A 56,857-nucleotide genomic window follows, 5' to 3' on the forward strand; every position below is an offset into this window, starting at 1 on the left:
GCGCTCCGCGATTAGCTCCACGCACCAGGAGGCCGGCCAGCGATCCAGAGGGAGATTTCAACGCAAAGGCGCAAAGGCGCGAAGGCGCAAAGAAGATAAGAAATTCGGGCGTCTTTGCGTCTTTGCGTCTTTGCGTCTTTGCGTCTTTGCGTCTTTGCGCCTTTGCGCCTTTGCGTTGAAATCTCGCTCCGCTCGCGAGGCAGGACCCTGGCAGGATGGCTGACCCGAGGTACTGGCCGAGGCCGTTGATCTGCACAGGGCGCTCTGAGAGGCTCCGGCCCGCCATGGCCGTCGCCCGTCACCCCTTTCTCCGCCGCCTCCGCCGCTCGCTCCCGCGCCTCCTCGCGGCGCTCGCGCCGCTCGCCGCCTGCAGCGGGAGCGCCTCGGCGCCGCCTCCGCCTCTCGGCGCGGCGCCCCCTCAGGCTGTGGCGAGCGCCGAGCCCGCGCGGCCGGAGGAAGCGCCGCGCGAGCCGTTCACCGCGCTGCGCGATCGGATCCTGCGCGAGTGGGTCGCGGACGAGCCGGCCTTCGCGCGCTCGCGCGGGCTGCACGAGCAAGACGGCAAGGTCGCCGACTACGGCGCCGCGGCGATGGAGCGGCGGCTCGCGCGCCTCGAGCGCGACCGCGCGGCGCTCGCCGCCGTCGACGCCGCGGCGCTCTCCCCGGACGAGGCGCTCGACCGCGCGCTGCTCCTCCAGCAGATCGACCTCAAGATCTTCACCGGGAGGGACCTCGAGGAGTGGCGCCGGCGGCCGCAGTTCTACGGCGATCTGTTCGGCGTGAACCACTATCTCGATCGCGCGTATGCGCCGCTGCCCGAGCGCGCGCGGCGCCTCCTCGAGCACGAGAAGGCGGCGCTGGCCCAGGCGCCGCGCGTCCTCGAGAACCTCGTGAGCCCGATGCCGAAGCCGGTGATCGAGGTGGCCGTGAAGATCTTCCGCGGCTACGCCGAGTACCTGCGCGGCGATGTCGTCAAGCTGCTCAAGGGCGTGGGCGACCCCGCGTTCCAGGCCGATTTCGAGAAGACGAACGCCGCGCTCGCCGACGCGGCGGAGAAGCTCGCCGAGCACCTCGCGAAGGTCGAGCTGCCGAAGGGCGACGCGAGCCACGTGCTCGGGGAGGCGCGGTACCGGAAGCTCCTCCTCGCGCAGGAGGGGCTCTCGATGCCGCTCGCCGAGTTCAAGAAGATGGGGGAGGACGACCTCGCGGCGAACAAGGCGGCGTACCAGGAGCTCGCCAGGAAGGTGAAGACCTCCCGGCCGAAGGCGGAGCAGCTCCTCGCCGAGGCGACGCGGATGATGGAGTCGGCGCGCAAGTTCCTCGTCGACAAGGAGATCGTGAGCCTCCCGTCCGACGAGCGGGCGATCGTGAAGGAGACGCCGCCCTACATGCGCTGGAACGCCGCCTTCCTCGACGCGCCGGGGCCGTTCGAGCGGAAGGGGCTCGAGGCGTTCTACTACATCACGAAGCCGGACCCCTCGTGGCCCCGGAAGGAGCAGGAGGAGTACGTGATGCCGCGGGGCACGCTGCTCTCGACGACCGTGCACGAGGTCTACCCGGGGCACTTCGTCCAGTTCCTGTGGGAGAGCCGGGCGCCGACCGACGCGCAGAAGATGTTCGGGAGCTACTCGTTCGTGGAGGGCTGGGCCCACTACGTCGAGCAGATGATGATCGATCAGGGGTTCGGCAAGGAGGACCCGCAGAGCCGCCTCGGCCAGCTCGCGGACGCGCTGCTGCGCAACTGCCGGGTGGTCGTGTCGCTCGGGGTGCACGCCGAGGGCATGAGCCTCGACGAGGCCGAGCGCCGCTTCATCGACGACTGCTTCCAGGACCGCGCGACGGCGCGGGAGCAGGCGGTGCGCGCGACGTTCGACCCCGGCTACTTCGCCTACACGCTCGGCAAGCTCCAGATCCTCAAGCTCCGCGAGGAGGCGAAGGCGGCCCTGGGCCCGGCGTTCTCGCTGCGCCGCTTCCACGACGCGCTCCTCTCGCATGGCTCGCCGCCGCTGCCGCTCGTCCGCGAGCGCGTGCTCGCCGAGCTCAGGGCGCCGATGAGGAAACAGCCCTTATAAAGGCCTTGTTCCAGGGAGCCCAGCCCGTCGGCCGCGTCTTGAGCGTGCGCACGTCCATCGCCTCGCACCACGCCTCGAAGCGGTCGCGCGGCACGCCCCGCGGGCGCGCTAGGCCGTCACGTCGGCCATGAAGATCGGCGGGGTGTGCAGGGCCAGGATCTCCGGCGCGGGCGGGGCCGACTGCTTCGCCATCCGGAGCGCCTCGTCCATCGTGCGCGCCGTCTCCCAGCCGAGCAGCTGCGGGATGTACTCGTTGTCGGCGCCGACCACGATCATCCGGCCGATGTGCTGCCGCCCCGCCTCGCCCCAGTACCACATGAAGAACGGGTGGGTCGGGTGGTACGCGTGCCCGAAGCGGTACATCTCGATGTACGCGGGGTTCTCGGAGAACTTCTTCTCGTACCGCTTGTGCAGCTCCATCGCGTCCCGCGTCTCGGGCAGGAGCCGGTGCACGAACTCGATGTACGGGGCGTGGTGCTCGTTGTCGAACAGGTCGGTGCAGGGGTGGAGGATGATCATCGTCCCCCCCTTCTTGAGCATCGGCGCGCCGCGGTAGAGGTTGAACAGGTAGCCGTTCGCCATCACCTGCACGAGCAGCGGGTTCAGGAACGAGTTCACGTTGTACGGGCTGATGTACGGGATGCCCGTGATCAGGATGTCGGCCTGGCCCGAGACCGGGACGAGGTACTGATCGAAGCTGCGCTTCAGCGTGTGCTCGTGGACGGCCTCGGTCTCGCCGGCGAACACCCCGGTCACCCCGAACGGCGAGGGGACGCGCTGGAAGATCGCCTGGCGCGCGGGCTGCGGCACCTTGGAGAGCGTGAAGCGGAGGGCGCGCAGCGCGCTCTTCTCACCCGCGCTCAGGTCGTCCTCGTTCTTCGCGAGGAACTCGAGCGGGCGATCGAACATGCGGTTGTTGATCGTCGTCTCGATCGTGAAGACGTTGAGCTTCTTGTTGGCCAGCCGGCCCATGCGCTCGACGCTCGTGTGCAGCGCGGAGCTCTTCGGATCCATGTACGAGTAGCAGTCGCGCATCACCCGCGGGTTGTGGTGCGCGCGCAGGCTCCGGTACCCGCACAGGCCGACGGCGACCGACTTGTGCCCGCCGTCCATCGGCACGAGGTTGAGGTTCACGTAGATCACGAGGTCGCTGTCGACCGCGCGCTTGTTGAGCTCGACCTCCTCGCCGACGTCGGTCGTGCCGACGTACTTCATGTTGGCGGCGTTCTCGGCGTCGTGGTTGTAGAGCCGCTTCGGCCAGTAGGCGTTGAAGATCCGGTCGCCGACGATGTGGCGGACCTCCCAGTCCTTCATCCGCCGGTGGACGCTCGTGGCGATGATGATCTCCACGTCGTCGACGCCGTAGTCGGCGAGCAGGTCGAGCACGATCGTGAGCACCCGCTCGCGGATGTCGGGGCGCTTCATCTGCGGCAGCGGCAGCGAGATGTCGTCCACCGCGATCGTGACCTTCATCCCCGGGCGGAGCTTCGCGTAGAGCGGCTCCGAGTTGTACGGGTGGTTGATCGCGTAGCGGATCGCGGCGTCGACGTCCTTCAGCGGCTCGATGGGCGGCTTCGCGTAGAGCACCCGGGTGCCGGTGGGCAGGTCGACCTCGACCAGCTGGTCGCCTGAGAAGAGCACCCGGGGGGCGCTGCGGCTGTCTAGCGTGACGACGCAAGGATGGCTCATGGGACCTTCAGAGCAGGGGGTGCGACGTGTTGGGCTGGGGAATGGCCTCCCGCCGCCGGCGGGGGGAGGCAGGGGTCATGCGGCGAGGTGGAGGATCGGCCAGTGGTACGCCTGCGCCAGCATCTTGAGCTTGCGGTCCGGGTTCACCGCCGCCGGGTAGCCGACGACCGAGAGCATCGGGACGTCCGAGTAGCTGTCCGAGTAGGCGAAGCACTCGTCGAGGTCGTGCCCGTGCGCGTGGGCGTGCTCGCGGATGAGCCGCGCCTTCTCGGGCCCGGCCACCACCGGGCGCAGGAGCTTGCCCGTCGCGAACCGGTCCTTCACCTCGAGGCGGTTCGCGATGATGCCCGTCGCGCCGAGGTGCTCGGCGAGCAGCTGCATCAGGAAATCGAGCGCGCCGGAGATGAGGATGACGTCGTGCCCCTTATCGAGGCTGCACTTCACGAGGTCCCGCGCCTTGGCGTAGATCGCCGGCTTGAGCACCTTCGCGAACGCCTCCTCCGCGAGCGCCACGAGGCGATCCTCGGAGACGCCTTCGAACGAGCTGAAGAGCAGCTCGTTGAAGAGGCGGCGATCCTGGAGCTCCGCCATCGCCATCCACGGCGCCTTGACGATGGCGCGGCCGAGCTTCGCGAGGCTGTGCATCGGCGTTGGCTGGTTCAGCATGTAGAACACCGTCGGGTGCACGAGGTTCGTCGTGACCAGGGTGCCGTCTACGTCGAAGTAGCTCGCCGGCATGCGGGGCAAATCTCCCTGCATGCCGTTTGAGTCAAGATCGAGCTGCCGCGAACCGGTGTTCGCAGGCGATCGTCACGCCGCGTCGAGGTGCCACGCCGCGTCGATGCGCTCGTGCAGGTCGTCGGGCCGTCACGCAGCGAACAGGCGCTCGTACCGGTCGTCGAGGTCGACGCCGCCGTCGGTGTCTCCCCGGTCCACGGGGTTGATCCCGCAGTACTCGACGCTCGCCAGGTGGCGCCAGCGCCCGGCGCGCTCGGGCTCGTCGGGCAGCACCGGCGTCGTGCAGGGGAAGCAGCCGATGGTGCGGAAGCCCATCCCGTGCAGCGGGTTCTCGAGCGCGTCCTTGTGCGCGGCGAAGTACGCGTCGAGCTCCTCGCCGGTCAGCGACGCGAAGGGGTGGACGCGGAGCGTGTTGTTCGCGGGGTCGAGGCCGAACGGCGCGACCTTGGCGCGGGCGCCGCCCTCGCCCCGCCGCAGCGCCGCGACGAGCGCGTCGTAGCGGCCCCGGATGGCGCTCAGCGGGGCCGATTTGCGGAGGTCGCAGCAGCGCTCCTGGCCCTCCTTCGAGAGGTAGAGCAGCCCTTCCTCGCGCGTCTGCTGCGCGAAGCTGCGCTCGGGCGACAGCGTGACGACGCGCAGGTTCGGGTGGGTCCGCGCGAGCTCGTCGCGCGTGGCGAGCGTCTCGGCGTGGAGCACGCCGGTGTCGACGAAGATCACATCGAAGGAGAGCCCGGCGCGGTCGGCCACGTGGCAGAGCGCGGTCCCGGCGCGCTGCATGCTGCTCATGATGGCCGCGCGCGGGCCGAAGGACTCGCGGACGAAGCGGAGGAGCTCGACGGGTGACGCGCCCTGGAAGCGTCGGTTCAGAGGTTCGAGGTGTCGCTCGGTGATGCGCATGAGCGATGCATAGCAGAGCCCGTTTCCTTGATCCGGGTTGCCTTCGCCGGAGCTTGCGCCTAACTCCGCTATCGCGGAATGAACAGCGCCTATCAAGCCTCAAAAGCGGGCGGGCTCGGCCACGACCTGCCGGAGCTCGAGCGCCGTCGCTTCCTGTTCGTGACGGGCAAGGGAGGGGTCGGGAAGACGACGATCTCGGGCGCCCTCGCCCTCGCCTTCGCCTCCCGCGGCAAGCGCGTCCTCGTCGCCATGTGCCACACGAAGGAGCGGCTCTCCGCCATCCTCGGCTCGAAGCCGATCGGCCCGGAGGTCATCCAGGTCGCCGAGCGCGTGTCGGCGGTGAACATCTCGCCGGACAGGGCCCTCCGGGAGTACGGCGAGATGGTCCTGAAGATGCGGGCCGCGGCCGATCTCGTCTTCGACAACAAGTACACGCGCACCTTCTTCCGCGCGGTGCCCGGGCTGTTCGAGTGGGCGATGCTCGGCAAGGCGTGGTTCCACACGACGGAGCTGCTCCCGGACGGCTCGAACCGCTTCGACGTGGTCCTGCTCGACGCGCCCGCGACGGGGCACGGGGTGGACATGCTGCGGGTGCCGAAGGTGATCCTCGACGTGGCGCCGCCGGGCATCCTGCGCCGGGACGCCGAGGCGGCGTGGGCGATGTTCAGGGATCCCGCGCGGAGCGGGGTCGTCGTCGTGACGCTCCCCGAGGAGATGCCGGCGACCGAGACCGTCGAGCTCGTGGCGGAGGTCCGGGGCGACCTTGGCCTGCCCGTCCACCGGGTGATCATCAACGGCGTGCTGCCGGCGCTGTTCTCGCCCGAGGAGCAGCGGGCGCTCCTCGTCGACCCGGCGCGCCTCGACATCCAGGCGCCGGCGCGCGCCGCGGACACCGTCGAGAGCGCCTTCGTGGCCGGCGCGCGGCGGGCGATGCGCGAGTCGGTGCAGCGCGAGAGCCTGGCCCGCCTGCGGCGCGATCTCGACCTGCCCACCGTGATGCTGCCGTTCCTCTTCGACGAGGCCTCGACGGTCGCCGGCACGCGGATGCTGGCCGAGCGGCTCTGAGCGGGGGCGGATGCCGGCTGCCCTGCTGCGAGCGAGCCCGCTGCTCCGCGACGGACGCGCGCTGCTCGACGCCGATCGCCTCGTCCACGCGGGGGTCGCCGACCGGCGCGCGAGCTTCGAGCTCGCCTTCGCCGCGATGCCGCCCCACACGGGTTTTCTCGTGGTCGCCGGGGTCGAGGCGGCGCTCGAGGCGCTCGCGGCGGACGGCGCGCGCTTCGACGCGGCGGCGGTCTCCGCGGCGCGCGCGGCGTGCGGCCTGAGCGACGCGCTCGAGGAGCGGCTCGCCGGCGCGCCGCTCTCGGTCGACATCGACGCGATGCCCGACGGGACGATCGCCTTCCCGGGGACGCCCGTCGCCTCGGTGGAGGGGCCGTTCATCGAGGCGCTGCTCGTGGGCGCGCTGCTCGCTCCGGCGCTCCGCCGAGGCACGGCCGCGGCGACGCGGGCCGCGCGGCTCCACATCGCGGCGGGCGGGGGCGACATCGTCGACGGGTCGTCGGCGAGCGTGCCGTTCGCCGACGAGGCGCTCGCGCTCGCCCGCGCGGCGCACGTGGGCGGCGCGGTGGCGACGACGAGCGCGCTCGCGGCCACGGCGCTCGGCATCCCGTTCCGCGGTGAGGCGGGGATCGACCTCGGCGAGCTCGCGCCGCCGCCGTCCCCGCTCGAGGGCAGCTGGCCCTGGTACGCCGATCGGATGGTCGACCTCGGGGGCGACGACGAGGAGGCGCTGCTCCTCGAGGCGAGGCGCGTGGGCGGGAGCGCGGGCGGCTGGGTCGCGTCGGGGCTCGGGGAGGCCGTCGAGGGGCTGCCGGCGGCGCGCTGCGAGCTCGTGGCGCTGGAGGAGGCGGGCGCGTGGGCGCTCCGGCAGGGCACGAGCGATCGCGGGGACGTGATCGCGGGGCGGAAGATGGTGGCGCGCTACTACGACGAGGCGGGGCGCGCGGCCTTCGACGTGATCCACCTCGCGCACGAGCGGATGCTGGCGCCGCGCGCGCTCGGGGTCGCGAGGCTCGCCCCGCTCGCGCGCGCGGCGATGCGCGGCGGGCGCGCGCTGGAGTCGCCGGAGCCGGCGAGCGCCGGGCGCGAGCGCTCCCTGGCGGCGCGCCAGCTGCTGCCGGACGCGGTCGCGCTCCTGCGCGCGCCGGCGAGGTACCCGGTGCAGTTCTCGCCGGCGCTGATCGCGCTGCGGGAGCCGGAGCCGCCGGGGGTGCTGCGGTAGCTTCCGGAGCCGACCACGCCGCCGAGCTTCTGTACTTCAGGGATGAGGTACTGCCCCGCCTCGTCGCCACGGGCGTCGCCGGCCTGGCTGACTAGTCGGAGACCTTGATCAGCAGCTTTCCGATCTTGTTCGGCTGGAAGAGCATCCCGAGCGCATCCGGGGTGTTCTCGAGGCCTTCCACCACGCGCTCGCGCCATTGGATCCTGCCCTCCTTGATCCAGCCGTGGATCTTCTCGAAGGCCTCGGGGAAGCGCGCTTGATGATCGCTGACGACGAAGCCCTGCACCCGGAGACGCTGCATCAGGATGAGCGGGAAGCGCACAGGGCCCGGGCGGGGCTGCTTGTCGTTGTACGTCGCGATGAGGCCGCAGATCGTGACCCTGCCGAAGAGGTTCATCTTGTCGAGCACGGTGTCGAGGATGTCGCCGCCCACGTTCTCGAAATCGATGTCGACGCCCTTCGGACAGGCGCGGTCGAGCGCCGATGCGACATCCTCGGTGCGGTAATTGATGCAGGCGTCGAAGCCGAGCTCCTCGGTCACATAGCGGCACCCGGCGTCGCTGCCGGCGATGCCCACCACGCGACAGCCCGCGATCTTGCCCATCTGGCCGACCAGGGAGCCCACGGAGCCGGCGGCGCCGGACACGACGATGGTCTCGCCGGGCCTCGGCTGCGCGATATCGAAGAGGCCGACGTAGGCGGTGAAGCCGCCGGTCACGTGAAGTGGGCAGAGGAAGGCGCCGAGCGGGAGGTCCAGCGCGGGCAAGCGGGTGAGGGCGAGATCGCCGGGCGCCGCGACGTTGTAGTCCTGCCAGCCGAGGAGGCCGGAGACGAGGTCTCCTGCGCCAAAGTCGGGGTGGCGGGAGCGCTCGACGACGCCGACGCCGAGCGCGCGCATCACCTCGCCCTGGTTCACGGGCGGCATGTACTGCTTCGTGTCGCTCATCCAGATCCGGTTCGTCGGATCGACGGACAGGTAGCGCGTGCGGACGAGGACTTCGCCGTCGCCAGGCTCCCGGACCGGCGCCTCGCGGAGCTCGAAATGGCTGCGGTCCGGCGGGCCCTCGGGGCGCGCCTTCAGGACATAGTGGCGGTTGGAGAGGGACGAGGTGCTCATCCTGCGAAGCTAGACCCCGGGGGGCCGCACCGGAAGGTGCAAGCCGACCCGGCGGAGGAGGTGCCGGCCGAGGACGTGTGGGCGCCGGCGGCGGGTTGAATTCGTATGCCAGCGATTCAGACGATGTAATCCAGGGCGAGAGCGGATACCGGGCGCGTCGTGCCCCCGAGCAGCGGCGAGGACGGGCGGCAGGCCTCGGCGAGGGCGCCTCAAGCGCCGGCGCGCACGCCGACCGTCATGGTCTGCGCGCCGAGCGGGAACCACGCGAGCCAGGGCTCGAGCGGCCGCAAGGGCGCGAGCGGCCGCGGGAAGAACAGCACGTAGTCCTGGCGCACCGAGGCAAGCGTGCCAGCGAGCAGCGCGCGCACCTCGCGTGGCGGAAGCAGGATGGCGTCGTCGTCGAACGGACACAGCCGCACCGCCCGCCGGGTGAGCGGGTTGTACGGGTTGTGCTCGAAGACGAACAGGCGCCCACCCGGCTTGAGCTTGGCCGCAACCGCCTGCACCAGCCTGGAGCGCTCGGGCGGCGGAACATGGTGCAGCACGCCCGACAGCACGGCCGCGTCGAACCGCTCGCTCGGGATGGCGGCCTCCTCGCCGTACACGGTCGCGCTCGGCGCCTGCTCGCGCGCGAGCTTGGCGCTCTCCGCCGACGGATCGAAGGCGCCGACGAAGGCGAAGCGACCGCAGAGCAAGCGCGTGAGGCTGCCGGTGCCGCAGCCGTAGTCGAGCACGCTGTGCGCGCTGGACACGCCGGCCCGCGCCAGGCACCCGAGCTTGTGCTCGGCGAAGTACTCGGGCCCTTCCCCGCTCAGGCGGACGCTCCGCTGGTGCGCCTCGCGGTAGGTGGGGGCGTAGTGATCGAACTTTTCGACTTCGGAGGCGCGATCGAGCGACACGCCGGCTACCGTAACATCCGCGCCGCTGCGCCGCAGCATCGCGGCAAGCGCTCGCGGCCCAGGCAGAGCCGGAGAACGCCGCTGCGGCTCACATGTCGAGCAGGAGCTGCGTCAGGATGTAGTTCGTGACGAGCACGGTGACGCAGCTCTCGACGACCGCGCGCGTGGTCGCGACGCCGACGCCGCGCGCGCCGCCCGAGGCGTAGAAGCCGTGGCGGCACGAGACCGACGAGACGATGAAGCCGAAGACGCACGCCTTGATGAGCCCCATGGAGATGTCCTTGGGGAGGGCGAAGTCGCGGATGCTCTGGAAGAACGCGCCCTCGTCGCCGCCGAGCCAGAGCACGGCGACGAGGTACGAGCCGCACATGCCGACGCTCGTGTACAGGATGCACAGCAGCGGCAGCATCACCGTCGCGGCGAAGAGCCGGGGCGAGAGCAGGTACTGCACGGGGCTCACGCCCATCGTCGCGATCGCGTCGATCTGCTCGGTGACGCGCATGTTGCCGAGCTCCGCGGCCATCGCGCTGCCGGCGCGGGCGGTGACCATGATGGCGGAGAAGACCGGCGCGAGCTCGCGGGCCAGCGAGACCGCGACGAGGCCGCCGACGCGGCCCTCGGCGCTGAACGCGCGCAGCGCGTAGGACGTCTGCAGCGTGACGACCATGCCGCTGAAGACGCCGGTCAGGCCGACGATGAAGACCGACTGCGCGCCCATGAAGTCCATCGCCGCGAGGAACTGGGCGGGGCGGAACGGCGGGCGCACGAGCCAGACGATCGTCTGGAAGGTGAGCGTGACGATGTTGCCGATGTTGTCGAGGAACGCGAGGACCGGCTCCAGCGCCCTGTTGAGCAGCTCGCCGCGGCTGGTCTCGGCGCCTTCCTTCACGGTGCGCTCTTGTACCACGCAACGCCGCCGCGCACGGGGCCGGGCTCGCGACGACCCCGCGCGCCCGCTCGCCCGCGCTGCGGCGCGCGCTTCGCGCCGGCGCGTGGCCGGGGGAGGCCGCCCGGCGGGCGGGCGCACGGCCTGTTGGGCTTTCGCGGTGGCAGGTGGGGGTGCCGCCGGAGAGGTGCCCGCTGCGCCGACTCCGGGAGGCCACACGGGGTAGGGCTGCGCCGCGGTGGTGCCTTCGCACCATGAGGCGGTGCCTGGCTGCGTCATGGTAGAGGCGTGGCACCGGCAAGAGGCGCGGAAGGACACGATCCTCTCAGCGCTCAACTTGCCCAAGGCGGCGGCCAGCGGACCCAGCGAGCCCGGCGAAAACCGCTAGCTCCCCAGGTTTCCAGCGCGTATCACCCATCGAGCCGCGATGCGAATCGACGAGATCCGGTTGCTCAACTTCCGCGCCTTCGAGCGGTTCGCGCTGCATCTGGACCCGCGGCTCACGGTGCTCGTCGGCCGCAACGGGACGGGAAAGACGACCGTGCTCGAAGGGCTCGCAGTGGCGCTGGGCGCGTGGCTGAGCTTCTTCAACGCGAGCCGGGACGACCGCCCGATCCCGAAGTCGGCAGCGCGCTTTGTTACCACGATGCACGGCGGCGTCCCGAGCACGGCGACGTGCTACCCGGTGCGCGTCGAAGCGAGCGGTGAAACCCCGCTGGGCCACGTGGCGTGGGCGAGGGAGCTTCGCGGCGCAGACAGCCGCACGACGACGGGCGTCACCAAGTCCGGTCGGGAAGGTCCGCTGGAGGCGACCCGGTTCATGCCTCGTGGCATTGAGGATGCGATATCGGGCGCCGAGCCCATCGCGCTCCCGGTGCTCGCCTACTACGGAACAGGTCGGCTGTGGCACCACAAGCGGGACAGGAACCCCGAGAGGGCGGGCTTGAAGTCCAGGCTTCAAGGCTACCGGGCCGCGCTCGAGGCCGCGTCCGACCAGAAGGGGTTCGAGGCCTGGATGGCCTGGCGCGAGGAGGATCGCGTCCAGCGCCTCGCGCGGGCCGCGGAGGAAGGGCGCCCGCTCTCCGAGGTGCGAAGCCCCGAGCTGGAGGGGGTGAGCGCGGCGGCCTGCGCCTGCCTCGAGGGCGCTCGCCGGATCTATTACAGCGCCAACCACCAGGAATTGCGCGTCGACTTCCTGGATGGCTCCTCCCTCCCCTTCGGGGCTCTCTCCGATGGCCAGCGGAACCTCATCGCGGTGGCGGCAGACATCGCGTGGCGCGCGACGCAGCTCAACCCGCAGCTCGGCGCCGAAGCACCGGCGAGGGCCACGGGCGTCGTTCTCATCGACGAGGTGGATCTCCACCTCCACCCCGCGTGGCAATGGCACGTGCTCGACGATCTCCTTCGCGCGTTCCCCGGCATCCAGTTCGTCGTGACAACGCACTCGCCTCAGGTGATGTCCGCGGCCCCGCGCGGATCGGTGCGTCTCCTCGACCCGGATCACCAGGCGCACCGGGTCGAGAGGATCGCGGGAAAGGACACCAACACCATCCTGGAGGACATCCTCGGTGCCCCGTCGCGCCTGAAGGAGACGCAGGACAAGCTCGACGAACTCGCGCGGTTGATCGATGACGGCCAGCTCGAGGCAGCGAAGGCGCTGCTGGCGGAGCTATCGAGCCTCCTCGGCGAGGACGACGCTCAGATCGTCACCGCGCGGTGGGAGATCTCCATGGCGGAGACCGGAAATGCGCCGGATTGAGAAGGCCCGCGAGCCCGCGAGCCTGGCCGACCTCCGGGGCACCCCGGGCGCAGCCTGGAGCTCGGTGCATGGAACACAGCGGCAGCAGATGCGGGAGCACGCGTTCAAGGAGCAGCATGGGCTCTGCGCGTACTGCATGTCCCCGCTGCCCGGACCGCCGAGCGCCGAGGGCATGAAGATCGAGCACTTCGAGACCCGCGCGCTGTCGCCGGAGCTGGTCTTCGACTGGGACAATCTGCTCGGGGTCTGTCTGGGCGACGTGGGCATCCGCGAGGGCGGAGGAGAGCACCGCAAGCGCTATCACTGCGACACCTACCGCGGACATCTCCCGAGAGAGGAGCAGCGGATCGAGCTGAACCCCGCGGCATTCCCGCCCGACGTCGGTTCGATGTTCTCGTATACGAACCAGGGGGAGATGCGACCCGCCGAGGGCCTGGAGCCCGCGATGCGCGCCAGCGTCGAAGCGCAGATCGAGCGTCTGAACCTCAACATCGCTCGTCTTCGACGGAACCGGCGGGATGTGATCGGCGCCCTCCGTTCTCAATTCCAGAAGAAGGCGCCGCGGGCCGCACGCGTGAAGGAGCTGCTGACGCTTGCGTCGACTCCGGATGGGGCCGGTCTCTTGCCGCCCTACTGCCAGGCTGCTGCCTACTACCTGGAAAAGAAGCTTCGGCAGCTCGGCTGAAGCGGCGCATGCGGATCGACCTTGTCGAACGCGCGCCGCGCCTTCGGCTCACGCAGTAGTCCCTCCACCGAGCCGCTTGCCCGCAGCTACGTCGCCAAGGTGAGCCGAGCCTACAGAAGTCGATCTCCCTCCAGCGCGGCGAGCACCTCGCCGCTCCGCGTGCCGGTCGCCCTGATCTCGGCGGCGCGGCCGGGCGCGGCCGGGTCCTCGGGGGCGGCGAGGTGGATCAGGAGCGCGTCGCCCCCGAGCGCCTCCACGAACGGCTCGCCCCACTCCACGACGACGAGCGCACCCTCCGCGCGGCGCTCGCGCAGGCCGAGCTGGGCGAGCTCCGCGGCCGCGCCGTCGCGCGCGCCCTCCGCGGAGGACGCGCCCCCGAGGCGGTAGGCGTCGGCGTGCGCGATGGGGACCCGGCCCTCGTGCTCGTGGACCAGCGTGAACGTCGGGCTTGTGATCGGGAGCGCCGGCGGGACGCCGAGCGCCCGGCAGAGGGCCCGGGCGAAGAACGTCTTCCCGGCGCCGAGATCGCCGGCGAGGACGACCAGATCGCCGCCCGCGAGGCGCGCGGCGAGCGCCCGTGCCAGGCGGATGGTGCTGCGGCGGCTCGGCAGCTCGATGCGCATGCGTCAGAACCGGGCCCCGGCGCCGAGCGTCGCGCCGACCAGCAACAGGGAGCCGCCCCCCGTGGGAACCCACCGGAGGTTGCCGAGCTGGGCCTCGAGCTGCACCGAGGGGCTCAGCGCGAGCGCGACGTCGAGCGACGCCCCGAGCACGGGGTGGACCTCGAGATCACCGTGGTAGGTCGTGAGATCGGGGCCCACGGCGCCGGGGTTGGACCTGAAGAACGCGCCCGCGCGGAGCGACGGCCCGAGGTGGAGCGGGAACGCGCGCCAGGCCCCGTCGTGCGGCGTCAGGCTCGGCGTCAGCAGCAGGCGCGCGCCGCCCTCGATCCAGCCGGCGAAGGGGCCGGCCAGGTTGCCGCCGCCGCCGGCGAACAGCTCGAGGCCGCGGTCGCCGGGCGCATAGGCCACGCGCGCCTCCCCGACCAGCGAGGCCGCGCTGCCGCTCGCGCCCGGGAGGCGCGCCGCCGCGACGGCCAGCCCGAGCGACGCGGACAGGGCGACCCGGCGCCCGCCCGAGTACGCCGGCCAGACGCGCTCCTGCCCGAGGGGATACGCCATCAGCACCTCCTTCGCGGGCGGCGCGGGCGGCGGCGCGGGCACCGGGGGCAGCACGATCGCCCCTCCCGCGGACGGAGGCGGGGGCGCGCTCGCCGGAGCGGAGCGCGCGGCGCGCTCCCAGGGGAGCTCGCCGGCGCCGACGCCCTCCGGGCGGAGCAGGACCGCCAGCATCTCCTGCGTCTGCTGGGCCGATCGATCCCGGTCGACCTCCCTGGCGACCGACTCGACCCGGCCCGTCGAGGCGAGGTACGCGGTGAGCTCGATCCGGGTGGTCGTGACCGCGGGATCGACGGTGCCGGTCAGGACCCAGTCCGCGCCCGTCCGCGCGCCCACCACGCGGTACTCGTCCGCGCTGTCGGCGACGCCGTCGGCGACGTCCTTGAGCGCGGCCGCCACCGCGCCGTCCGGCGCCGCGGTGTGGCCGAGGGCGGCGAGCCCGCGCGCGACCTCGGCCTGGGCGGCGCTCCGGGCGGCCTCATCGGTGCCCCCTCGCGCCGGCAGGAGCGCCACCCGATCGGCGAGCGCGGCAGGGGCGATCGCCAGGAGCGCGGCGGCGGCGGTACAGGAGAGGGCTCGGCGGATCATGCGGCGCCATGGTACGCCCGCCGGCAGGCCGGAGCAGCCCCGGGGCGACGCGCCGGCACGGTCTCCACGCGCGGCCTCGCCCGTCGTGCGCTGCGCTGGCCGGGCGCCGGCCACGTGAGCCGCGTCATTCACCGCGCTTTCGCCCCGCTCATCGCGCCTTCCCGCTCTCGCGGTAGCCGATCACCCGCGGCAGCACGCGCCGCCCGCCGAAGCCGCCCGCCGCCGTCGTCCAGAGCTCCGCCGTCGCGGTGCTCATGGCGCTCGCCGCGGCGAGGCGCCGCGCCTTCACCTCCGCCGGGTCCTCGGTGCCCGTCTTCGGCAGCCGCTGCACGCCGGCCCAGGCGAGCACGCCGGCGTCGCGCCCGAGCGCCGCCCAGAAGCTCGGCGGCGACGGATGGGTGGCGAGCCACGCCGCGAGCGCGGCCGCCGCGCCCGAGGCAGACGCCGCCCTGGGATCGCCCGCGCCCGGCGGAGGCTGCGCGCCGGAGGGCGCCGCGAGGAGCGGGAAGAGCCCCGCCGTCGCGACGAGCGATCCCGGCGGCGGCGCGATGGCCGTCTCGAAGGCGAGCGCGATGGTCACCGAGCGGGGAGCGGCGCGGAGCGCCTGGTCCGCGCAGCGCGCGTCGCCGGCGAGGACCATTCCGCGGATGGCCGGCGGCCGGAGAGCGCGTGCGTCGAAGGTCCCGTCGCAGGGGAGCGCGAGCGCGATGCCATGCTCGGACAGCGACGCGGCCCCGGCGGCGCCCGCCGTCGCGGCCCCGGTGGCGCCCGCCGTCGCGGCCCCGGCGGCGCCCGCCGTCGCGGCCCCGGTAGCGCCCGGCGGCGCGGCCTCCGCGTCCTTCCGGACATCGGCGTCGCCGCCCACGAGCGCCACCGGCTTCGCGCCCCGCTCCGCGAGCGCGGCGGCGAGCACCTCGATGCTCCTCGCGGGCTCCTCGCCCACGACGAAGACGAACGCGCCGTCCAGCGCCGCCGGCTCCGGCGGGTGGACGAGCAGCACCGGGATCGCGTGCGTCCGCGCGAACTTTGCCGCCTCGGTCGCCTGCTCCCGATCGGAGCCGGCGATGAGCACCGCGGCACCCTCGGCGGTGAGGCTGTTCAGCGCCTCGTCCACGCTGCCCTCGCCGCCGTCGTCGCGGCTCACGAGCCGCGCGTCGGAGCCCGGACGGAGCAGCCCGAGCCCGTGCGCCACGCCGGCGGCGATCTCGACGCCCCGGCGACGCGACGCGGCCGTGCGTGTCGACAGCAGCAGGCCGACCGTGGGCGGCTCGACGCGCGCGGCCCCCGCGCCGGCCGCGAGCTCGAAGATCGCGTCGCGCTGGGTGCCGAGCGCCGCGTCGGCCCGATCGAGCAGCTCCTTCGCGAGCGCCACGTCGCGGCGCTCGCGGGCGACGATCGCCAGGCGCTCGGCGACAAGCGAGCGCAGGTCGACCTCCGGGCTCACGACCTCTCCGGTCGCCCGCCCGGCGCGGAGCGCCCAGACGAGGTGATCGATCGGCACCTCGCGCAGCTGCGCCCCGATCTGCGCCCGGACGGCGGCGCGCCGGTCGTCGTCCGCCTCGCGCAGCCAGACGCTCATCAGCTCGATCGCCTGCGTCCACGCGCCCGCCTCCATCGCGGCGGCGGTGACCTCCTCGTTGAGGAGCGCGCGCACGTACGGGTCGATCATCTTGCTCACCAGCGGGCGCAGCACCCCGAAGGCCGGCCTCGGCTTGCCGGCTCGCCGGAGCGCCGCGCCGCGGATCACGCGCGCGAGATCGCCGACCGCGCTCCGCCCCGCCGCCTCGACCTCGGCCGCGAGCGCCTCGGCGCGGCGCAGGTCCCCGCGCTCCAGGGCGATCCACGCGAGGTGGACGGTCGCGACGCGCGCGAGGTCGTCGGAGGCGTGGCGCCCCCGGAAGGCGAGGAGCTCCGGCTCGAGCGCGATGCGCTCCGCGTGCGCGCCGTTCGCGAAGCGCGAGAGGAGGGGGCGCAGCTCGGCCTGGGCCGCGGGCGACCCGGCCAGCGCCGGGCTCACCGGCGCTCCGCCGTCCTGCGCGCCGCAGCCGGCGCCGGCGGCCGCGGCGGCGAGCGCGAGCAGGGCCGCGGCCGCGATCGCGGCCACGCGGGCGTGACGTGGCCGACGTCGCCGGGCGGCGCATCGGCGCGGGTGAGCCGCCCCGCCGCCGCTCGACGCGCCAAAGGCAGCGGAAAACCGGCCGGAACTGTTGACTGCGTTCACCTTGACGTCACCCGGGGCATCCCATACACCCGCCGCGCCCGCCTTCCATCGAGGTCAGCGTGTCCGAGGCAACCCCCGCGAGATCGCTCTTTCACGAGAGCCGCCGGTCCTTTCTCCTGCGCAAGCTGCATTCTCTCACCGGCGCCCTCCCCGTGGGCGGTTTCCTGCTCTTCCACTTCTGGACGAACGCGAAGGCGCTCCAGGGGCAGGAGCGGTTCGACGCGGCCGTCGGCGAGATCTCGCACATGCCGTACCTGCCCGTGCTCGAGATCGGGCTCGTCGTGCTGCCGCTCGCGTTCCACGCCCTCTACGGGGTCAAGCTGGTGCTCGAGGGCAAGCCGAACGTCGGCAGCTACACGTTCTCGCGCAACTGGATGTACACGCTGCAGCGGGTCACGGGGGTGCTCGCCTTCGCGTTCATCGGCTTCCACCTCTGGTCGTACTGGGCCCAGAAGTGGCTGGGCCGGATGGCGCCCGAGGAGTTCTACCCGCGGCTGTGCGCCGACATGGCGTCGACCGTCGGCGGCGTCCCGGTGATCGCGCTCGTCTACCTCTTCGGCATCGCGGCGAGCGTGTTCCACTTCGCCAACGGCCTCTGGGGCTTCTGCTTCTCGTGGGGGATCACCGTCTCGCGCCGCGCGCAGCGGATGGCCGCGGTGGTCTTCGGCGCCGTGGGCCTCGTGGTCTTCCTGTTCGGCGCCAACACGGTGATCTATTTCGCCACCGGCGCGCCGTTCCCCGGGACGCCGGGCCCGTCCGCGGAGGGGGGCCGCACCTGCGCGGACATCGCGTCGTCGTCGACCGGTTCCACCGGCGCCCCCGCGCGCGCGGCTGTCGGCGCCGGCGCCGGCGCCGGCGTGGGCGCGCCGGCCTCGCACTGACCATCGTATCGGCCGCGCCCTTCCGGGGAGCGGCGCGGGAGCATCGGGATCGAACATGGCCGCGAAGAGCACGACGAGGAGCGAGGGGGGGAAGGTTCGGCGCGTGATCGTCGTCGGGGGCGGGCTCGCCGGCCTGATGACGGTGATCAAGCTGTGCGAGGCGAAGGTCCCTGTCGACCTGATCTCCCTCGTGCCGGTGAAGCGCTCGCACTCGGTGTGCGCGCAGGGCGGCATCAACGCCTCGGTGAACACGAAGGGCGAGGGCGACAGCCCCCAGGTGCACCTCGAGGAGACGGCGTACGGCGGCGATTTCCTCGCGAACCAGCCGCCGGTCAAGGGGATGGCCGAGGCCGCGCCGGGCATCGTCAACATGCTCGATCGCATGGGCGTGCCGTTCAACCGGACGCCGGAGGGCCTGCTCGACTTCCGCCGCTTCGGCGGCACGCTCTACCACCGCACGGCGTTCGCGGGCGCGACGACGGGGCAGCAGCTGCTCTACGCGCTCGACGAGCAGGTGCGGCGGTTCGAGCTCGCCGACGTGACCGACGAGCACGGCGTGGCGATCCCGGGCGAGAAGATGGTCCGGAAGTTCGAGTTCTGGGACTTCCTCGAGGCGATCCTCGACGACTCCGGCACGTGCGTGGGCTGCGTCGCGCAGGACCTGAAATCGATGCAGATCCGCGCCTTCACGGGCGACGCGGTCGTGCTCGCGACGGGCGGCTGCGGCATCGTCTTCGGCCGCTCCACGCTGAGCGTCATCTGCACGGGGACGGCGGCGTCGGCGGTCTACCAGCAGGGCGCGGTGTACGCGAACGGCGAGTTCATCCAGGTGCACCCGACGGCGATCCCTGGCGCCGACAAGCTGCGGCTCATCTCGGAGAGCGCGCGCGGCGAGGGCGGCCGCGTCTGGGTGCCGAAGGACAAGACCGACGCGCGGAGCCCGCGGGACATCCCCGAGAAGGAGCGCGACTACCTGCTCGAGCGGATGTACCCCGGCTACGGCAACCTCGTCCCCCGCGACATCGCCGCGCGCGCGATCTTCAAGACGTGCTTCCACGAGGGGCGCGGCATCTGGAGCCCCGCGACGGGCCGGAACGAGAACGAGGTCTACCTCGACCTGACCCACAAGGACGAGAAGTTCCTCCGGTCGAAGCTCGCGGGCATCCTCGAGATCTACGAGAAGTTCGCCGGCACCGACCCGTACAAGAACCCGATGAAGGTCTTCCCGGCGGTCCATTATTCGATGGGCGGCCTGTGGGTCGACTACGAGGCGGACGCGCGGGGCTCGCTCAAGGCCGGGTCGCCGCGCAACCACGCGACGAGCATCCCGGGCCTCTACGCGGTGGGCGAGGTGGACTACCAGTACCACGGGGCCAACCGGCTCGGCGCCAACTCGCTGCTCTCGTGCATCTACGCCGGCATGGTGTGCGGGCCGGCGGTGGCGACCTATCAGCGGAGCATCAGGCGGAGCGCGCTCGACCTGCCGCGCTCGATCTTCGACAAGGCCGAGAAGCGCGCGGAGTCGAGCTACCAGCGCATCCTGACGCAGAACCAGGACGCGAAGCAGCCGGAGAACGCGTACCGGCTGCACCAGGAGCTCGGCGAGACGATGCTGCGCGACTGCACGATCGAGCGCGACAACGCCACGCTCGACCGGGTGCTCGAGAAGCTCGGCGAGCTCGAGGAGCGTGCGGAGCGGATCAAGTGCACCGACACGGCCCCGCGGGTGAACCAGGGGGCGCAGTTCGTGCGCCACCTCGAGAACATGCTGGTGCTCGCGCGGGTCATCGCGCAGGGCGCGAGGAACCGCGACGAGTCGCGCGGGGCGCACTACAAGCCGGAGTTCCCGGCGCGGAACGACGCCGCGTGGATGCGCACGACGCTGGCGCGCCACGAGGAGAAGGGCGCGGTGAAGTTCGTCCGCGAGTTCGACTACGCGTGCGCCGGCCAGTCGATCCACGTGACGGACGCGGTGGACACGTCGCTCGTGACGCCGCGGGAGCGCAAGTACGAGCAGGCGGGCGCGGCGAGCGCGGCGAGCGCGGCGAGCGCGCAAGCGACAGGGAAGCTGTCGCAGAAGAGCGTGTAGGATGGCCAAGGCGAGCGGAGACGAGGCGAACGGGGTGGCGGCGCCGGCGCAGCCGAAGGGCGAGGGCCGGCTTGTGCACCTGCGCGTGCGGCGGCAGGACACCGTGGATCGGACGGAGTCGCGGCGCTGGGAGGAGTTCAAGGTCCCCTACCTGCCGCAGATGAACGTGATCAGCGCGCTGCAGCAGATCCAGAAGGATCCGCGGACCGTGGACGGCAAGGAGGTGGCTCCTGTCGTCTGGGAGGCGGTGTGTCTGGAGGAGGTGTGCGGCTCGTGCACGATGGTGATCAACGGTCGGGTCCGACAGGCCTGCTCGGCGCTCATCGACCAGCTCGCGCCGAAGGGCGAGGTGATCACGCTCGAGCCGATGTCCAAGTTCCCGCTCGTGCGCGACCTGCTCGTCGACCGGAGCCGGATGTTCGAGGACATGAAGCGCGTGCGGGCGTGGATTGACATCGACGGCACGCACGAGCTCGGCCCGGGCCCGCGCGAGTCGCCGGAGCGGCAGCAGGAGCGATATCCGCTCTCCCGCTGCATGACGTGCGGCTGCTGCGTCGAGGCGTGCCCGCAGTACAGCGACGGGACGAAGTTCGTCGGCGCCTTCGCCATCAACCTGGTGCGGCTCTACAACATGCACCCTTCGGGGGCGATGCACGAGGGCGAGCGCCTCGAGTCGGTGATGAGCGAGGGTGGGATCACCGATTGCGGCAAGTCGCAGAACTGCGTCGAGGTGTGCCCGAAGGAGATCCCGCTCGTCGACTCGCTCGCGGCCGTCTCCCGCGACACGACGAAGCGCATGCTGTTCGGCTGGCTGCTGAAGTAGCGAGGCCCGCACGTCGACCGGCCGGTGTGCCCTGGGCGCCCGGGACGGCCTCCGGCGGCGCACTTGCGGCACCAGCGGCGGCTCCCGGCGCAGCGCTCGGCTATACTGGGCCCAGGATGGATCCCGCGCATATCCGAGCTTTCGCCGAGCGGAGTCGAGCGGAGGTCGAGCAGCGCAAGCTCGACCACTGGAGTCGCACGTACCGCGAGCATGGCTTCCAGGCGACGCTCCAGGCTGGCCATGCGCTGTACGAGCACGCGCGACGCGTGCGTCCCGATTTCCCTACAGAGCGGGAGCGCGCCGAGGATCTTGCCCATCACGTCGAGTTGAAACGTCTTCTCGAACAGGCGGCAGGTGCATTCGCCGTTCGTTGAGCTCCTCGGGGCGCTCGCTGACGTCTTCTCTCAGCTCAGCGCGGGGTGGTACCTGTTCGGAGCGCAAGCGGCGCTGCTTCACGGCGCGGCGAGGCTCACTGCCGACGTCGATGTCACCGTGGACCTCCAGGGGAGGGACCCCGACGTCCTGGCCAAGGCGCTCTCGGCGGCTGGTTTCCAGATGCGGGTCGAGGACATTGGGTTCACGCATCGGACGCGCGTGCTCCCCGTACTCCACCTCGCGACGGGCATCGCCGCGGATATCGTCCTCGCTGGGCCGGGCCTTGAAGAGCTATTCCTGCAGCGCGCACAGCCGCATGACATCGACGGCATCCGCGTTCCCGTCGCCTGTGCCGAGGATATGATCGTGATGAAGATCCTCGCTGGCCGACCGAAGGACGTCGAGGACGTGGTCGCGATCGTTGCAGCTCGCAAGGAGCTGAAGCTCGATCTCGTCCGGAGCACGCTGCGCATGCTGGAAGAGGCGCTAGATCGCAACGATCTGCTTCGGGAGCTCGCCCGCGCCGTGGCGCGCGTCCAGGGTGCTGGGGAGGGGACCGAGCGACCATCGCCAGGTCGGAGCGGCGCGAAGAAGAGACGGCAGCCAAGGAGACGCTGAGCGCAGTGCGTGTCCTCGCGCGGCCCAGCGGTGCTGGCGAGGGACATGCCCGCTGGAGCGAAACCAGAGCGGCGATGAGATCTAAGGAAACAGCGACCCCGTCCCGAGCCCGAGTCCGTTCCCGAGCCCCATCTGCAGCGCGTCCGGCGCGCGCGGCCGTGCCAGCTTGTCCATGCGCATCCCGAGGACGTGCGTGATCAGCGTGCAGGCCTGGTGCGCCCGCGCCGTCGCCTCGCACCCCATCCAGGCGCCGAGCGACTCCCGCTCGCCGTCCTCGGCGTAGCGGATCACCGCGCCGCCCTCGGCGACCGTGATCCAGGCGTTCGCCTGGCGCGGCAGCGAGGCGTGCAGCACGCCGACCTGGCCCAGCGGATCGTCGTTCGGGCCCATGACCCGGCCGTCCGGCTCGAGCAGCGCCACCGGCTCGGCCTCCAGGCCGAACAGGCGCCCGCCGCGATCGACGCTGAGCTGGTGCTCGCCGTTCACGAGGATCTTGCCGTCCGGCATGACGTCGATCGTGAGGTCGGCGAGCGCCCAGCGCGCGCGGGGGATGTCGAGCAGCGCGCCGCCGCGCACCCAGTTGGCGGGGGGCGTCGCGGCGCACGCCGCGAGCAGCGAGAGCGGTACGACGAGAGCGAGGCGTCGCATGCGCCCAGCATACCGCAACGACGCGCGGCGCGTGGGCCGGCGCGGGCCAGGGCGGCCCTGCTCGTTCTGGAGGATGGATGGAAGCGCGGCGCGTGGGGCGGCGGGCCAGGGCGGCCTTACACCTTCTCGATACCGGTCGTGCCGAGCAGCCCCGTCGGCTTCACAAGGAGCACCCCGATCAGCACGGCGAACACAAGGACGTCCTGCAAGCCGGAGTAGGGCGTGAGCTTCGTCATCTCTCCGATGACCCCGATCAACATGCCCCCGAGCATGGCGCCCGTGATGTTGCCGATGCCGCCGATGACCGCCGCCACGAACGCGCGGTTGCCGATCACGACGCCCATCGTCGGGTACACCTGCGACTGATCGAGGCAGTACAGCACCGCGCCGACCGCCGCGAGCATCGAGCCCGTGAGGAAGGTGAGCGCGATGATGCGGCTCGTGCGGACGCCCATCAGCCGGGCGGCCTCGACGTTCACGCTGAGCGCGCGCATCGCCTTGCCCGTCCAGGTGCGTCGCACGAGCAGCTCCAGGCCGATCATCACGAGGATCGAGGTGACGAAGATCACCTGCCGCGTGTGCTCGATCGGCAGGAGCTGCGGATAACCGCGGTAACGGGCGGTGAAGAGGAGCTGCGCCAGGTTCTGGAGGAGCACGCTCATCCCGAGCGCCGTGACCAGCGGCGTGATCCGGGTGTTCGCGAGGCCCCGCCCCCGCGAGCGGAGCGGCGCGTAAGCCACCTTCTCGACGACGACCCCGAGGACGCCCGCGAAGGCCATCGCGCAGAGGGTGCCGGCCACGCCCGCGAACAGCGGCGCGCTGCTGCCACCGAACGCCGCGATCCCGAAGAGCCCGGCGAAGGCGCCCATCATGAAGATCTCGCTATGAGCGAAGTTGATGAGCTTGAGGATGCCGTAAACCATCGTGTAGCCGAGGGCGACCAGCGCGATCATCGACCCCTGGGCGAGCCCTGTGATCAGGGCATTCACGATCTTCTCCATGGAGACCTCTTTAACGCACGTTCCGCGCGTCCCGCGCGCTCCTCACGTCCGAGCCAGCGCGCGGGAACGACCGCTATTACTTCGCAGCCTTCTCGTTGACCGTCGCGTAGTAGGTAAACTGCTTGTCCTTGATCCGGACGATCACGACCGGCTTGTCCGCGTTGCGCTCGGCATCGATGGTGATGACGCCCGTCGCGCCCTGGAACCCCTTGGTGTCCTGGATGGCCGCCCGGATGTCGTCCGGCGTCATCGCCTTGGCGCGGCCCATCGCGTCGGCCAGCAGCCTGGCCGCGTCATAGCCCTGCGCCGCGATGCTCGACGGCGTGCGGTTGTACCGGTCCTTGTACTTCTGCACGAAGGCCTGGGAGTTGGGCCAGGGGACGTCCGGCGCGTAGTGGTTCGTGAAGTACGCGCCGTCGAGCTCCTCGGCGGCGTCGCGCAGGAGCTCGTTCGCGTCCCACCCGTCGCTGCCGACGAACATGCTCCCTGGTACGCCCGCGGCCTTCGCCTGCCGCGCGACCGGAGCCATGCTCGTGTAATAGATCGGCGCGTAGATCATCTCGGGGTTCGCCGACTTGAGCTCGTTGATGTACGTCGTGAAGTTGGTCTCCTTCTTGAGGAAGCTCTTCTCCATGACGATCTCGCCGCCCAGGCGCTTCACCTCGTCGCGGAACTCCTTGGCGAGGCCCGACGAGTAGAGGTCGTCGGAGGCGAAGAAGAGCCCCACCTTCTTCTTGCCGAGCGTGTTCACGATGAACTGCGCGCCCATCTGGCCCTGCACGTCGTCCGTGAAGCAGGCGCGGAACACGAACGGGCCGACCTTCGTCACGTCCGGGTTCGTGGAGGACGGCGAGATCATCGGCACCTTCTTCTTGTTGGCGACGATGCCGCCGGCGCGCGACCGCGACGAGGCGACCTCGCCGAGGAGGGCCAGCACGTGATCCCGATCGATGAGCTGCAGGACCTTGTTGGTCGCCTCCTCGGGCTTCGACTTGTTGTCCTCGTAGAGGACGTGGATCGGCTTGCCCTTGACCCCACCGGCCTTGTTGATCTCGTCGATCGCGAGATCGATACCCTCCTTCGAGTCGACGCCGAACGCCGTCTCCTCCCCCGAGAGGCTGAAGTAAGCGCCGACCTTCCACTCGGCGTCGTCCTTGGCGTGCTCAGCCGCGTTGCCGGCCGGCGTCTCACTCTTCTTGTCGCAACCGAGCGTCATCGCGCTGAGCGCGAGCGCCCCGGCGATCATCTTCACCAAACCCCGTCGTCCGAGCATGTCGTCGTCCTCCCTGTGGCCGGGCTGCCTCGCGTGGGGTCGCCCGCGGTGGCCATGGCCGCCCACGGAGCGGCTCAGAGCGCGTGTACTCGTCGCGTCTACCATTGTCTACGCGGCACGTCAGCACCGTCGGGCCGCTGCGTGGTCGGCGTGGAGCATCTTAAGTGTTCGACTTTCCACGGATTCCGGCGACCGAGCCCGGCGTCGTGGCGCGCGGCGTCGGGCGCCGCGGCCAGCCAACGCGGTGCGCATGGCGGCTAGCCGATGCGGCGGCTGGTCAACGGGGTGCACATGGCGGCTGGCCGACACGGCGGCTGGTCAACGCGGCGGCTGATCAACGGCGGCTAGCCGGTGCGGCGTGCGTGGACGAAGTGCTCGACGTTCCCCTTCGGCCCTCGCACCGCGCTGTCGACCTGGCCGACGACCGAGAAGCCCGCGGCCTCGATGGCCTGGCGCCCGTCGGCGATCGCCGCGAGGCGGGTCGCCTCGTCGCGGATCACGCCGCGGCCGCGGGCGGCGGCCTCGCGGCCCGCCTCGAACTGCGGCTTGATCAGCGCCACGAGATCACCCGAGGGGCGGAGCAGGCGGGCGATCGCGTCGATGAGGCGGGAGATGCTGATGAACGACGCGTCGACGACGACGAGATCGATGGGGACGTCGAAGTCCTCTCGCTGGAGCTCGCGGGCGTTGACCCGATCGCGCACCTCGACGCGCGCATCGGCGCGGAGCTTGGCCGCGAGCTGGCCGTAGCCGACGTCGACGGCGAAGACACGCGCCGCGCCGCGCTGGAGCAGGCAGTCGGTGAAGCCGCCGGTCGAGGCGCCCACGTCGACGCACGTCTTCCCGGCGACGTCGAGGCCGTGCGCCGCGAAGGCCTCGAGCGCGTGCTCGAGCTTCTCGCCGCCGCGCGAGACGAACCGGGGGCCGGAGGCGACGTGGACCTCGGCGTCCTCCGGGAGCAGCGTGCCCGGCTTGTCGATGCGGCGCGGCCCCGAGGTGACCTTGCCGGCCATGATCAGCGCCTGCGCCTCGGTCCGCGAGCCGGCGAGCCTCCGGGCGACGAGCAGGGCGTCGGCGCGCACGCGGGTCATGGCGCCTCCGTCCTCGGCAGGGGCGCGGCGAGGCCTGCGCCGCCGGGGGAGGGAGGGACGCCCGCGTCCTCGGAGAGCGCCAGCGCCTCGCCGTGGAGCGCCCGCGCGACGGAAGCGAGGCCGTCGCCGATGCGGGGGCCCGGGCGCAGCGCGACATCGGTGTTCAGCGGGCGCAGGCGCCCCTCGCGCACGGCGCGCAGAGACCTCCAGCCGGGCGCGTCCCTGAGCGCCGCCATCCTGGAGGCGCCCTGCGCGTCGGCGTCGCTGGACGTGCCGTCGAGCAGGACATCGGGATCCAGCGCGAGCAGCTGCTCGACGCTGATCGACGGGTAGGCGCCGCCGCGGGCGATCACGTTCTCGCCGCCGGCCAGCCGGATGAGCTCATCGGGGAAGCTGCCGGGGCCCGCGACGAAGAGGGGCGAGGTGTCGAACAGCAGGGCGGCGCGGACGCGCGGGGCGCCTTTCGCGGCGACGGCCTGCTCGACCGCGCGGCGCCGGGCGCGGATCCGGCCGATCGCCTGCTCCGCGCCGGGCGACGCGTCGAGCCGCCGCCCGAGCTCCGTGAGCATGTCCTCGATCTGCGCGAGCGACTCGGTGTCGGGGAAACACGTCGCGATCCCGTGCGCGCGCAGCGACTCGTCGAGCGCGGGCCCCGCGGGGCCGCGGGCGCCGACGACGAGGGTCGGCGAGAGCGCGATGATCGCCTCGATGCTCGGATCGGCGTAGCCGCCGACGCTCGGCAGGCCGAGCACCTCGGGCGGGTGGTCGCAGTAGCGGGACCGGCCGACGAGCGTCGCGCCGGCGCCGATCGCGCAGACCGCCTCCGTGGTGCTGGGCGACAGGGAGACGACGCGCGCACCCGCTGCGCGCGCCGGGGCGGTGCGCTCGCACGCCGCGAGCCCGAGCGCCGCGAGCCCGGCGAGCGCGGCCCGCCGCGAGAGCGCGCGGCCCGGCGCGCCTGGCAGGAGCGCAGGCCCCGCGGCGCCCGGCAGGAGCGCCGCGCCGGCGGCGCTCCGCGTGGAGGAGCGCCGCTCGTCAGCCAAGCCGCTCCCGGGTGCGCCGCCGCCGCAGGCTCGCGAGAGCGCCCAGGCTCGCGGCCCCGAGCACCCAGGGGACCGGCTGCGTCGGATCAGGCCGCGGGCTCGCGCTGCAGGACCCGCCCGACGCATCGTCTGCGGGAGGCTCGGGGACCTTCGCGCAGAAGCCGGGCTCGCCGTTGCAGCTGTAGCCGTCGGGGCACGCCGCGGCCTCGTTGCAGGGCCGCGTGCAGTAGTGGTCGAGGCATGCGTTCGCAGGGCACTGCTCCGGCTGTTCGCACGTCGCGCCGACCTCCGCCGAGTACGCGGGATCGGTGGGGTAGCCGGTCGCCCAGGGGGGCTCCTTGTATCCTCCGGCACGGGCGGCGCGCACGGTCGTCTCTTTAATCCATTCCGCCCAGCGGTACACGTAGCCGTAGATCGGATACTCGCAGCCCTCGGCCCCGCGCGAGGTCACGCCGATCACGCGGTGCATCAGGTCGAGGCTGGGTCCGCCCGAGTCTCCCTCGCAGATGCCGGTGTCCCCGACCCACTCGGTCGCCTTCACCAGGGACGACGGGCAGCCGTCAGCCACGCAGTCGATGAACAGCCTGTCGCGGCGCCGCCGCAGGCCCGCGCCCGTGCTCGCGTCGTTCGTCGCCCCGAAGCCGACCGCGTAGTACTCCTCGCCCTCCACGAGGGGCACGTCGACGCGCGGCACGAGCGGCACCGCCTCGCTCTCCGGGATCGGCTCGTCCAGGATCAGGATCGCCTGATCGTTGCCGCAGAACGCGTCCGTCCCCTCGCCGGGGAGCAGCACGACCTCGCTGCCGGCGTAAAAACGCGCGTACCTGCCGATCTCCGCGTCGGTCGTCACGAAGATCCGGCCCGCGAGGTGCGTGTCCGTGAACTTCGTGGATCGACAGGTGATCTGGCCGTCGCGCTCATTCGCCATGTCCGACACGCAATGACGGGCCGTGAGCACCACGTTCGGGGCGATCAGGCTGCCGGTGCAGATCGCGCCGATCTCGTCGTTGTAGATGCCCACGACAGCCCTGTCGCCGTCGTCGAGATATCCGTCCTGAATGGCATCCCGCGCCTCACCGATCTCGTCAGGAGGCGCCTCCAGGGCCGAGCTGCACGCTGTCGCAGCGAGTCCCATGGCGAGAATCCAGGTGACTCTGGGCAAGCAAAACGACATCGAAAGCCTCCAGATACTGCAATGGCTGCGCGCGCCGCGGGGTGCCGCAAGGAGCAAAAGATTCTAGAGGCGAAGTTGCGTTCGTGCACGCGCGGCATGTGCGATGACCGCGCGATGACCGACTCGGCGCGTTGCTCTCCCCACACGGGGGAGAGCTCTTGCAGGATCGTCCGGTGCGTCGCCGCCATGGCGGCGCCAGGGGCGCGGCGGCCGCTCCCCCCTGAAATTCCGCGGGAACGCGCGCGGCCCAGGTGTTGCGGGCGGCGGGGCCGTGATCGATCCCGTCCTGCTCTTCGGCCTCGCGCTCGCCGCGGGCGCGCCGCTCGCCCTCTCTCCGCTGGCCACGGCGCTCGGCGCCGCGCTCGCCGCGGCGGCGCTCCGCCGCCGGGCCGGCCGCGCCGCGCTCGCCGCCGCCGGGGTGGCGCTCGTCGTGAGCGGCCTCCGCGCCCGCGCGCTGCTCGACGACGCCGGCGCCGCCTACGACGGCGCCGTGGCGCTGCTGCAGCCGCCGGCGCGCTGCGAGGTGACGTGCGCCGTCGTCGGCTCGCCGGTCGTGGTCGGGGCGGCGCAGCAGCGCTCCGCGGCGGCGCGTGGCGAGGACGAGCCGCCGGCCTCGCGCATCGACGTGGAGCTCTCCGGCGGGACGTGCGGCGGGCGAGCGCTGCCGGGGCCGCTCCGGGCGCGGCTCTACGGCGCGCCGCTGGACCTCGCCCGGGGCGACCGGCTCGAGGTCACCGTGGACCTCGCGCCGATCCACCTGTTCCGGAACGAGGGGCTCCGGAACGCGACCGCCGCGATCGCGCGGAGCGGGATCGTCGCGAGCGGGACGATCATCGAGGCGCGGCGGACGTCGGAGGGGCGCGCGATCGACGTGCGCGCGGCCGTCGACCGCGCGCGGGCCTTCGTGCGCGGGCGCATCGAGGCGACGTTCCACCCCGACGCGGTGGCGCTCGGGCGCGCGCTCGTGCTCGGCGAGACCGACCTCGCGCCCGAGGACCAGGAGGCGTTCCGCGAGAGCGGCCTCGCGCACCTGCTCGCGGTCTCGGGGACGCACCTCGTGCTCGCGGTGGCGGGCTTCGCCGCGGCGCTCCGCGCGATCCTCGTCCGCGTCGGGCCGATCGCCGCCCGGTGGGACGCGGGCCGGATCACCGCGGCGCTGTGCGTGCCGGCCGCGTGGCTGTACGCCGACTTCGCCGGCGGCGGCGGCTCGGCGATGCGCGCCGCGGCGATGCTCAGCTGCGCGATGGGCGCCCGCCTCCTCGGCCTCCGTCCGGTGGGCGTCCGCTGCTTCGCCCTGTCGCTCGCGGGCGCCGCCGCCGTGGATCCGCTCGTCGCGTGGGATCTCTCGTTCGGCCTGTCCGCGGCCGCCACCGCCGGGCTGCTCTGGCTGCAGCGGCCGCTCGCCGCGCTGATCGTGCCCGGCGAGGGGGAGCGCGGCGTCGAGCGCGGGCGCGGCGCCGAGGGCGGGCCGGGCGCGTCGCCGCTACGGGAGCTCGCGCGCAAGGTCCTCGCGCCGCTCGCGACGACGCTCGCCGCCATGTTCGGGTGCGCGCCGCTGCTGCTGATGAACGGGGAGACGTTCCCGCTGCTCGGCGTGGCGGCGAACGTGGTCGCCGCGCCGATCGGCGAGCTCGCGGCGCTGCCGTTCTGCCTCGCGCACGCCGTGCTCTCGTGGGCGCCGCCGGTCGAGCGCGGGTGCGCGCTCGTCGGGTCGGGCGCGCTGCTCGCGGTCCGCGCCGTGGCCCGCGCCTCGGCGGACACCGGCGTGGTGCTGCGCCTGCCCGAGCCGTCGCCCGCCCAGCTGGCCGCGCTGGCCGGCGCGATCGCGCTCGCGTGGGCCGCGGAGCGCCGCGGCCGGCGGCTCGCCGCGCTCGCGGCCGGCGCCGGCGCGTGGCTGCTGCTCGAGGGCGTCGCCACGCGCGCGGGCGCCCCGCGCGGCGTGCTGCGCGTCAACGTCCTCGACGTGGGGCAGGGCGACGCCATCCTGATCGACCTCCCCGAGGGCGGCGCGATGCTCGTCGACGCGGGCGGCTTCGTTGGCAGCCCCGTCGACACGGGCGCGCGTGTGCTCCGGCCGCTCCTGCGGTCGCGCCGCCGCGCGCGCCTCGACGCGGTCGTCCTCTCGCACCCGCACCCCGATCACTTCGGCGGCCTGCCGGCCACGGTGGAGGGCGTCGAGGTCGGCGAGCTCTGGGACACAGGCCAGGGCGAGGCCGAGGGCGCGGGCCCGGTCTACCGGAAGCTCCTGTCGGACCTGCGCCGGCGCGGCGTGCCCATCGTGCGGCCCGACGCGCTCTGCGGCAGGCCGCGGGTCCTCTCGGGGGCGACGATCGAGGTGCTCGCGCCGTGTCCGGAGCTCCACCCCGACCGGGGTGCCAACGACAACTCGTTCGTCGTGCGCATCACCTACGGGGCTCGATCCGCGCTGCTCGTGGGCGACGCGGAGCACGAGGCCGAGGACGCGCTCGTGGCGCGCTACGGCGCCGCGCTCCACGCCGATCTGCTCAAGGTGGGGCACCACGGCAGCCGGACGTCGACCGGCGCGGCGCTCCTCGCGGCCGTCGACCCCTCGATCGCCGCCGTTTCCTGCGGCGTCCGCAACCGCTTCGGGCACCCGAGCCCGGAGGTGCTCTCCCGCCTCTCGGCCGGCGGCGTCGCGATCGCGCGCACGGACCGCGGCGGCGCGCTGACCTGGGAGACCGACGGCGAGCGCGTCCTCTGGTCCCGCCCGGGCGAGCCGCCGCGCCCGGCCCCCGCTCCCCGCGACGGGAGGACCGCCGCCGGACACGTCCCGGAGAACGGTGGGCCGTGAGCTGGAAAAAATCCCCGCTCCGGACGGCTGTCAGCTGGCCTCCCATCCTTGCGCCTGGACGTCCCCTGAGCGACGCTGGGTCGATGTCTCGTAGCGCGATGACGACCACGATCCGCCGCCGCCTGGCGGGCGAGATCGGTCGTATCGACAAGCAGGCGCCCTTCCGCGTCGCGCTGTCTTACCCCTCGCCGTACCGGGCCGGAATGAGCTCGCTCGGCTTCCTCCAGATCTACAAGACCATCCAGGCCGAGCCCGGGATGGCGTGTGAGCGGGCCTTCCTGCCGGACGACGAGGGTCAGGGCACGGACGGCCCCCCGATCACGTACGAGGGGCTCCGCCCCATCTCCGATTTCCCTGTCATCGCGCTCTCGGTGGCCTACGAGCTCGAGCTCGCCGGGGTCGTCCGCCTGCTCGAGCTGGCGGGGATACCGCCGCTCCGGGAGGAGCGCTCCTTTCGCGATCCGTTCGTCCTCGCGGGCGGTCCGCTCACGTTCTCGAACCCGCTGCCGCTCGCTGTGTTCGCCGACGCGATCATCATGGGCGAGGCCGACACCTTGGCCGTGGAGGTGCTCCGCGTGCTGCGGGACGCCTCGTCGCGGGAGGCGGCGCTCGACGCGCTGGCGGCGCTCCCCCACGTCTTCGTCCCCGCACGCCACGGCGCGGAGATGCCCCCGGTCGCGCAGTGCGACAACGCGCTCCTTCCCGCCTGGTCGCCGATCCGCGCCGAGGAGACCGAGCTCTCGAACATGTTCCTCATCGAGGCGGAGCGGGGCTGCTCGCGCGGGTGCACCTACTGCGTGATGCGCCGCTCGACCAACGGCGGCATGCGCATCGTCCCGAAGGAGCGCCTCCTCGAGCTCATCCCCGAGGACGCGAGGCGCGTCGGCCTCGTCGGCGCCGCGGTCAGCGATCACCCGAAGATCGTCGAGGTCGTCCGGACGCTCGCCGAGCGGGGCTGCGAGGTCGGGCTGAGCAGCCTCCGGCCGGACCGGCTGACCGACGAGTTCGTCGGCGCGCTGCGGCTCGCGGGCTACAAGACGCTCACGACGGCGATGGACGGCACGAGCGAGCGGGTCCGCGAGACGCTCGAGCGGCGCGCGCGGCCCAGGCACCTCCAGCGGGCCGCGGAGCTCGCGCGGCAGCACGGGATGAATCGGCTCAAGCTGTACCTGATGGTGGGCGTGCCCGGCGAGACCGACGCCGACGTCGACGAGTGCGTCTCCTTCGTCACGGAGCTGTCCCGGATCGTGCCGGTCGCGCTCGGGATCGCGCCGTTTTGCCCGAAGCGGAACACGCCGCTCCACGGCGAGCGCTTCGCCGGGATCGACGTCGTGAACAAGCGACTCGACCGGCTCCGCCGCGGGCTGCGGGGCCGCGCGGACGTGCGGGCCACGAGCGCGCGCTGGGCGTGGGTCGAGGCGGTGCTCGCCGCCGGCGGCGAGGCCGAGGGGCACGCCGTGCTGCAGGCCGTGCACGCGGGCGGCTCGTTCCGGGACTACGAGCGCGCGTTCGAGAAGATCAAGCGGCCGGAGCCGCCGCGCCGGCAAAGCCTGCCGCTGCTCGCGGCGGGGTGAGCTGGGCGGCTGCCAGGCCCGGAGGGTGCCACGTGATGATGAAGACGCTGACCCTCTTCACGCGCGAGCGCTGCCACCTCTGCGAGGAGGCCCACGCCGCGCTCGAGCGCGTGCGCGCCCGGCTGCCCTTCGAGCTCGCCGTCGTCGACCTCGACCGGGAGGCCGGCCCGGAGAAGCGAGCGCTGTACGACTGGGAGGTCCCCGTGGTCGAGCTCGATGGGCGGAAGATCATGAAGTACCGCGTCGACGAGCGGCGGCTCGAGCGGCTGCTCTCCGGCCCGGAGTGAAGCACCGCGTCGACGAGCGGGGGCGGGGCGTTTCGGCCCGCTTTCGCCCTGCGCCGCGCTACGCTATGCGAACCCCCGTGAAGTGGACGACCATCGCGCAGCTCGCCTTCATCCTCGTCGCTGCCGTCGCCGTCTACGGCTTCGTGCACGCCGCGCAGAATGACCAGCGCACCACCGGCTGTGAGGCCATCTGCGCCCTGCGCCCCGCGTACGCCGGCCGGAACCGGCTCGCGCCGGACTTCGAGCTGCCGGACATGAACGGCAAGCCCGTCCGGCTGTCGTCCTTCCGGGGCAAGACGGTCTTCCTAAACTTCTGGACCAAGACCTGCGCTCCGTGCCTGCAGGAGATGCCGGCGCTCGCGGAGCTCGGCAGGATCGCCCAGTCGCGGAAGGACATCGTCGTCCTCACCGTCTCGACCGACGAGGGGCCGGACGACGTGCGCGACGCGCTCAAGGTGGCCCTGAACGGAGACCCGCCGTTCCCGGTCCTCTTCGACCCGGAGTCGAAGGTCGTGATGGACCAGTACGGCACGCAGCTCTACCCGGAGACGTGGATCATCGATCCGAACGGGATCATCCGGGCCCGCTTCGACGGCGCGCGGGACTGGTCGAGCAGCCTGGCCATCGAGGTGGGCGAGATGGTCTCGCGCTGGGGCAGCTGCCCGGCCGATATCTACAAGAGCAAGCCGCGCGCCGGGTCCGTCGACGTCTGCACCGACGATTCCTGAGCGGACTTCCCGCGCCGGGGCGATCAGGCCAGGCATACGGGGAATGGGGCGCGCTGGCCGCTTGGCGCACCCGCGAAAGACCGTTATGTGAGTCACCCATCATGACCGCCCGGAGGCCGACGTCGCCGACAGCGCACCCGCCGCAGCCGCCCGCAACCGGCGAGGGGGGCGACGGGAGCGCCTCGGACGAGCGGGTCGCGGCGGCGCGGCAGGCGCTGCTCGAGGGGGTCGGCGCCGAGATCGCCGCGTCGTTCCCCGGCATCACCCGGCTGGGTGGGCAGGTCGTGGCGGCGCTCTACCTGGCGGACGAGCCGCGCTCGATGGACGAGCTCAGCCAGGAGCTCGGCCGCTCCAAGAGCAACATCTTCGCCAACCTGCGCGGCCTCGAGGCGGCCGGGATCATCGAGCGCCGGCGGGAGTCGGGCGCGCGGCACGACTCGTTCGCGCTGCGCGGCAAGTACCCCGACGTGATCGTCGGCGCATACCTCGGCCGCCTGCGCCGCGTGGTGCAGGACAAGCGCGCCCTCGCGCGGCGCGCGCTCTCGCTGCTCGGCGACGCGCAGGGCGCGGAGGCCGACGCGATGCGCTCGCGGCTCGACGATCTGTCGCGCAAGTACGACCTGTTCGCCGACCTGATGGAGCAGCTCCTGCCGTCGATCGACGGCCCGGTCGATCTGGAGCGGCTCATCGCGCAGGTGCCCGAGGCGATGGTCCGCTCCCTGAACGCGGCGGCCCGCGTCGCCTGGGCGGCGGGCGACGCGATCAGCCGCCTGAGCGGCCGAGCGGGGCGCAAGAAGTAGCGGGGCCCGCGTCACCCGCGCGGCGGGCAGTCGCGCATCTCGATGAGGATGCCGGTCGACGTCTCGATCCGGTGCATCAGGTTCACCTCCCGCGCCACCGGGGACGGCGTGATCGGGTTGGGCGCGGCGCCCACGATCATCGGCCGGTCGGGGTCGCCGTCGACGAAGACCATCAGCACCTCGATGCCGGGCTTGAGCGGGAAGTGGATCCCGTAGTTCGGCCCGGCGTGCGGCTGGATCATCCGCACGAGCCGCGAGGGGAACGCGCGCGACGCGGCATCCCCCGCGTCGAAGTGGAAGCGCACCCGGTAGCGCCCCTGCTCGTCGATCGGCGAGACCTCCCCGATCTCGCCGTCCGGGAGCGGCTCCACCAGCGCCGTCACCACCCCGTGGATCTTCGGCCGCGGCGCCGTCCGCGGCGGGCGGTAGGCCTGCGCGGCGCGCACCAGGCGCGCGCGGTTGACGTACTCCTGCTCGCCGCCGGCGCCGCCCTCGACGGCCACCGGCTGCACCGCGCGGTGCTCGACCTCGACGGCCAGGAACCGCTCGCCGTCGAGCCGCGGGTGGCCCTCGAGCGCGAAGACGGCCCCCGGGATCAGCCGGAGCTCGTCGCTCTGGCACTCGAAATAGCGGCTCGACGACGCCCGCTCCTCCGCGCGGATCTGCGCCAGCCGCTGGCCCTCCTCCGGCGTCTTGTGGTGAGCGCCGTACTCGACGACGCCGCCCCCGAGGCCCGCCGGCGACTCGTGCGCCGCCGTCATGTCGAGCCTTGGCGTCCGGTAATTGTACTCCTGCATGACGTACGTCGCGGGGAAGGCCCTGGCCTGCTCCCTGAGCTCGAACATGTCGCGCCGCTCGCCCCGCGGCCGGAACACCACCGCGTCGCCCCCCGGCAGCGGCTGGAAGCCCGTCGGCTCGTCGGTGAACACCATCACGTCGCGGCCCGACCCGTGCTCGAAGAAGAACGAGATCCCGAGGTGCTCGGCGAGCCGCGAGATGAAGGCCAGATCCGTCTCCTTGTACTGGACGATCATCTCCCGCTGGGGGTGATCGCGGTAGAGGCGCATCACCACGTCGTCGGGCCCGAGCCCCACCATCGCGAGCTTGTGCTGGATGAGCTCTGGCACGCTGATGTCGAGGAAGACCTGCTGGAGCTCCACCAGCGTCGCGCGGAACGCCCGCGGCGCGAGCCGGAGCCGGTAGGAGCGGAAAGCGGTCTCCGTCTCGTGCCGGTCCTCCACCTCGGCGATCATGCCGTGAATCGTCCGCTCGTCCGCGCCCTGGACCTCGAACACGAGCGACGCCGCCGCCCCGAGCACCTGTTCGATCGAGAGCTCGGCGCCGTCGCTGCACACGACGTCGATGTCGTACGAGAAGAGCTGGCCGATGGCCTCTTTGCCGTGCGCCCCGCGCACCCGGAGGAGGTCGCAGGAGAAATCGCTGGAGTCGAGCCGCAGGATCGGCGCCTGCCGTGCCCGGTCCCGGAGCGCGGCCTTCGCCTCTTGAAGCGCTTCCACCGGCGCCGCGCGCGCCGGGCGCGGCGCCGATTCCGCTGCGCCCGGCGCGCGGAACGGCAGGTGATCGGGCGCCCCTGAGCCGCCCTGGGACGGCGGGAGCTCCCGCGGCCCTCCGGCGCTCGCCCCCGGGCGCAACGGCGGCGCTTCCCGCGGCCCTCCGGCGCTCGCCCGCGGCGGCGACGGCGGCGCTTCCCGCGGTCCCCCGAGGATCGTTCGCGGTGGCGATGGCGGCACCTCGCGAGGCCCTCCGGCGCTCGCTCTCGCCGGCGCCTCGAGGAGCTCTCGATCGTCCGGAGACGGCGCTGGCGGGGCATCCTCCACCGGCCCGGCCGCCTCCTCCGGGCTCTCAGCGCACGCCGCGCGCGCGATCGGCTCGCTGCACGGGGGCCCTGCGTCGGGGGCCTCGCGGATGCGCGCGGCGGCGGACGCCGTGGCCATCGTCACGGCGCTGGGCGCGCGGTGCGCCGTCGCGGCCGTGGGCTCACCGCACGGCGGGGCCGCGGCGGGTGGGGACGGCTCGCTGCACCTCAGGGGTTCCGTCGGCTCTCGGTTCATCGTCGCGCCTCCTCCGCGGCTCGCCTGGTACTGTACCCGACGCGGAGGCACGCATGGGTACGCGCGAGGGTGAGGGTATCAACGGGAAATACCTCCTCATCGAGGTCCCGAATTTCAACGACGCGGCGTCCGACGCCGAGGCGATGGGCTCGTATCTGCGCCTCGGCGCGGTCAAGGACCCCAGCCTCGCCGGAAGCCCGGGCGCGCCGAGGGCGACCGGCGAGGACCTCGCCGCCCGGGTCACCTCGTTCATCGACGACACCCGCAAGCGCGACGGTTGCCCCGATTTCATCCCCGAGGCCGAGCGGCAGGCCGAGACAGCAAAGCTCCATACCAAGGGCGGCTGGCGCGACCACTCCGACGGCAACCGCATCACCACCACGCGCGGCGACAAGGTCGAGGTCATCAAGGGCAATTACCGCATGCTCGTCCTCGGCCGGCAGGAGGACACCGCCGGCTGGGACGTCTCCGGCGGCCATATCCAGGACGCCACCGATCTCTGGACCGCCGCCACCACCATCGAATGGGTCCAGAACTACAACGGCACCTGGAAGGTCACCGAGAAGACCGAGAAGGGCGACGTCGACACCACCTATCACGGCGACACGTTCGATCGCTTCTACGGCAACAAGCAAACCAGCATCACCGGCTCCGAGGCCCCCACGGCCGAGCGACCGAACCCCACCTGCCTGAGCTCCACCTGGGCGCAGCGGATCGAGTCGTACACCGGCTCGGCGGCCTGCCCTGTGCCGCTGATCTCCGACGAGACCTGGGCCGACCAGATCGCCAGCAAGACGACGGCGATCGCGATCAGCGACGAGACCACCGCGCAGACCATCTCGAGCACCACGAGCGCCACGTCGATCAGCGACGAGACCACAGCGAGCACCGTGTCCAGCACGACGACCGCCTCGCTCGTGTCGGATACCACCATCGGTGAGGTCCAGTCGGTGACCATCGGCAGTACGAGCGACGTCACCATCGGCAATGCGGCGTCGATCACCGTCGGCGCCACCGAGGAGGTCACGATCGGCGGGCTCGTCGAGCTGACGATCGCGGCCATGCTCGAGGTCTCCCTCACGGCGGGGGTCTCGATCAACATGGGCCCCAAGGCCGAGCTCAACCTGACCAACCGGCAGGAGCTCTCCCAGTTCCGCACCAACGTGAAGAACATCTGCGCGAGCGTCTCGTCGGCCGAGTCGGTGAGCACCGGGGCGTACAACGTGATGTCCGGCGTCATCAACCTGTTCTGATGCAGACCCGGAACCTCACGCCCTTCCCCTTCGGCGCCAAGGTCTGCTCGCGGCGGCCGCCGCAGCCCGAGGTGGTCCTCGTCGTCCGGGGCCGGTTCTCGCTCCGCCTGGGCGAGCCGCTCGCGCCGCTGGAGGGGCAGCTCGCGCAGGGGGCGCTGACCGCCGAGACCTTCGAGGGGGGCGACGGCGAGCGCGACGGCGAGCGCACGTACCCCGGCGATTTCGCCGACTGGAAGCCGGCCGCGGATCTCCTGCTCCGCGGCGCCTGCCATCCGCCCCCCGGCGAGCCGCCGCGCGAGCACCCCGTGGGGTTCGCGGTCGGGAGCTGGTCGAAATCGCTGCTCGTTCCGGCGCCGCGCGAGGGCCGCCAGGTGCCCGCGCCGTTCGGGCCGATCCACCCGGACTCGCCCGAGCACCGCCGGATGCTCGGCAAGGAGTACGGCCCCTCGTACCGGAAGGCCCGCGCCCCCTGGTACGCCGAGGACTTCGACTGGGCCTATTTCCAGGCCGCCCCGCCGGATCAGCGCCTCGCCGGCCACCTGCGCGGCGACGAGGAGGTCACGCTGCTGAACCTCCACCCCGCCGCGCAGACCGCCTCTTTTCGCCTGCCGGGCCTCCGGATCCGCGCGGTCGTCGAGGACGCCGAGGGCCGCGTGCAGGACGCCCGCATGAGCCTCGACACGCTCTTCGTCGAGCCGGAAGCGGGCCTCGTGACCCTGACCTGGCGCGGCCACGCCGAGGTGGCCGAGGACGATCTCGCCGACGTGCGCGCCGTCGTCATCGCGGCCGAGCCGCTCTCGGCTGCGCCGTTGCCGCTCGACCATTATCGGGAGACGCTCGCCCAGCTCGCCCGCGATCCGCGCGGCCTCGAGGACCTCCCGCCGGAGGTGCGCGACGCCTACGACCTCGTCCGCGACGGCGCGCCGCGGCCGCCGCGCGCCGTCGCGGACGAGGCGGATCCGGTGTCGAAGCTCCTCGCCGAGCGGCTCGGCGGCCTGCACGCGCCGGAGCAGGACCGCGTGCGGCAGCTCGTCGCGAAGCTCCGGGCCCTGCGCACCCCCGAGGGCGTCGACCTCGAGCGCACCGTCGCGCAGGCGCTCGCGCGGCTCCCGGCGCAGCGGCAGGCCGCGTACCTCCCGGCCGCGCCCTCGGGCACGCCGCGCGTCCCCATGGGCGGCGCGCTCGACGCGCTCGTCGCGCGCGTCGAGGAGCTCCGGCGGGACGCGGCCGCGCGCGGGACGGCGCTCGTCGACGCGCGCGTCGAGCGCCTCGACGCGCTGCTCCGCGATGCCCGCCTCCGCGAGATCGTCCCCGGCTACCGGCTCCCCGGCGAGGCCGCGGCGCCGCCGCCCGAGCCCGGCCCCGGCGCCGACCTCTCGGGGCGCGATCTCTCCGGGCAGGACCTCTCGGGCCGGGACCTCTCCGGGGCGAAGCTCTCCGGCGCGCTCCTCTCGGGCGCGAACCTCTCGGGGGCGAACCTCGCGAACGCGGATCTCTCGCGGGCCGTGCTGTTCGAGGCGAACCTCGAGGGCGCCGCGCTCCCGGGCGCCGACCTCTCCCAGGCGAACCTCACCGGCGCGCGCGCCGCGGGCGCCGATCTGCGCGGCGCGACGCTCGACCAGGCCATCTTCACCCGCGCCGATCTCACCCGCGCCCGCCTGGCGAGGGCGCGGGGGCGCGGCGCGCTGCTCGACGAGGCCGACCTCCGCGAGATTGACGGGGAGGAGCTCCACCTCGACGGCGCCGTCCTCCAGGGGGCGAAGCTCGATCGCGCCTGCTTGCGGGGCGCGGCGCTCGTCGGGTGCATGTGCGCAGGATCCTCCGCGACGGAGGCGGATCTCACGGGCGCGTCCCTGCCGCGCACGAGCTTCACCGACGCCGATCTCGAGCGCGCGACGCTCGTGGAAGCGCGCGGCGAGGGCGCGGCGCTGCTCCGGGCGAAGCTCGACGGCGCCGACCTCCGGTATGCGTCCCTCCCGCGGGCGCACCTCTCCTGGGCCTCGGCCCGGGGCGCGCGCTTCGCGTGCGCGGTCCTGCGCGGGAGCCGCTTCTACCGCGCCTCGCTCGAGCGCGCCGACCTCGCGCAGGCCGACCTCTTCGGCGCCGACCTCTGCAAGGCGCGCCTCGACGGCGCCTCCTTCGCCGGGGCGAGCCTTTACGGCGCCCGCCTCGAGGGCGCGAGCGCCGCCGGCTGCGATTTCAAGGGGGCGAACCTGCGGCGCTCCAGCCTGGAGGGCGCGTGAAGAGCGTCGAGGAGCTGCTCGACCGCATCCGCGCCGGCGCGCCGCTCCACGGCGCCCGCCTCGACGGCCTCGACCTCTCGGGCCGGGATCTCACGAACCTCGATCTCGCCCGCGTCAAGTTCCTCCGCACCAGCCTGCGCGGCGCGCGGCTCGCGGGCAGCGCGCTCCCGGGCGCGCACTTCGTCGAGTGCGACCTGCGCGACGCGGACCTCGCGGGCTGCGCGCTGGACGGCGCGCTCGTGCTCGGCTCGAACCTCGAGGGCGCGCGCCTCGCCGGCGCGACGCTCACCCGCGTGAAGCTGTCGTACCAGCGCCTCGCCCGCGCCGATCTCTCCGGCGCGACGATCGTCGAGGTCGAGGCGGTGGGCTCGGACTGGTCCGGCGCCCGGCTCGCGGGCGCGACGATCGAGGGCTCGCGCCTCGACCTCGCGAACCTCGAGGGCGCGGATCTCACGGAGGCCCGCGTCGCGCGCGCCTCGTTCACCCGCGCGAACCTCCGCCGCGCGCGCCTCGCCCGCGCCCGCGTCGAGGCCAGCGCCTTCGTGGGGGCCGATCTCGGCGGCGCGGACCTCGACGGCGCGGAGCTCGATCGCGCGGTCTTCGTCAAGGCGGACCTGCGCGGCGCCCGCTTCCCGAAGCGCATGCACGGCGTGGTCCTCGACGAGGCGAAGCTCGGCCGGCCCGAGCTCGCGGGCAAGGATCTCGCCGGGACCGATCTCACGGGCGCGGATCTCTCCGGCCTCGACCTCTCTGGCGCGGATCTCTCCCTCTGCTCGCTGCGCGGCGCCGACCTGCGCGGCGCGAGCCTCCGCGGCGCCCGCCTCGAGCGCTCGATCCTCTCGGACTGCGATCTCACGGGCGCGGACCTCCGGGGCGCGAGTCTCCTCGGCTGCGACCTCTCGCGCTCCATCCTCCGCGGCGTGGACCTCTCGGGCCGCGATCTGGAGTCGGTGATCCTCATCGAGGCCGATCTCGAGGGCGCCGATCTCACGGCCGCGCGCCTCGTCCGCTGCATCCTCGACAGGGCGCGGCTCTCCCGCGCGAACCTGACGCGCGCGGTGCTCCAGCAGGCGCTCCTCCGCGGGGCCGCGCTGGAGGGCGCCGTGCTCGGCAAGACGATCTTCGATCGCGTCGATTTCACCGGCGTGGATCTGCGCGCCGTCTCGTTCGCCGGCCTCACGGTGCACCGCTGCGCTTTCATGGAGGCGAACCTCGAGCGGATGAGCCTTCGCGACTGCGATTTCATGGGCAGCGATTTCTCGAAGGCGAACCTGCGCGGCGCCGATCTCGAGGGATCCATCCTGACGCAGGCCAGGCTCCGCGAGGCCGCGCTGGACGGCGCGAGCCTGCCGAACGTCGTGGCGAAGGCCGCCTATTTCGGCGGCGCCTCGCTGCGCGGGGCGAAGCTCTCGCGGGCGATGCTCCGGTACGCCACGTTCACCCGGGCGGATCTCGACGGCGCGAACCTCGCCGCCGCGGATCTTCGGGACGCCATGCTCGATCATGCCGAGGCCCGCGGCGCGCTCTTCCTCTCGGCGCGCCTCGAGCGCGCCAACCTGTCGCATGCGCGGGTCGAGGAGGCCGACTTCAGCGAGGCCGATCTCGGCGGCGCCAACCTGCACGCCCTCCACGACAAGGGCGCGCGCTTCTCCGGCGCGAGGCTGATCGGCGCGCGCCGGACGGACGTCGATCGGCTGGAAGCGGAGGCGTACACGCCCCCGCGGCCGCCGCGATAACGGCGGAAGGAGCGAACGGAATGCTGCCTGCGAGCAACAACGGCGCCGGGATGAACATCGGGTTTCCGGACGTGTGCCTGACGCCGGTGGGGCCGGTGGTGGTGCCGATTCCGTACCCGAACTTCGCGCTCAACGCGATGGCGGTGAATTTCTCGGTGAAGGTGAAGGTGTCGATGATGAACGCGCTGAACCTCGGCACGACCATCCCGATGACCTTCGGGATGGAGCCCGGGGTGGCGCACCCGCTCTACATGGATTTCGGCGCCTACGTGGCGGGCAATCCCAAGGTGATCATCGAGGGGCTGCCGGCGATCAACCTCACCTGTCCGACGACCGGGAACGCCGGGAACAACGCAATCGGTGCGGTGCTGGTGCCGAGCGCGGTGAACGTGTTCTACACGTGCGCGGCGGCGCCGGAGGAGGTGCTCCCCGGCGCGGGGAACGTGGAGCACGCGCTGCTGAGCGATGGAATCGGGGTGATCCGGATCCGGGTGTTCTCGCTGGACGTGCCGGCGCTTGTGTACCGGGCGATGCGGGCGCTCGAGGCGGAGGGGATGCGGGAGCTGGTCATCGATTTACGGGACAACCCCGGCGGAGAGCTGCGGGCGTTCGTGGAGCTCGCGGGGGATTTCCTGCCGGCGGGGAGCGTCGTGGCGACAGCGACCGACGGCGATGGGGACGAGGTGGTCTATCGCTCGCGGCAGGAGGAGCCGTATTCGGTCCCGGTGACGATCCTGGTGAACCGCGGGACGGCGTCGGCGGCGGAGCTGTTCGCGGGGTGCTTGCAGGCGCACGGGCGGGCGGAGGTTGCGGGGGAGAGGACTTACGGAAAGGGAGTAGGGCAGGCGCTCTGCGCCGGAGGACGTGGAGCGCGGATGATGACGGCGGTGCGGGTGACGCTGCCGGATGGGGCAGAGGTGCAGGGCGTGGGGGTCGGGCCGGGGGAGGGATGATGTCGTGCCCAACTGGTTGAGAGCCCTCCTGTGCTGTGGCAATCCCAAGAAGCGGGCGACCGCATTCGGCGGTGATCCTCCGACCATCACGGCGTCGAGCCATGGTCATGGGGCTTTGCTGCCAGCGATGAGCGACGGCGGACCGGAGCTCTCGGGCCCCAGGGCGCGCGCCCCCGCGCGGGCCGACGATCCGGGGAGCGCCATGACGCGCGCTTATCACCGAGACGACGCCCGCCCCGCGATCTTCGAGTGCGGCGCCGCGGGCGATCGCCCGACGCAGACGCGGGTGACGATGCTCCCGTTCACGCACCCCTACGATTACGAAGGCTCTGTGAAGGACAGGCTCGCATTGCTCGGCCAATGCCTCGACCGCACCGACGGGCTCGGCGCAGGCGACGACGCCGGGACGCTGCCGATACTCCTGGCTCCGGAGGGATTCCTCTCGAACCAGGACGGCGGGGCGCTGACGGATAAGGAGCACCGGAGCGCATTCAACCGCATCGCGCAGTACAGCAAGGAGCACCCCGGGGTGCTGATCATCCCCGGGACGTGTTACTTCACGACCAAGACGCAGGTGTTCAACGTCGTCCCCGTGTTCTACGGCGGCGAGCTGCAGTGCGTGTACTGCAAGCGATGGCCGGGCGGGAACGAGAGGATCGAGGGGCTCACGTGGGGAACGCTGTACCCCGACGCCTCCAAGGACACGAGGGCGCTCTTCCGGTTGCGTGGCCTCACCTTCGCGACCGAGGTGTGCAACGATTACCGGCGGAACCACGTCCTTCGATTCTACGATGAACACGTCGAGGACAGCGGAGCGTACCCCGATATGGAGGGTGTCGATGTCCACATCCTCCCCTCGCTCGGCGTGCTCCCCGAGACCGACTGGCTCAGCACCTACGTCGACAAGGCGGAGGGCGCGACAAAGGAACAGCGGGTGATCAAATTCACGCACTCCCGCGCGCGGAAGGGCGGGTATTTCCTCCACTGTGACGCAGGCGCCACGGGCTTGGTCCGCCCTGACGAGGCGCAGATCCATGGCACGAAGTGTACCGTCCACAGGCGCAAGGGCGATGACGCGGATCACACGGGCTACGTCAAGATCGATGGGACCGTGCAGAGCGGGTCCGGGCTGATATCCTTCGGCCCCCTCCTTTTCCCCTAGCCCATCCTCGATGGATCTTCGTTCGAGCGCCATCACCTCCTCGACCAGCGCCGCCGCGCGTGTCGCCGCCGATCCGAGCTTCACGCTCGACGCGAGGGCGCAGGGGGGCGGCCTCATGCCGGACGCTGACGTGGACGCGCGCAGCGCGCTGCCGCGCCGTGTGGAGGCGGCGGGAGGCCACCGGGATGCCTGATTCGCCTCCCCGAAAGCGGAAGAGGAAGAGGACAGCGTCGAACCCCGCGCAGCGTGTCACCGCTGCTCGCGGCAAGTCACCGACCGTCACCACATCGGGCCGGGGGACGGAGCGCGCATCCGACCTCGAATCTGACGGGGAAAATCGCCGCGTCCCGGAGCCCGCCCCGGTGCGCGTCTCGGAGCCCGGACAGCGCGCGGCGATGGATTCGGCGCTCGTCCGCAGCTACAATAGCTCGGAAGCTGAGCGCGATCGCCCGCCGAGCGCCGAGCAAGCGACCCAGCGTCGCGGTGGCTACGCCAGGGAGGCGACCCGCTGGATTCACGAGAGTGAAGCCGAGCTCACGGTGAACGACGAGTATCGACAGGCTCTCGACAAATTCAAGAAGGAGGGCGATCGCGCTCCGCTGGAGGCGCTGGAGAAACGGCTGCTGAGGGACGCGGCGCACCAGTTCATGCCCGAGCTGCTCGATTACCTCGACAGCGAGAACATCGCCGTCAGCATCAAGCAGGGCCTACACTGCAACAAGGCGCGAAACGTGAAGTACGCGGCCGAGAGGGAGCCTCACCAGACGATCACGATCACCGCCCTCGGCGGGATCAAGGGCTGCACTTTTCACGTCGTCTACGCGATCTCGAAGGGAGCGATCACGCCCACGCGCATCGATCAGACGACCGTGAGCGCGCGGGACCTCGCGAGCAAGGTCGAACCGGACCTCAAGTTCAGGCAGCGGCCCCGCGCCCGACTCGACGTCGATGCGGCCATGAATCTCGACTACCGGGACCTGGGCTCCGCGACCAGCAACGTCGGTGTGCTGAAGGAGCTGATCGGCACCCTGTGGGCGAACGGGGACGAAGACCGTCTCCGGATCTTGCAGCAGAGGCTCGTGGAGATGGGCAATCACGACTTCGCCGAGGACATCGAGGCTCTCCTCGACTGAGGGCCACGAGAGGCTCTCCATCGGCTGGTGTCAGGACCTCCGGCCCGAGCTCCCGGGGGGAGCTACCCCAGGTGGATCTCCTTCCCGTTGATCGTCATCGTCTCCTCGGTCAGCACGGTCGCGCTCTTCGCCTTCGTCGTCGCCGACCCGTCCACCACGGTGTGGCTCTCGCGCGCGTGCAGGCTGAACAGGTCGGTCACGCGCTGGACGAGCGACGCCGCCTTCTGCATCAGAGACCCTGCGAACACCCGCACCTTGTCGCCGTAGAGGTCCACCTCCGGCCCCCGGAGCTCCACCCCTCGGTCCCCGGACAGCCTGAGCGCCCCGCCCGCGGCCCGGACGTCGACGTCGCCCTGGAGCTCCAGCGTCACCTTGCCGGTCCCGTGCAGGACGCCGATGACATAGAGGCGCGCGCCGCGGCCGATCACGAGGAGCACGTCGCCCACCGCGGGCGCATAGGGCAGCGCCAGCGCCATCGTCGCCTCGGCGCTCTCCCCGTCCGGCAGCTCGACCACCACCGCCTGCCCGCGGGCTTCCAGCACGTGCGCCGGTCCCAGGTACTCCTCGGCGCGCGCGGTCGTCGTGCGCTCCCGAACCACGGCTCCCTCCGACATGGTGGTCCCTCCATCCTCGCTCCGGCTCAGTCCTTGCGAAAGCGCTTGTACAGGCTGCCGAGGAGATTGGGCCGCTCTCGCTTCGGCGCGGACGGCGCCGGGGCCGGCGCGCGCGGCTCGGGCGAACGCTCGACCTGCGGATCGCGCTCCGACGCGGGCAGCGGCTCGGGAGCGCGCGCGGGCGCGGGTGTGGCGATCGGCGCTGGCGCGGCGGCTTGCCCGGGCGCAGGTGCGGCGATCTCCGCAGGCGCAGGCGCAGGCGCGGTGTCTTGCGCGGGGGCAGCCGACGCGGGCGCAGGCGTGGCCTCCGGCTCGCCCAGATCGACCGTGCCCTCCAGCGGCGACGCGAACGCCGGGATCGCCGTCGCGCGGCCCGCCGCCCACGGCGCGCTCGGGCGCTCGCCGCCCTCCCGCTCGCCACGCGTCCCGGCAGGCGCGATCGGAAACGGCGCGCTCACCGCGTCGTCCTGGCCCGGGCCCCGGACCCTCACGGGCGGCAGGGGCACGGTGCGCGCCTCGCGCGGCCTCCTCTCGCTCCCCGCCGGCGGCAGGGTGTCATCGAGCGGGAACGTCCCCTCCAGCGGGTGCGCCCCGCCGCGCGACGGCTCTCGCGCGGCCGCGACGCCCGCGACGCTCACCGGCGCATCCACCACGTCGCCCTCGCCGAGCCGCACCGTGGAGCTCCAGTCCGTCCGCTTCACGCTCTCCCCCGCCGCCGCGCCCGCCGCGCTCGGCGCGCCCGCGGGCGCCTCGCTGAGGTCCGGCCACGGCACGGGCTCGTCTCCGACCTCCACGCCCACCGCGGCGCGCAGCGCCGGGAGCACCTCCTCCGAGGCCACCTGGAAGCTCCCGCGGAAGACCACCGCGCAGCGCTCGGCGTCGGGCTGCACGATCAGCGTGTCGCCCACGAGCGGCAGCCACCGCGCCGCGCCGTTCGGCAGCAGGATCGTCGCGAGCGCCCGCAGCGCCGGCAGGCGCGTCGCCAGCGCCGGGTGGTGCTGGCTCAGGCCCTCCATCGCGATCTCCTCGCCGCCGAGCACCCGATCGAACCGCTGATCCGCCGGCGCGGACTGGAAGTACGACCAGTCGAAATCGTCCGGGATCGACGCGATCCCCTCCAGCTCTGCGCGCGCGAGCCCGCGCAGCAGCCGCGCTCGGCTCGGCACGATCGGCGGGATCGGCCCGAGGCCGACCGGCGCGCGCCCCCCGCCCGGCGGCAGCAGGTTGGGCAGCGCGCCGCCGCGCTCGTCGGCACCGGCGCCGACGCCGAGCGGGTTCTCCGGCTCCCCGGCGCCGCCATACGCGCGCTGGTACTCGATCGGCATCTTCACGAACGGCTCGGGCAGCGCCCCCGCCGCCGCGCCGCCCGCCCGATCGCCCACGACCTCGAGGCGCTTGTCCACGAGCGCCGCCCCCGCGCGCAGGATCGCGAGCCGCACCGCCATTCCCCGGACCGGCGCCCCGCCCGGCGCCCACGCGTGCCCGGTGAGCACCACCTCGGCGCGCGCCAGCCAGGGCGCGAGATCGCTCGCCGCGAGCAGCGGCTTCATCGGGTTGCCCCGCGTGTAGACCTCGCTCCGCACCAGCTCCAGCGGCTCGATCCGCCGCGCCTCGCCGCCGGGGACCAGCGCGAAGGTCGCCTTGGCGACGAGGGTCACGTGGAGCTGGCCGCGGCTGCGCCACAGCGTCGCGCCTGCCGCGATCGGGCCGGCGCGGAGGACGTCGAGGGCAGGGCGCGCGGTGGTCATGGGCGAGGAGCGCCCGCGGGCCGCTCTAGTTCGTGTTGAGCTCGACGCGCAGGAGCTTGCGGCCGATGAAGAGGTAGTCGCCGTGGGCGAGCTCGCGCTCGCTCTTGATGCGCACGTAGGTGCCGTTGCGGCTGTTGAGATCGGTCAGCGTGAACTTGCCGTTGTGCTCCTCGAGGCGGCAGTGCGAGCCCGACATGTACAGGTCGACGGGGAAGTTCAGGTCGCCGCCCTCGCGCCCGATCTGCAGCGAGGCGCCGCGCGCGCAGACGGTCATGCCGACCGCGCCGCCCTGGAGCACCTGCGTCAGGCGGAACGGGCTCGGGTGCTTCGGCGAGGAGTAGAAGAAGGTCCCGTCCGGATCCTGGCCGTCGGAGGCGCGCGGCGTCGGATCGAGCCGGAAGAGCTGCTCGCCCGCGAGGAACGTGTCGCCCGGCGTGATGTCGATCGTGCCGCGCACGCGGATGTACACGCCGTTCAGCGAGCCCTCGTCGCGCACCACCAGCTTGCCGTCGCGGTAGAAGAAGTTCGCGTGCTTCGGCGAGACGAACGGGTCGTCCGGGAAGACGAGCTGCCCGTTGCGGCCGACGATGTGCTGCTCCGCCTTGAGGTGGAACGAGAGGCCGTCCATGCCCTCGCCGCGGATGAGGATCAGCTTCGCCTTCGCCGGGTTCTGCATGTCCCCGAAGAACAGCGTCTGCGCGTTGAGGATCTCGGGCGGGACCGCCGTTCCGCACCTCCCACAGAACTTGTGGCCCGAGGGGACACCGCTCGAGCAGGAACGGCAGACGTAGTTACGGGCTTGCTCCATCAGCTCCTCCTGGGAGAGTTCGGCGAAATCGCTCTTGGACGAGGTGGTCTTGGGGCCCCGGCCCTGACCGCGCGCGCTCGTCGGGTCGAGCCGGGCGCTCGCGCTGCCGGCCGCGGGCGTCGGGGAGCGCCGGGCCGGCGTGGTCGTCGAGCTCGCCCGGCGCGTCGTGAACAGGGCCAAGTCGTTCGCGCACTCAGGGCAACGCGCGGTGCCCATCGGGCTCCACAGGTCGCACTGGCCACAGACGATGCCAATCTCGTTCTGCTCGGTGTGCAAACGTCTCCTCGGTGCATTGGAGGACCGCGGATCGCGGTTCTCCGACCCGCGCCAGTGGAAGGCCGCCGTGGCGGACCTCCGACCGATGAAGCGAGCCAGGACGGGGAACCCGGGCCGCTGCTCGCGCGGGGTCCCCGACCCGGGTGGAGAGAAACACGGTTCTAGACGTCGATGAGCGGAGGGGTCAAGCTCGAGGTGACGCTGGCGGGGGCGACGGCCGGCCCTGCTCAGCGCACGAAGGTGAAGCGGCGCCGGTCGTCGCTCCAGCCGGAGCCTCCCCAGAGCCGGAAGACGATCCGCTGGTTGCACGCGGCGCGCGGCTGCAGCCCGAAGTCGCGGGAGTCGTCGTGGTAGCTCCGGTTGTCGCTCAGCAGGAAGACCGTGTCGGGTCGCACCTCGACGTGGTGGCGGCGCTCGAGGGGGGGCCTGCGCCCCGTCGCCCGGGGGTGGAGGCCGGGGCCCATCATCACCATGTCGCACGAGAGCTGCACCGGGTTGCCCGTGGTCGGGTCGGTGATGCCCACCTTCGGCTCGGCGCACGCCGTCTCGGCGTCGTAGCTCTGCCCGTTCACGAGGAGGACGGCGTGGTCGACGTCGACCGTGTCGCCCGGCAAGCCCGCGATCCGGCCGACGATGTAGCTGCCGGGGGCCTCGGGATCCGGGCATCGCACCAGCTCGCCGAAGCCGGGCGTGCCCCGCGTGAGCACGACGACCGCGTCGCCCGGGGCGAGGCTCGGCGCGAGCGCGGCGCCGAGCATCGGGTCGTTCGGCACCACCCAGACGTCGAGGACGAGCGCGCGGAGCACGACGCCGAGCAACAGCAGGGTCCCCACGATCCAGAGCAGCCCGTTGAACAGCTTCCGCATGCCGCAGCGCAGCCTAGCGCAGCTCCGGTCGCGGGCGGCGGGCAAGCGCAGCGCGGAGACGCCGCAGCGCCGTCAACGCAGGCACCCCCGGTACGGAGGCAGCTCGCTCGGGCTCGCGCCCGCCGCGATCTCGCGGGCGGCGGAGAAGAGCTCGGGCCACACGTCGAGACGGCTGAAATACGAGGTCCCGGTCGTGCGCTCGTCGCCGTCCATCACGCTCGACGAGATGACGCCCACGACGTCGCCCCCCCGATCGCTGCGCGCCGGCCCCCCCGAGTCGCCGGGGCAGATCGAGGCGGTCGCGACGAAGTCCCCGGGGCTCACGGCGTCGATCGTGCCGCCCAGCCGCGGCGCGAGGTGGATCGGATCGCGCGAGAGCGCGCAGCGGCCGAAGCCGTAGGGCGTCACCTGCTCCTTCGAGGTCGGCTCGGCCTCGATCCGCGGCGGGAGGGTCGGGATCCCGATGAGGCGCCGCGACAGCACGAGGATGGCGATGTCGCCCTCGCCCGACGTGTACCCGCAGTCCGGCGACACCACCGCGCGGACCTTCACGTCGCCCCACGGGAGGTGGTCGCCCCCGAGCTCGATCAAGATCGCCTCGGGATCCTGATCGCGGCGCAGCGTCCTGCCGTTGTCGTCCCGCGCCGCGACGCAGTGGTGCGCGGTGAGCACCAGGTCCTCGGTGATGAGCGTCCCCGTGCACGTCACGTCGGTGACGATCCGGACGATCGCGTCCTCGTTCGTCGCCAGCTCGAACGGCGGTCGCAGCTCGAACGGGCGCTGCTCCATGCCTGGCTTCGCCGCGGGGATCGGCAGCCCCGCGTTGGTGATCGGCCGCGCGCAGCCCGCGGCGACGGTGAGGGCGAGCGCGGCCGCAACGGCGGCGCCGCGTCGGTACAACCCTGTCCATGCGGTCGCCAGGGCGCCCAGCGTGCGAGCTTGCGGCTGTTCCACCTGAGGGAGACCCTCCCAAGCGCAACCGGTTGTTCTCTCGGACAGCGCCCCCGGTACGAACGCGCCGAGCAAAGCCAAAGACTACGGCATAAGGCGGTGACCGTCATTCGACAACGACAGGGTTTCCAAGCTTGGATACGGCCTCGACGATCGCAGATCACGTCGCGCGTCTAGTCGTCTGGCCGCCTCGCCGTCTCGTTTGTAGCTGCTCTGTACATTTACGCCTGCGCTTACGTTCGCGCGTGCGTCGATGTTCCCCGCGCCGCGCTAGCGCAGCGCGACGAGGCGCACCTGGCTCGCGTTGCGCGCGTAGGCGTCGAGCGCGGCGCGGGCGGCGGCCGCGTCGACCTGCGGATCCTCGACGCCCGCGGCCACGAGCTGCTCGAGGAAGGCGCGCTGGTGCTCGGCCTTCGCCGCGAGCCACGCGGGGCAGGCGCCGGCCGCGCAGGCCGCGGACGCCTGCTCGGACGCCGCGAGGGCGTCCTGGACGCGGCCTCGGCGCAGGAGCGCCCGCGCCGAGAGGAGCGCCGCCTCCGGGAGCGCGCGCACCTCGCCGGGCGCCGCGTCGAGGGCGGAGGAGGCGAGCCCGGGCTGATCGCGCTCCAGGTAGGCCGCGGCGAGCGCGGTGACGCTGGCCGGCGTCCTGCCCTCGGCGTAGCGGGCCTCGAGCGCCGCGAGCTCGTCGGCCCCCGCCGCGGCGCGCGACGGCAGGAGCTGCGACGCCCGGACGCTCGGCCCGAGCCCGATCGTCCAGACGACCCCCGCGAGAACCAAGCCGTTCGCGACGAACAACCCGAAGCGCATCACCCGACCTCCAGGAACCGGCAGGGACCCCCGGCCGTCGGCGGCGGCCGGCGGTGACGGGCAGTCGCGTGCGGTCAACATGCGGTAAACCCGAGAGACAGCGGGGCGGCGCGAAGGTTCCCGCGAAGCGCGAGCGGCGCGCCATCGTGGTTGGCCGGGTGGCTGGCGCGCGCCTACGTACCCCCCCCAGCCGGCCGGGGCCGCGGGGCTACTCGGTCGGGAGCACCACCAGGTCGTCGCGGTGGACGACGACGTCGTCATCGCCGGCCTCCTCGCGCTTCTTCCGCGCGGTGCGCGCTGCGTCGCTCGCGGACATCCGCGCGAGCCCGCGCGCGATCTCGGCGCCGTCCGGGTCGACGACGGCCACGGCGTCGCCGGGGAGGAAGGTGCCGCGTACGCCGAGGACGCCGACGGCGAGGATGCTCCGGTTCTTGGAGCCGATCGCCTCGGCGGCGCCCCGGTCGACGAGGATCGCGCCGCGCGGGCGCAGCGTGTACGCGATCCAGTGCTTGCGCGCGCTGAGCCGCTGGGGGACGGCGGCGAAGAGGGTGCCGACGTCCTCGCCCGAGACGATGCGCGTGATGATGCCCGCCTCGCGGGCGGCGCCGATGACCACGTGCGAGCCCGCGAGCGTCGCGCGCCGGGCGGCCTCCACCTTGCTGGCCATGCCGCCGGTGCCGACGCCGGACGTCGACGCGCCGGCGAGGTGCCGCGCCTCGCGGGCGACGCTGCGCACGAACGGCACCCGGCGCCCGTCGGCGTCGAGCAGGCCCTCGACGTCCGAGAGGAGGATGAGGAGATCGGCCTCGCAGAGCGGGGTCACCATCGCCGCGAGCTGGTCGTTGTCGCCGAACTTGATCTCCTCGACCGCGACGGCGTCGTTCTCGTTGATGATCGGGATGGCGCCCGCCTCGAGCAGCGCGGCCAGGGCGTTCCTTGCGTTGTTGGTGCGGGTGCGGTCCGCGAGGTCGGCGTGCGTGAGGAGCACCTGCGCGACGAGCAGGCCGACCTTGCCGAAGGCCTCCTCGTAGCGCTGCATCAGCACGCTCTGGCCGGCGGCGGCGGCGGCCTGGAGCCAGGCCATGTCCTTCGGGCGCGACTTCAGCCCGAGCTTCGCCACGCCGAGCGCGATGGCGCCGCTCGACACGATGACGAGGCTCCGGCCGGAGCGGCCGCGGAGCGCGGCCACCTCGGCGGCGAGCCGGTCCCAGGCGTCGCCGGAGAGGCTCTTCGAGCCGATCTTGACGATGATGCGGCGGCAGCGCCGGAGCGCGGCGCGCGCCGACTGCGGATCGAGCTCCGGCGCGGCGTCGGCCGCGGCGCGGCCCGCGGCGCCGCCCTTCGTGGCGGTGCGGTCCTCGGTGTCAGTCATGGGGGATGCCGGCGGCGGCGATCTCGTCGAACGCCGCGTCGAGGCGGCGCTCGATGTACTCCGGGACGGAGGCGCCAGCGAGCAGGAAGGCGTCGATCCAGCGCGTGAACTCGTCGCGCAGGTCCTCCGTGCCGTTCGGCAGGACGGTGAAGCTCGCCTGGAGGGAGGGGGACAGCGCGCGGCGCACGGCGCGATCGACGGCGTCACGGACCCAGCGCGCCTCCTCGGCGTGGACGCGCACGGCGGTGCTCCGGCGGAAGCGCGTGATGTAGCGGTCGAGGAGGTGGCCGAGTGCGTAGACCTCCAGGCCGCGCGCGGCCGCCGCGAGGGCCAGGGCCGGGTTGAGCCGCCGGAGGACCTCCTTCGTGACGAGCTGCGCGGCCTTGCGGAGCGGGGTCTGCTCCGACCCGGGCTCGATGAGGAGCGCGCGCGCGTCGGTGGTGAGGCTGAGGCCGTGGCGGGCGACCGTGTCCTGCACGATGGCCCCGCGGATGCGCAGCAGCATCCGCGCGGGCAGCACCGGGACCGGGATCCACGAGGCGCCCACCGCGAAGGCGGTGAGCACGGCGAGTCGACCTCCGGGAGGCGGGCCGCCCGGGGTGACCTGAGCGGCGGTCGGCTTGTTCGCGGCGGGTTCGGATGACATCGCGCGCACGGTACTACGGCGCCCCGCGTGGGGAGAACAGCGGCGATGGTGGCGCGCGGTGGAGAGATGAGGAGGCGGGGGCGCCGGAGGCGGCGGAGAGGGGAGGCGGCGAAGAAGCGAGGGCGAGCCCGAAGGCGCCCCCCCACGCTCCCCCAAGTCGCGCTGCCACGGCCGGGAAACGCGATGATCCCGCGGCGCGCCGCGTTCCGAGCCGTTCTCCTCGGCCGTCGGCGCGGGCGCACCCCTTCCGGAGCGTTCGGCGGCTCCGGCGCCGCCGGACCTCGCCTTTCGGACGGCTCCAGCGCCGTCTCGCCCTGGGCTCGCCGCCCGCGGAGCGGCTGCTGCTTCGTGTCGCCCTCGGATCATCGCCCGCGGAGCGGCTGCTGCGCCGAGCGCCACACCTCCCTGTTTCCCCTGCGCTCCGGTGGACGACGGTCCTGGGCGTCATCGAGAACTCCCGTCGGACGCGCCGGAGGACTCGTCCCCCCGCCAGGCGACGACCTCCCCGTCCGGCGACGCTTCGTGCGTTGCCGACGGACGACATGGCGCTCGAGGGCGTGCACCTCGGTTGAGCAATGTCCTACCGCTTTCGTGGGGACGCTTGCTTCTGGAGGGCGTGCGGGCGAGCGTGCCCGGGCGAGAAAAATCGCGGGGTGGAGGCAATGAGATGAGAACGGTACGATTGGCGACGATCGTTGCGGCGGCTCTTGCCGCCCTGGTGCTTGGTGCGACCGTGCCCGGGTGCCTGTGGGATCGCGAGGACGAACCCCTGAGCGGGAGGATCTGCGCGATACCGAATACCGGCGTCGTCGAGCACTGCGTTGACGCGAGCGAAGGCCCGGCCAGCGCGTGGAACAAGGCCGAGGCGGACGGCGAGCTGCCGATATTCATGTGGGCGCGGTGGTCGGGCAGGGTGATGCCCGACGAGCTGATCGCGAGCGAGGCGGAGCTCAGGGCCTGGTTCGACACCGTCGATCGGGTCGTGTCCTACGTGCGCGACGAGCAGAAGCACGCCGAGTCGCTTCAGGCGACCCTGCACGGCGAGCTCCGCGGGCTGCTGTGGCTGATCAGGGATAGCCAGGAGGAGGCCCTCCAGGCAGAGCCGATCCGCGCAGCCGACAACTTCAAGGAGGCGATGACCGGCAAGGCGAGCGCCGAGCGGGAGCCGCTCATCGCCGCGATCGCAGCCGACAAGCAGGCGATGGCTGCCGTGCAGGCGATCTTGGATCGAGTCAGGGACGAGGTCGCGCCGGTGCAATCCAGGTACGCGGGCGCGGCGGCGCGCTTCGCCGCGTACCGGGCGACCGAGGCGGCGGAGACGGCGGCGTACGCGGCGCTCTCGGCGCAGGCGTCGCGATCGGCGATCGACGAGCTCGACGGCGTGGAGCAGGCGGTGCTCGCGGCGGCGCGCGAGGCAAGCCGCGCGCCGAGCGAGCTCGCCGCGGAGGTGATGACGCTGTCGGCGGAGCTCCAGGCGCTCGCGGTCTCGTTCGACGAGGCGATCGCGCCGCACAAGGACGTCCTTGCGACGCACGGCGCGGTGGTGCCGGACATGACGTCGGGGGCGCTGCGCTCGCTGAATGCGATGCTCGGGTATGTGCAGCGGCGGGTCGCTCGGAGCGACGCGACGGCGACGGCGCTGCTCGGCGGCATCGCGCTGCGCCGGCAGGCGCTCGTCGCGCTGGAGGCGGACGAGGGGGCGCGCGAGGCGAGCGCGCGGTCGCGGAGCCGCAAGGCCTCGGAGGCGTTCAGCGAGGGAGCGCGCGCGCGGGCGGCGGCGCTGTCGGCGGCGCCGCCGATGAGCGAGAAGCTCGGGCTGCCGCTCTTGGCCGAGCGGTGCGGGGAGCTCCTGGCGCTGGTGCAGATGCGGCCGCTCTGCGAGGCGGCGTCGTCCTCGTGGCGAGAGGCGGGATGCGCGGCGTTCCGAGGGCGGTTCGACGCCGCGGAGGCCGAGCTCAGGACGGGCTTGCCGCAACAGATCGCGGCGGGCCTCGCGGCGCTGCGGGAGAAGGGGATGGCCGCGGCGGAGCTCGACGCGGCTCAGGCGAGGCTCGACGCGGGCGACGTGAAGGGCGCAGCGATCGCGTATGACGCCGCCGTGCGCGGCGCGGAGGGGCCATGAGAGGCTCCAAGGACGTTGCGCTGCGCGGCCGGAGCGCCGCGGTGTTCCAGAGGCTCGTCGCGCTGGTCACGGCGCTGGCGGTGCTGGCGCCGTCGTTCGCGTGGGCCGGTACGCCGTACAGCCTGAGCTGGGAGCGCACACAGCTCAGCGCGAGCTGTGAAACCGCCGGGCTCGGGAAGAACAACGGGGTCGCGTTCTTCGATGTGAACGACGTGCCGCTACCGACCTACGACGTTCCTGGTACGCTGGTGACCCACGCCGACGGCTCGACGAGCAGCAGGGCGGAAGCGGGGTTCGACTCGGTGCTGCTCCGCATCGGAGCCAATGATTTCCAGCTCGGTGTCTCCGTCGAGACCGGGGACAACTCGTGCGTTCAAGCGCACGAGGTCGTGTACCTCGTGTCGGCGCCGCTCGGGCTGAGCAAGCCTCTCTTCGACGTGTGGCGCGATGGGGTCGCCTTCACGGGCAGCACCGTGGCCGACCTCGGCCTCGCGGAGATCAACCCGGCGCTGGCCCGCGACATCGCGGAGCTGGAGGTCGCGATCGGCAAGCTGATGGAGGCGATCCTCCGCGACGCCGCCAAGGTCGCCGATCTACGGGCGAGGATGGACCTCTTGCGGCAGCTCGATCTGGAGCTGCACGACCTGGTGAACCGGCCGCTGGACGAGATCTCGCGGACCGACCTCGACGCGATCCTGGACCGGTACGAGGACGTGGTCGACCCGGCGACGCGGGCGGCGATGGAGCAACTCGTCGACGACCTGAAGAAGAGCGTCAGCGACCTGGAGGACGAACTCGCGCGGTTGATCGACGAGTTCGGAGCGCAGGCGGACGAGGTGGCGGACCTCGCGACGCAGGACGCGCGCGCCGAGGGGTGGAACCCGGACGATCCGTGGGCGTACGCGCTCGGGGAGAGCGAGGTGCCGTGGGTCGAGGTGCCGGACATCGCGGAGGTGGAGGGAGCGTTCGACGAGGGGAGGGACCCGTACGCGGCGTACGCGGACGGCGTGATCGCGGCGCTGGAGAAGGACGTGAGCGGCGGGGTGGTCGTCGCGCGGGCGGACTTCGTGGCGAACGTGCGAGCGTGGCGGGCGAACAGCGCGGCGCTGGAGATCGCGCTGCGCGACCGGATGGGGGTGTCGCTCGCGGAGACGAACGCGTTCCTGAAGGCGCAGAACCGGATCACCGGGTTCGTGCGGCAGTTCATGGATGCGTCGGATTGGTTCGAGGACTCGCCGGTGCCGGCGGACCTGCGGGCGCAGGTGGACACGGTGCTGAAGCCGCGGTTCGACGCGCTCGCGGACCAGATGAAGGACAGCCTGAACCAGTGGACGGGGGACGGGCTCGACCTGGAGCAGACGCAGCTCTATCAGACGATCAGCGCGTTCGCGGGAGCGATATCGACGGTCGCCGAGGGGGTCGAGGCGTACGCGGAGGTGATGCAGACGCTCGTCCACGCGACGACGCGCATCGGGGTCGGGTTCGTACCGGTGGTCGGGCCGGCGCTCGATTTGTGCGAGGCGGTCACCGGGAAGGCGTGGTGCTTGCCGTCGGGGGAGGAGCTCAGCACCGAGGAGCGGATCTTCTCGGGGGTGGGGTTCGGGCTCGGGGCAGTCGGGCCGATGTGGCGCGCGGTCAAGACCAGCAGCGGGCTGCGGCCGGCCGCGATCCGGGTGGCCGGGGAGATCGCTGAGATCGAGGACGCGTTCGCCAAGATCGTGAAAACGAACCGCGTCCGGGGGTACAAGGGGCTCACCGGGGCGATCACCAGGTTCGAGGTGGACATCTTCGAGAAGAAGGCGGCCAAGTTTCTGGTGGACGACGGAAGATCGCTCATTGGGGTCGGCGACGACGGTGTGCGGACG

General features: G+C 72.5%; 49 protein-coding genes (2 of these 49 cut by a window edge). 25 read left to right on the forward strand and 24 right to left on the reverse strand.

Going from position 1 to position 56,857, the window contains the following annotated elements:
* Positions 1-15: the 3' portion of an adenylosuccinate lyase gene (gene purB, locus WMF45_RS45735; RefSeq protein ID WP_437713099.1), read on the forward strand. The gene continues 1,284 nt to the left of window position 1, outside the view; only the last 15 of its 1,299 coding nucleotides appear in the window; its start codon lies off the left edge, out of view; its stop codon occupies positions 13-15.
* Positions 16-284: 269 nt separating this feature from the next.
* Positions 285-2,072, forward strand: coding sequence for a DUF885 domain-containing protein (locus tag WMF45_RS45740; RefSeq protein ID WP_437713100.1), 1,788 nt, complete (start codon positions 285-287; stop codon positions 2,070-2,072).
* Positions 2,073-2,180: 108 nt separating this feature from the next.
* On the opposite strand, the gene WMF45_RS45745 is transcribed toward WMF45_RS45740, so the two are convergent.
* From WMF45_RS45745 to WMF45_RS45755, 3 genes are all read right to left on the reverse strand, one after another.
* Complete coding sequence (locus WMF45_RS45745) at positions 2,181-3,761, reverse strand: lactate racemase domain-containing protein (protein WP_437713101.1); 1,581 nt, start codon at positions 3,759-3,761, stop codon at positions 2,181-2,183.
* Between the two features lie 75 nt (positions 3,762-3,836).
* Positions 3,837-4,499 carry an HAD family hydrolase gene (locus tag WMF45_RS45750; RefSeq protein WP_437547065.1) on the reverse strand — a complete coding sequence of 221 codons (663 nt, stop codon included), beginning with the start codon at positions 4,497-4,499 and terminating at the stop codon, positions 3,837-3,839.
* A 129-nt stretch (positions 4,500-4,628) separates the two neighbouring features.
* Entirely contained in the window at positions 4,629-5,396 is a 768-nt protein-coding gene (locus tag WMF45_RS45755) for a phosphoadenylyl-sulfate reductase (RefSeq protein ID WP_437713102.1), read from the reverse strand.
* A gap of 78 nt (positions 5,397-5,474) precedes the next feature.
* Between WMF45_RS45755 and WMF45_RS45760 the strand changes: the two genes are divergently transcribed.
* Positions 5,475-6,461 carry an ArsA family ATPase gene (locus WMF45_RS45760; protein ID WP_437713103.1) on the forward strand — a complete coding sequence of 329 codons (987 nt, stop codon included), beginning with the start codon at positions 5,475-5,477 and terminating at the stop codon, positions 6,459-6,461.
* Positions 6,462-6,471: 10 nt separating this feature from the next.
* Complete coding sequence (locus WMF45_RS45765) at positions 6,472-7,680, forward strand: hypothetical protein (RefSeq protein ID WP_437713104.1); 1,209 nt, start codon at positions 6,472-6,474, stop codon at positions 7,678-7,680.
* A 91-nt stretch (positions 7,681-7,771) separates the two neighbouring features.
* On the opposite strand, the gene WMF45_RS45770 is transcribed toward WMF45_RS45765, so the two are convergent.
* The 3 genes from WMF45_RS45770 to WMF45_RS45780 all read right to left on the reverse strand — a co-directional run bounded on the left by WMF45_RS45770 (position 7,772) and on the right by WMF45_RS45780 (position 10,585).
* Positions 7,772-8,797: an NADP-dependent oxidoreductase gene (locus tag WMF45_RS45770; protein WP_437713105.1), complete on the reverse strand. Its 1,026-nt coding sequence runs from the start codon at positions 8,795-8,797 to the stop codon at positions 7,772-7,774.
* Between the two features lie 209 nt (positions 8,798-9,006).
* Positions 9,007-9,696, reverse strand: coding sequence for a class I SAM-dependent methyltransferase (locus WMF45_RS45775; protein WP_437713106.1), 690 nt, complete (start codon positions 9,694-9,696; stop codon positions 9,007-9,009).
* An 88-nt stretch (positions 9,697-9,784) separates the two neighbouring features.
* Entirely contained in the window at positions 9,785-10,585 is an 801-nt protein-coding gene (locus WMF45_RS45780) for an MlaE family ABC transporter permease (protein WP_437713107.1), read from the reverse strand.
* A 424-nt stretch (positions 10,586-11,009) separates the two neighbouring features.
* Between WMF45_RS45780 and WMF45_RS45785 the strand changes: the two genes are divergently transcribed.
* Positions 11,010-12,341: an AAA family ATPase gene (locus WMF45_RS45785; protein WP_437713108.1), complete on the forward strand. Its 1,332-nt coding sequence runs from the start codon at positions 11,010-11,012 to the stop codon at positions 12,339-12,341.
* The gene (locus WMF45_RS45790; protein WP_437713109.1) at positions 12,328-13,026 is read left to right on the forward strand and encodes a retron system putative HNH endonuclease; all 699 of its coding nucleotides are present in this window, start codon (positions 12,328-12,330) and stop codon (positions 13,024-13,026) included. Before WMF45_RS45785 ends, WMF45_RS45790 begins: the two co-directional genes overlap by 14 nt.
* Before the next feature lie 110 nt (positions 13,027-13,136).
* Here WMF45_RS45790 and tsaE read toward each other — a convergent pair whose 3' ends face one another.
* The 3 genes from tsaE to WMF45_RS45805 form a co-directional block, all read right to left on the reverse strand.
* Complete coding sequence (gene tsaE / locus WMF45_RS45795; protein ID WP_437713110.1) at positions 13,137-13,649, reverse strand: tRNA (adenosine(37)-N6)-threonylcarbamoyltransferase complex ATPase subunit type 1 TsaE; 513 nt, start codon at positions 13,647-13,649, stop codon at positions 13,137-13,139.
* Between the two features lie 3 nt (positions 13,650-13,652).
* Entirely contained in the window at positions 13,653-14,792 is a 1,140-nt protein-coding gene (locus WMF45_RS45800) for a hypothetical protein (RefSeq protein ID WP_437713111.1), read from the reverse strand.
* Positions 14,793-14,940: 148 nt separating this feature from the next.
* Complete coding sequence (locus WMF45_RS45805) at positions 14,941-16,896, reverse strand: hypothetical protein (protein ID WP_437713112.1); 1,956 nt, start codon at positions 16,894-16,896, stop codon at positions 14,941-14,943.
* A 176-nt stretch (positions 16,897-17,072) separates the two neighbouring features.
* On the opposite strand from WMF45_RS45805, the gene WMF45_RS45810 reads away from it, so the two are divergent.
* From WMF45_RS45810 to WMF45_RS45830, 5 genes are all read left to right on the forward strand, one after another.
* Positions 17,073-17,894: a succinate dehydrogenase gene (locus tag WMF45_RS45810; RefSeq protein ID WP_437528377.1), complete on the forward strand. Its 822-nt coding sequence runs from the start codon at positions 17,073-17,075 to the stop codon at positions 17,892-17,894.
* Between the two features lie 55 nt (positions 17,895-17,949).
* On the forward strand, positions 17,950-19,983 hold the full coding sequence (gene sdhA, locus WMF45_RS45815) for a succinate dehydrogenase flavoprotein subunit (protein WP_437713113.1): 2,034 nt from the start codon (positions 17,950-17,952) through the stop codon (positions 19,981-19,983).
* Position 19,984: 1 nt separating this feature from the next.
* Positions 19,985-20,806, forward strand: coding sequence for a succinate dehydrogenase iron-sulfur subunit (gene sdhB / locus WMF45_RS45820; RefSeq protein WP_437713114.1), 822 nt, complete (start codon positions 19,985-19,987; stop codon positions 20,804-20,806).
* Positions 20,807-20,922: 116 nt separating this feature from the next.
* The gene (locus tag WMF45_RS45825) at positions 20,923-21,180 is read left to right on the forward strand and encodes a hypothetical protein (protein WP_437713115.1); all 258 of its coding nucleotides are present in this window, start codon (positions 20,923-20,925) and stop codon (positions 21,178-21,180) included.
* On the forward strand, positions 21,161-21,799 hold the full coding sequence (locus WMF45_RS45830) for a nucleotidyltransferase (protein ID WP_437713116.1): 639 nt from the start codon (positions 21,161-21,163) through the stop codon (positions 21,797-21,799). Before WMF45_RS45825 ends, WMF45_RS45830 begins: the two co-directional genes overlap by 20 nt.
* An 81-nt stretch (positions 21,800-21,880) precedes the next feature.
* On the opposite strand, the gene WMF45_RS45835 is transcribed toward WMF45_RS45830, so the two are convergent.
* From WMF45_RS45835 to WMF45_RS45860, 6 genes are all read right to left on the reverse strand, one after another.
* Positions 21,881-22,447, reverse strand: coding sequence for a hypothetical protein (locus tag WMF45_RS45835; protein WP_437713117.1), 567 nt, complete (start codon positions 22,445-22,447; stop codon positions 21,881-21,883).
* Positions 22,448-22,563: 116 nt separating this feature from the next.
* Positions 22,564-23,448, reverse strand: a complete 885-nt coding sequence (locus WMF45_RS45840; RefSeq protein ID WP_437713118.1) for a branched-chain amino acid ABC transporter permease — start codon at positions 23,446-23,448, stop codon at positions 22,564-22,566.
* 76 nt (positions 23,449-23,524) lie between these two features.
* On the reverse strand, positions 23,525-24,721 hold the full coding sequence (locus WMF45_RS45845) for an ABC transporter substrate-binding protein (protein WP_437713119.1): 1,197 nt from the start codon (positions 24,719-24,721) through the stop codon (positions 23,525-23,527).
* Between the two features lie 344 nt (positions 24,722-25,065).
* Positions 25,066-25,812 (reverse strand): TlyA family RNA methyltransferase, encoded by a 747-nt coding sequence (locus WMF45_RS45850; protein WP_437713120.1) that lies wholly within the window; start codon positions 25,810-25,812, stop codon positions 25,066-25,068.
* A complete protein-coding gene (locus WMF45_RS45855; protein ID WP_437713121.1) occupies positions 25,809-26,855 on the reverse strand; it encodes an ABC transporter substrate-binding protein in 1,047 nt (348 codons plus the stop codon). The genes WMF45_RS45850 and WMF45_RS45855 overlap by 4 nt, the downstream gene beginning before the upstream one ends.
* On the reverse strand, positions 26,848-27,990 hold the full coding sequence (locus tag WMF45_RS45860; RefSeq protein WP_437713122.1) for a trypsin-like serine peptidase: 1,143 nt from the start codon (positions 27,988-27,990) through the stop codon (positions 26,848-26,850). Before WMF45_RS45860 ends, WMF45_RS45855 begins: the two co-directional genes overlap by 8 nt.
* 310 nt (positions 27,991-28,300) lie before the next feature.
* Here WMF45_RS45860 and WMF45_RS45865 point away from each other — a divergent pair, with 310 nt between their 5' ends.
* The 5 genes from WMF45_RS45865 to WMF45_RS45885 all read left to right on the forward strand — a co-directional run bounded on the left by WMF45_RS45865 (position 28,301) and on the right by WMF45_RS45885 (position 34,230).
* On the forward strand, positions 28,301-30,841 hold the full coding sequence (locus WMF45_RS45865) for a DNA internalization-related competence protein ComEC/Rec2 (RefSeq protein ID WP_437713123.1): 2,541 nt from the start codon (positions 28,301-28,303) through the stop codon (positions 30,839-30,841).
* A gap of 98 nt (positions 30,842-30,939) precedes the next feature.
* On the forward strand, positions 30,940-32,415 hold the full coding sequence (locus tag WMF45_RS45870; RefSeq protein WP_437713124.1) for a B12-binding domain-containing radical SAM protein: 1,476 nt from the start codon (positions 30,940-30,942) through the stop codon (positions 32,413-32,415).
* Positions 32,416-32,450: 35 nt separating this feature from the next.
* Positions 32,451-32,702 (forward strand): glutaredoxin family protein, encoded by a 252-nt coding sequence (locus WMF45_RS45875; protein WP_437713125.1) that lies wholly within the window; start codon positions 32,451-32,453, stop codon positions 32,700-32,702.
* A 77-nt stretch (positions 32,703-32,779) separates the two neighbouring features.
* A complete protein-coding gene (locus tag WMF45_RS45880) occupies positions 32,780-33,430 on the forward strand; it encodes a TlpA family protein disulfide reductase (protein ID WP_437713126.1) in 651 nt (216 codons plus the stop codon).
* Positions 33,431-33,531: 101 nt separating this feature from the next.
* Complete coding sequence (locus WMF45_RS45885; protein ID WP_012240929.1) at positions 33,532-34,230, forward strand: GbsR/MarR family transcriptional regulator; 699 nt, start codon at positions 33,532-33,534, stop codon at positions 34,228-34,230.
* Between the two features lie 11 nt (positions 34,231-34,241).
* Here WMF45_RS45885 and tssI read toward each other — a convergent pair whose 3' ends face one another.
* Positions 34,242-36,302, reverse strand: a complete 2,061-nt coding sequence (tssI, locus tag WMF45_RS45890; protein WP_437713127.1) for a type VI secretion system tip protein TssI/VgrG — start codon at positions 36,300-36,302, stop codon at positions 34,242-34,244.
* Between the two features lie 53 nt (positions 36,303-36,355).
* Between tssI and WMF45_RS45895 the strand changes: the two genes are divergently transcribed.
* From WMF45_RS45895 to WMF45_RS45925, 7 genes are all read left to right on the forward strand, one after another.
* Positions 36,356-37,555, forward strand: coding sequence for a hypothetical protein (locus WMF45_RS45895; protein ID WP_437713128.1), 1,200 nt, complete (start codon positions 36,356-36,358; stop codon positions 37,553-37,555).
* The gene (locus WMF45_RS45900; protein ID WP_437713129.1) at positions 37,555-39,798 is read left to right on the forward strand and encodes a pentapeptide repeat-containing protein; all 2,244 of its coding nucleotides are present in this window, start codon (positions 37,555-37,557) and stop codon (positions 39,796-39,798) included. Before WMF45_RS45895 ends, WMF45_RS45900 begins: the two co-directional genes overlap by 1 nt.
* Positions 39,795-41,534 carry a pentapeptide repeat-containing protein gene (locus WMF45_RS45905; protein WP_437713130.1) on the forward strand — a complete coding sequence of 580 codons (1,740 nt, stop codon included), beginning with the start codon at positions 39,795-39,797 and terminating at the stop codon, positions 41,532-41,534. Before WMF45_RS45900 ends, WMF45_RS45905 begins: the two co-directional genes overlap by 4 nt.
* 20 nt (positions 41,535-41,554) lie before the next feature.
* On the forward strand, positions 41,555-42,487 hold the full coding sequence (locus WMF45_RS45910; RefSeq protein WP_437713131.1) for a S41 family peptidase: 933 nt from the start codon (positions 41,555-41,557) through the stop codon (positions 42,485-42,487).
* 127 nt (positions 42,488-42,614) lie between these two features.
* Positions 42,615-43,649: a hypothetical protein gene (locus tag WMF45_RS45915; RefSeq protein WP_437713132.1), complete on the forward strand. Its 1,035-nt coding sequence runs from the start codon at positions 42,615-42,617 to the stop codon at positions 43,647-43,649.
* A 10-nt stretch (positions 43,650-43,659) separates the two neighbouring features.
* The gene (locus WMF45_RS45920) at positions 43,660-43,842 is read left to right on the forward strand and encodes a hypothetical protein (protein ID WP_437713133.1); all 183 of its coding nucleotides are present in this window, start codon (positions 43,660-43,662) and stop codon (positions 43,840-43,842) included.
* A 169-nt stretch (positions 43,843-44,011) separates the two neighbouring features.
* Positions 44,012-44,782 (forward strand): hypothetical protein, encoded by a 771-nt coding sequence (locus tag WMF45_RS45925; RefSeq protein ID WP_437713134.1) that lies wholly within the window; start codon positions 44,012-44,014, stop codon positions 44,780-44,782.
* 62 nt (positions 44,783-44,844) lie between these two features.
* Here the strand turns inward: WMF45_RS45925 and WMF45_RS45930 are convergent, their stop codons facing one another.
* From WMF45_RS45930 to WMF45_RS45965, 8 genes are all read right to left on the reverse strand, one after another.
* A complete protein-coding gene (locus WMF45_RS45930) occupies positions 44,845-45,396 on the reverse strand; it encodes a DUF3540 domain-containing protein (RefSeq protein ID WP_437713135.1) in 552 nt (183 codons plus the stop codon).
* Positions 45,397-45,422: 26 nt separating this feature from the next.
* Positions 45,423-47,144, reverse strand: a complete 1,722-nt coding sequence (locus WMF45_RS45935) for a DUF2169 family type VI secretion system accessory protein (protein WP_437713136.1) — start codon at positions 47,142-47,144, stop codon at positions 45,423-45,425.
* Positions 47,145-47,169: 25 nt separating this feature from the next.
* The gene (locus WMF45_RS45940) at positions 47,170-48,228 is read right to left on the reverse strand and encodes an FHA domain-containing protein (protein ID WP_437713137.1); all 1,059 of its coding nucleotides are present in this window, start codon (positions 48,226-48,228) and stop codon (positions 47,170-47,172) included.
* 227 nt (positions 48,229-48,455) lie between these two features.
* Complete coding sequence (lepB, locus tag WMF45_RS45945; RefSeq protein ID WP_437713138.1) at positions 48,456-49,094, reverse strand: signal peptidase I; 639 nt, start codon at positions 49,092-49,094, stop codon at positions 48,456-48,458.
* A gap of 72 nt (positions 49,095-49,166) precedes the next feature.
* The gene (locus WMF45_RS45950; protein ID WP_437713139.1) at positions 49,167-50,048 is read right to left on the reverse strand and encodes a trypsin-like serine peptidase; all 882 of its coding nucleotides are present in this window, start codon (positions 50,046-50,048) and stop codon (positions 49,167-49,169) included.
* Positions 50,049-50,315: 267 nt separating this feature from the next.
* A complete protein-coding gene (locus WMF45_RS45955; RefSeq protein ID WP_437713140.1) occupies positions 50,316-50,852 on the reverse strand; it encodes a hypothetical protein in 537 nt (178 codons plus the stop codon).
* Between the two features lie 208 nt (positions 50,853-51,060).
* Positions 51,061-52,224, reverse strand: coding sequence for a glutamate 5-kinase (gene proB / locus WMF45_RS45960; protein WP_437713141.1), 1,164 nt, complete (start codon positions 52,222-52,224; stop codon positions 51,061-51,063).
* Complete coding sequence (locus WMF45_RS45965; RefSeq protein WP_437713142.1) at positions 52,217-52,870, reverse strand: hypothetical protein; 654 nt, start codon at positions 52,868-52,870, stop codon at positions 52,217-52,219. The genes proB and WMF45_RS45965 overlap by 8 nt, the downstream gene beginning before the upstream one ends.
* 667 nt (positions 52,871-53,537) lie before the next feature.
* Between WMF45_RS45965 and WMF45_RS45970 the strand changes: the two genes are divergently transcribed.
* Both WMF45_RS45970 and WMF45_RS45975 read left to right on the forward strand, forming a co-directional pair.
* Entirely contained in the window at positions 53,538-54,992 is a 1,455-nt protein-coding gene (locus tag WMF45_RS45970) for a hypothetical protein (protein WP_437713143.1), read from the forward strand.
* Positions 54,989-56,857 carry the 5' portion of a hypothetical protein gene (locus WMF45_RS45975; RefSeq protein ID WP_437713144.1) on the forward strand. The gene runs 342 nt beyond the window's last position, so only the first 1,869 of its 2,211 coding nucleotides appear in the window; the start codon lies at positions 54,989-54,991; its stop codon lies off the right edge, out of view. Before WMF45_RS45970 ends, WMF45_RS45975 begins: the two co-directional genes overlap by 4 nt.

Origin of the sequence: Sorangium sp. So ce448, assembly GCF_051520915.1 — a bacterium.
Lineage (GTDB): Bacteria > Myxococcota_A > Polyangia > Polyangiales > Polyangiaceae > Sorangium > Sorangium cellulosum_B.

Coding starts and splice junctions, on each gene's coding strand:
- WMF45_RS45740 (WP_437713100.1), top strand. CDS start 285: ATGGCCGTCGCCCGTCACCCCTTTCTCCGCCGCCTCCGCCGCTCGCTC.
- WMF45_RS45745 (WP_437713101.1), bottom strand. CDS start 3,761: ATGAGCCATCCTTGCGTCGTCACGCTAGACAGCCGCAGCGCCCCCCGG.
- WMF45_RS45750 (WP_437547065.1), bottom strand. CDS start 4,499: ATGCCGGCGAGCTACTTCGACGTAGACGGCACCCTGGTCACGACGAAC.
- WMF45_RS45755 (WP_437713102.1), bottom strand. CDS start 5,396: ATGCGCATCACCGAGCGACACCTCGAACCTCTGAACCGACGCTTCCAG.
- WMF45_RS45760 (WP_437713103.1), top strand. CDS start 5,475: ATGAACAGCGCCTATCAAGCCTCAAAAGCGGGCGGGCTCGGCCACGAC.
- WMF45_RS45765 (WP_437713104.1), top strand. CDS start 6,472: ATGCCGGCTGCCCTGCTGCGAGCGAGCCCGCTGCTCCGCGACGGACGC.
- WMF45_RS45770 (WP_437713105.1), bottom strand. CDS start 8,797: ATGAGCACCTCGTCCCTCTCCAACCGCCACTATGTCCTGAAGGCGCGC.
- WMF45_RS45785 (WP_437713108.1), top strand. CDS start 11,010: ATGCGAATCGACGAGATCCGGTTGCTCAACTTCCGCGCCTTCGAGCGG.
- WMF45_RS45790 (WP_437713109.1), top strand. CDS start 12,328: ATGCGCCGGATTGAGAAGGCCCGCGAGCCCGCGAGCCTGGCCGACCTC.
- tsaE (WP_437713110.1), bottom strand. CDS start 13,649: ATGCGCATCGAGCTGCCGAGCCGCCGCAGCACCATCCGCCTGGCACGG.
- WMF45_RS45800 (WP_437713111.1), bottom strand. CDS start 14,792: ATGATCCGCCGAGCCCTCTCCTGTACCGCCGCCGCCGCGCTCCTGGCG.
- sdhA (WP_437713113.1), top strand. CDS start 17,950: ATGGCCGCGAAGAGCACGACGAGGAGCGAGGGGGGGAAGGTTCGGCGC.
- sdhB (WP_437713114.1), top strand. CDS start 19,985: ATGGCCAAGGCGAGCGGAGACGAGGCGAACGGGGTGGCGGCGCCGGCG.
- WMF45_RS45825 (WP_437713115.1), top strand. CDS start 20,923: ATGGATCCCGCGCATATCCGAGCTTTCGCCGAGCGGAGTCGAGCGGAG.
- WMF45_RS45835 (WP_437713117.1), bottom strand. CDS start 22,447: ATGCGACGCCTCGCTCTCGTCGTACCGCTCTCGCTGCTCGCGGCGTGC.
- WMF45_RS45840 (WP_437713118.1), bottom strand. CDS start 23,448: ATGGAGAAGATCGTGAATGCCCTGATCACAGGGCTCGCCCAGGGGTCG.
- WMF45_RS45845 (WP_437713119.1), bottom strand. CDS start 24,721: ATGCTCGGACGACGGGGTTTGGTGAAGATGATCGCCGGGGCGCTCGCG.
- WMF45_RS45850 (WP_437713120.1), bottom strand. CDS start 25,812: ATGACCCGCGTGCGCGCCGACGCCCTGCTCGTCGCCCGGAGGCTCGCC.
- WMF45_RS45860 (WP_437713122.1), bottom strand. CDS start 27,990: ATGGGACTCGCTGCGACAGCGTGCAGCTCGGCCCTGGAGGCGCCTCCT.
- WMF45_RS45870 (WP_437713124.1), top strand. CDS start 30,940: ATGACGACCACGATCCGCCGCCGCCTGGCGGGCGAGATCGGTCGTATC.
- WMF45_RS45875 (WP_437713125.1), top strand. CDS start 32,451: ATGATGAAGACGCTGACCCTCTTCACGCGCGAGCGCTGCCACCTCTGC.
- WMF45_RS45885 (WP_012240929.1), top strand. CDS start 33,532: ATGACCGCCCGGAGGCCGACGTCGCCGACAGCGCACCCGCCGCAGCCG.
- tssI (WP_437713127.1), bottom strand. CDS start 36,302: ATGAACCGAGAGCCGACGGAACCCCTGAGGTGCAGCGAGCCGTCCCCA.
- WMF45_RS45895 (WP_437713128.1), top strand. CDS start 36,356: ATGGGTACGCGCGAGGGTGAGGGTATCAACGGGAAATACCTCCTCATC.
- WMF45_RS45900 (WP_437713129.1), top strand. CDS start 37,555: ATGCAGACCCGGAACCTCACGCCCTTCCCCTTCGGCGCCAAGGTCTGC.
- WMF45_RS45910 (WP_437713131.1), top strand. CDS start 41,555: ATGCTGCCTGCGAGCAACAACGGCGCCGGGATGAACATCGGGTTTCCG.
- WMF45_RS45915 (WP_437713132.1), top strand. CDS start 42,615: ATGAGCGACGGCGGACCGGAGCTCTCGGGCCCCAGGGCGCGCGCCCCC.
- WMF45_RS45920 (WP_437713133.1), top strand. CDS start 43,660: ATGGATCTTCGTTCGAGCGCCATCACCTCCTCGACCAGCGCCGCCGCG.
- WMF45_RS45930 (WP_437713135.1), bottom strand. CDS start 45,396: ATGTCGGAGGGAGCCGTGGTTCGGGAGCGCACGACGACCGCGCGCGCC.
- WMF45_RS45935 (WP_437713136.1), bottom strand. CDS start 47,144: ATGACCACCGCGCGCCCTGCCCTCGACGTCCTCCGCGCCGGCCCGATC.
- lepB (WP_437713138.1), bottom strand. CDS start 49,094: ATGCGGAAGCTGTTCAACGGGCTGCTCTGGATCGTGGGGACCCTGCTG.
- WMF45_RS45955 (WP_437713140.1), bottom strand. CDS start 50,852: ATGCGCTTCGGGTTGTTCGTCGCGAACGGCTTGGTTCTCGCGGGGGTC.
- proB (WP_437713141.1), bottom strand. CDS start 52,224: ATGACTGACACCGAGGACCGCACCGCCACGAAGGGCGGCGCCGCGGGC.
- WMF45_RS45965 (WP_437713142.1), bottom strand. CDS start 52,870: ATGTCATCCGAACCCGCCGCGAACAAGCCGACCGCCGCTCAGGTCACC.
- WMF45_RS45970 (WP_437713143.1), top strand. CDS start 53,538: ATGAGAACGGTACGATTGGCGACGATCGTTGCGGCGGCTCTTGCCGCC.